The organism is Variovorax sp. P1_G12 (assembly GCF_056405555.1).
Window position 1 is genome coordinate 112,346 of the sequence record NZ_JBFUBW010000003.1, and the last position, 56,468, is coordinate 168,813.

General features: G+C 68.1%; 51 protein-coding genes (1 of these 51 cut by a window edge). 13 read left to right on the top strand and 38 right to left on the bottom strand.

What is annotated here, in order from left to right; all coding sequences use genetic code 11:
• Nucleotides 1–45 precede the first annotated feature (45 nt).
• The 7 genes from cutA to AC1D2O_RS04680 all read right to left on the bottom strand — a co-directional run bounded on the left by cutA (nt 46) and on the right by AC1D2O_RS04680 (nt 4,925).
• The gene (gene cutA, locus AC1D2O_RS04650; protein ID WP_478093698.1) at nt 46–360 is read right to left on the bottom strand and encodes a divalent-cation tolerance protein CutA; all 315 of its coding nucleotides are present in this window, start codon (nt 358–360) and stop codon (nt 46–48) included.
• A gap of 24 nt (nt 361–384) precedes the next feature.
• Entirely contained in the window at nt 385–915 is a 531-nt protein-coding gene (locus AC1D2O_RS04655; RefSeq protein WP_478093699.1) for a BON domain-containing protein, read from the bottom strand.
• Nucleotides 912–1,148, bottom strand: coding sequence for a hypothetical protein (locus AC1D2O_RS04660; RefSeq protein ID WP_478093701.1), 237 nt, complete (start codon nt 1,146–1,148; stop codon nt 912–914). The genes AC1D2O_RS04655 and AC1D2O_RS04660 overlap by 4 nt, the downstream gene beginning before the upstream one ends.
• Before the next feature lie 183 nt (nt 1,149–1,331).
• Nucleotides 1,332–1,922 (bottom strand): phosphatase PAP2 family protein, encoded by a 591-nt coding sequence (locus AC1D2O_RS04665; protein ID WP_478156330.1) that lies wholly within the window; start codon nt 1,920–1,922, stop codon nt 1,332–1,334.
• 270 nt (nt 1,923–2,192) lie between these two features.
• Nucleotides 2,193–3,290, bottom strand: a complete 1,098-nt coding sequence (locus AC1D2O_RS04670) for an autotransporter outer membrane beta-barrel domain-containing protein (RefSeq protein ID WP_478094374.1) — start codon at nt 3,288–3,290, stop codon at nt 2,193–2,195.
• A 181-nt stretch (nt 3,291–3,471) separates the two neighbouring features.
• Nucleotides 3,472–4,308 carry an ABC transporter permease gene (locus AC1D2O_RS04675; protein WP_478156331.1) on the bottom strand — a complete coding sequence of 279 codons (837 nt, stop codon included), beginning with the start codon at nt 4,306–4,308 and terminating at the stop codon, nt 3,472–3,474.
• Nucleotides 4,305–4,925: an ABC transporter ATP-binding protein gene (locus tag AC1D2O_RS04680; RefSeq protein WP_478156333.1), complete on the bottom strand. Its 621-nt coding sequence runs from the start codon at nt 4,923–4,925 to the stop codon at nt 4,305–4,307. Before AC1D2O_RS04680 ends, AC1D2O_RS04675 begins: the two co-directional genes overlap by 4 nt.
• 601 nt (nt 4,926–5,526) lie before the next feature.
• On the opposite strand from AC1D2O_RS04680, the gene AC1D2O_RS04685 reads away from it, so the two are divergent.
• The 4 genes from AC1D2O_RS04685 to ydiK all read left to right on the top strand — a co-directional run bounded on the left by AC1D2O_RS04685 (nt 5,527) and on the right by ydiK (nt 13,068).
• Nucleotides 5,527–7,158 (top strand): serine hydrolase, encoded by a 1,632-nt coding sequence (locus tag AC1D2O_RS04685; protein WP_478090601.1) that lies wholly within the window; start codon nt 5,527–5,529, stop codon nt 7,156–7,158.
• A 50-nt stretch (nt 7,159–7,208) separates the two neighbouring features.
• Nucleotides 7,209–11,270, top strand: a complete 4,062-nt coding sequence (locus tag AC1D2O_RS04690) for a G8 domain-containing protein (protein WP_478156334.1) — start codon at nt 7,209–7,211, stop codon at nt 11,268–11,270.
• A 120-nt stretch (nt 11,271–11,390) separates the two neighbouring features.
• Entirely contained in the window at nt 11,391–11,843 is a 453-nt protein-coding gene (locus AC1D2O_RS04695; protein ID WP_478090599.1) for a hypothetical protein, read from the top strand.
• Nucleotides 11,844–11,997: 154 nt separating this feature from the next.
• On the top strand, nt 11,998–13,068 hold the full coding sequence (ydiK, locus tag AC1D2O_RS04700) for an AI-2E family transporter YdiK (RefSeq protein WP_478090598.1): 1,071 nt from the start codon (nt 11,998–12,000) through the stop codon (nt 13,066–13,068).
• Between the two features lie 42 nt (nt 13,069–13,110).
• Here ydiK and AC1D2O_RS04705 read toward each other — a convergent pair whose 3' ends face one another.
• The 4 genes from AC1D2O_RS04705 to AC1D2O_RS04720 form a co-directional block, all read right to left on the bottom strand.
• Nucleotides 13,111–13,986 (bottom strand): DMT family transporter, encoded by an 876-nt coding sequence (locus tag AC1D2O_RS04705; protein WP_478090597.1) that lies wholly within the window; start codon nt 13,984–13,986, stop codon nt 13,111–13,113.
• On the bottom strand, nt 13,979–14,809 hold the full coding sequence (locus AC1D2O_RS04710) for a DUF2182 domain-containing protein (RefSeq protein ID WP_478090596.1): 831 nt from the start codon (nt 14,807–14,809) through the stop codon (nt 13,979–13,981). Before AC1D2O_RS04710 ends, AC1D2O_RS04705 begins: the two co-directional genes overlap by 8 nt.
• An 11-nt stretch (nt 14,810–14,820) precedes the next feature.
• Nucleotides 14,821–15,423, bottom strand: a complete 603-nt coding sequence (locus AC1D2O_RS04715) for a DUF1326 domain-containing protein (RefSeq protein ID WP_478156335.1) — start codon at nt 15,421–15,423, stop codon at nt 14,821–14,823.
• Nucleotides 15,424–15,591: 168 nt separating this feature from the next.
• A complete protein-coding gene (locus AC1D2O_RS04720; protein WP_478156337.1) occupies nt 15,592–16,908 on the bottom strand; it encodes an amidohydrolase in 1,317 nt (438 codons plus the stop codon).
• 166 nt (nt 16,909–17,074) lie between these two features.
• On the opposite strand from AC1D2O_RS04720, the gene AC1D2O_RS04725 reads away from it, so the two are divergent.
• A complete protein-coding gene (locus AC1D2O_RS04725) occupies nt 17,075–17,959 on the top strand; it encodes a LysR family transcriptional regulator (protein WP_478094369.1) in 885 nt (294 codons plus the stop codon).
• 291 nt (nt 17,960–18,250) lie between these two features.
• Here AC1D2O_RS04725 and AC1D2O_RS04730 read toward each other — a convergent pair whose 3' ends face one another.
• Together AC1D2O_RS04730 and AC1D2O_RS04735 are read right to left on the bottom strand one after the other, a co-directional pair.
• Nucleotides 18,251–19,582 carry a hypothetical protein gene (locus tag AC1D2O_RS04730; protein WP_478156339.1) on the bottom strand — a complete coding sequence of 444 codons (1,332 nt, stop codon included), beginning with the start codon at nt 19,580–19,582 and terminating at the stop codon, nt 18,251–18,253.
• A 1,123-nt stretch (nt 19,583–20,705) separates the two neighbouring features.
• Entirely contained in the window at nt 20,706–21,788 is a 1,083-nt protein-coding gene (locus tag AC1D2O_RS04735) for an ornithine cyclodeaminase (protein WP_478086586.1), read from the bottom strand.
• A gap of 190 nt (nt 21,789–21,978) precedes the next feature.
• Here AC1D2O_RS04735 and AC1D2O_RS04740 point away from each other — a divergent pair, with 190 nt between their 5' ends.
• A complete protein-coding gene (locus tag AC1D2O_RS04740) occupies nt 21,979–22,134 on the top strand; it encodes a hypothetical protein (protein ID WP_442284593.1) in 156 nt (51 codons plus the stop codon).
• A 111-nt stretch (nt 22,135–22,245) separates the two neighbouring features.
• On the top strand, nt 22,246–22,887 hold the full coding sequence (locus AC1D2O_RS04745; RefSeq protein ID WP_478086624.1) for a LysE family translocator: 642 nt from the start codon (nt 22,246–22,248) through the stop codon (nt 22,885–22,887).
• Between the two features lie 56 nt (nt 22,888–22,943).
• Here AC1D2O_RS04745 and AC1D2O_RS04750 read toward each other — a convergent pair whose 3' ends face one another.
• From AC1D2O_RS04750 to AC1D2O_RS04795, 10 genes are all read right to left on the bottom strand, one after another.
• Nucleotides 22,944–23,363, bottom strand: coding sequence for a hypothetical protein (locus tag AC1D2O_RS04750; RefSeq protein ID WP_478086588.1), 420 nt, complete (start codon nt 23,361–23,363; stop codon nt 22,944–22,946).
• A gap of 104 nt (nt 23,364–23,467) precedes the next feature.
• Nucleotides 23,468–24,532: an adenylate/guanylate cyclase domain-containing protein gene (locus tag AC1D2O_RS04755; protein ID WP_478086590.1), complete on the bottom strand. Its 1,065-nt coding sequence runs from the start codon at nt 24,530–24,532 to the stop codon at nt 23,468–23,470.
• Entirely contained in the window at nt 24,525–24,896 is a 372-nt protein-coding gene (locus tag AC1D2O_RS04760; protein WP_478086591.1) for an Hpt domain-containing protein, read from the bottom strand. The genes AC1D2O_RS04755 and AC1D2O_RS04760 overlap by 8 nt, the downstream gene beginning before the upstream one ends.
• Nucleotides 24,893–28,579 carry a GAF domain-containing protein gene (locus AC1D2O_RS04765; RefSeq protein ID WP_478156341.1) on the bottom strand — a complete coding sequence of 1,229 codons (3,687 nt, stop codon included), beginning with the start codon at nt 28,577–28,579 and terminating at the stop codon, nt 24,893–24,895. Before AC1D2O_RS04765 ends, AC1D2O_RS04760 begins: the two co-directional genes overlap by 4 nt.
• Before the next feature lie 59 nt (nt 28,580–28,638).
• Nucleotides 28,639–30,750 carry a prolyl oligopeptidase family serine peptidase gene (locus AC1D2O_RS04770; protein WP_478156343.1) on the bottom strand — a complete coding sequence of 704 codons (2,112 nt, stop codon included), beginning with the start codon at nt 30,748–30,750 and terminating at the stop codon, nt 28,639–28,641.
• A complete protein-coding gene (locus tag AC1D2O_RS04775; protein WP_478086596.1) occupies nt 30,747–31,709 on the bottom strand; it encodes an AraC family transcriptional regulator in 963 nt (320 codons plus the stop codon). The genes AC1D2O_RS04770 and AC1D2O_RS04775 overlap by 4 nt, the downstream gene beginning before the upstream one ends.
• Nucleotides 31,710–32,694: 985 nt before the next feature.
• The gene (locus tag AC1D2O_RS04780; protein ID WP_478086597.1) at nt 32,695–33,201 is read right to left on the bottom strand and encodes a hypothetical protein; all 507 of its coding nucleotides are present in this window, start codon (nt 33,199–33,201) and stop codon (nt 32,695–32,697) included.
• A 100-nt stretch (nt 33,202–33,301) separates the two neighbouring features.
• Nucleotides 33,302–34,303 (bottom strand): Bug family tripartite tricarboxylate transporter substrate binding protein, encoded by a 1,002-nt coding sequence (locus AC1D2O_RS04785; RefSeq protein ID WP_478086599.1) that lies wholly within the window; start codon nt 34,301–34,303, stop codon nt 33,302–33,304.
• A gap of 38 nt (nt 34,304–34,341) precedes the next feature.
• Complete coding sequence (locus AC1D2O_RS04790; RefSeq protein ID WP_478086600.1) at nt 34,342–35,337, bottom strand: hydroxymethylglutaryl-CoA lyase; 996 nt, start codon at nt 35,335–35,337, stop codon at nt 34,342–34,344.
• Nucleotides 35,334–36,572, bottom strand: coding sequence for a CaiB/BaiF CoA transferase family protein (locus AC1D2O_RS04795; protein ID WP_478086602.1), 1,239 nt, complete (start codon nt 36,570–36,572; stop codon nt 35,334–35,336). The genes AC1D2O_RS04790 and AC1D2O_RS04795 overlap by 4 nt, the downstream gene beginning before the upstream one ends.
• Before the next feature lie 93 nt (nt 36,573–36,665).
• Between AC1D2O_RS04795 and AC1D2O_RS04800 the strand changes: the two genes are divergently transcribed.
• The 3 genes from AC1D2O_RS04800 (at nt 36,666) to AC1D2O_RS04810 (ending at nt 38,373) form a co-directional block, all read left to right on the top strand.
• Nucleotides 36,666–37,586: a LysR family transcriptional regulator gene (locus AC1D2O_RS04800; RefSeq protein ID WP_478086604.1), complete on the top strand. Its 921-nt coding sequence runs from the start codon at nt 36,666–36,668 to the stop codon at nt 37,584–37,586.
• Between the two features lie 220 nt (nt 37,587–37,806).
• Entirely contained in the window at nt 37,807–38,013 is a 207-nt protein-coding gene (locus AC1D2O_RS04805) for a hypothetical protein (protein ID WP_478086606.1), read from the top strand.
• A gap of 78 nt (nt 38,014–38,091) precedes the next feature.
• Nucleotides 38,092–38,373 (top strand): hypothetical protein, encoded by a 282-nt coding sequence (locus AC1D2O_RS04810; RefSeq protein WP_478086607.1) that lies wholly within the window; start codon nt 38,092–38,094, stop codon nt 38,371–38,373.
• A gap of 24 nt (nt 38,374–38,397) precedes the next feature.
• Here the strand turns inward: AC1D2O_RS04810 and AC1D2O_RS04815 are convergent, their stop codons facing one another.
• Together AC1D2O_RS04815 and AC1D2O_RS04820 are read right to left on the bottom strand one after the other, a co-directional pair.
• Nucleotides 38,398–39,144: a hypothetical protein gene (locus AC1D2O_RS04815; protein WP_478156345.1), complete on the bottom strand. Its 747-nt coding sequence runs from the start codon at nt 39,142–39,144 to the stop codon at nt 38,398–38,400.
• Nucleotides 39,141–39,305, bottom strand: a complete 165-nt coding sequence (locus tag AC1D2O_RS04820; RefSeq protein WP_478086611.1) for a hypothetical protein — start codon at nt 39,303–39,305, stop codon at nt 39,141–39,143. Before AC1D2O_RS04820 ends, AC1D2O_RS04815 begins: the two co-directional genes overlap by 4 nt.
• A 587-nt stretch (nt 39,306–39,892) precedes the next feature.
• Between AC1D2O_RS04820 and AC1D2O_RS04825 the strand changes: the two genes are divergently transcribed.
• On the top strand, nt 39,893–40,312 hold the full coding sequence (locus tag AC1D2O_RS04825; protein WP_478086612.1) for a hypothetical protein: 420 nt from the start codon (nt 39,893–39,895) through the stop codon (nt 40,310–40,312).
• Between the two features lie 37 nt (nt 40,313–40,349).
• Here AC1D2O_RS04825 and AC1D2O_RS04830 read toward each other — a convergent pair whose 3' ends face one another.
• Nucleotides 40,350–41,303, bottom strand: coding sequence for a phosphate acetyltransferase (locus AC1D2O_RS04830; protein ID WP_478086613.1), 954 nt, complete (start codon nt 41,301–41,303; stop codon nt 40,350–40,352).
• 61 nt (nt 41,304–41,364) lie between these two features.
• Between AC1D2O_RS04830 and AC1D2O_RS04835 the strand changes: the two genes are divergently transcribed.
• Nucleotides 41,365–42,585: an acetate/propionate family kinase gene (locus AC1D2O_RS04835; RefSeq protein WP_478086614.1), complete on the top strand. Its 1,221-nt coding sequence runs from the start codon at nt 41,365–41,367 to the stop codon at nt 42,583–42,585.
• 131 nt (nt 42,586–42,716) lie between these two features.
• The gene (locus AC1D2O_RS04840; protein ID WP_478156346.1) at nt 42,717–44,318 is read left to right on the top strand and encodes an arylsulfatase; all 1,602 of its coding nucleotides are present in this window, start codon (nt 42,717–42,719) and stop codon (nt 44,316–44,318) included.
• A 30-nt stretch (nt 44,319–44,348) separates the two neighbouring features.
• Here the strand turns inward: AC1D2O_RS04840 and sorU are convergent, their stop codons facing one another.
• The 12 genes from sorU to AC1D2O_RS04900 all read right to left on the bottom strand — a co-directional run.
• Entirely contained in the window at nt 44,349–44,669 is a 321-nt protein-coding gene (gene sorU / locus AC1D2O_RS04845) for a SorU family sulfite dehydrogenase c-type cytochrome subunit (protein ID WP_478086617.1), read from the bottom strand.
• A gap of 5 nt (nt 44,670–44,674) precedes the next feature.
• Nucleotides 44,675–45,889, bottom strand: coding sequence for a SorT family sulfite dehydrogenase catalytic subunit (sorT, locus tag AC1D2O_RS04850; RefSeq protein ID WP_478156347.1), 1,215 nt, complete (start codon nt 45,887–45,889; stop codon nt 44,675–44,677).
• A gap of 76 nt (nt 45,890–45,965) precedes the next feature.
• Complete coding sequence (locus AC1D2O_RS04855) at nt 45,966–47,138, bottom strand: rhodanese-like domain-containing protein (RefSeq protein ID WP_478086620.1); 1,173 nt, start codon at nt 47,136–47,138, stop codon at nt 45,966–45,968.
• 139 nt (nt 47,139–47,277) lie between these two features.
• Complete coding sequence (locus AC1D2O_RS04860; RefSeq protein ID WP_478086621.1) at nt 47,278–48,081, bottom strand: ABC transporter ATP-binding protein; 804 nt, start codon at nt 48,079–48,081, stop codon at nt 47,278–47,280.
• A 67-nt stretch (nt 48,082–48,148) separates the two neighbouring features.
• Complete coding sequence (locus AC1D2O_RS04865; protein ID WP_478086622.1) at nt 48,149–49,474, bottom strand: ABC transporter substrate-binding protein; 1,326 nt, start codon at nt 49,472–49,474, stop codon at nt 48,149–48,151.
• Nucleotides 49,475–49,531: 57 nt separating this feature from the next.
• Entirely contained in the window at nt 49,532–50,608 is a 1,077-nt protein-coding gene (locus tag AC1D2O_RS04870) for a branched-chain amino acid ABC transporter permease (RefSeq protein WP_478156348.1), read from the bottom strand.
• A 69-nt stretch (nt 50,609–50,677) separates the two neighbouring features.
• Nucleotides 50,678–51,607: a branched-chain amino acid ABC transporter permease gene (locus AC1D2O_RS04875; protein ID WP_478156350.1), complete on the bottom strand. Its 930-nt coding sequence runs from the start codon at nt 51,605–51,607 to the stop codon at nt 50,678–50,680.
• A gap of 18 nt (nt 51,608–51,625) precedes the next feature.
• Nucleotides 51,626–52,423 carry an ABC transporter ATP-binding protein gene (locus AC1D2O_RS04880; protein WP_478093205.1) on the bottom strand — a complete coding sequence of 266 codons (798 nt, stop codon included), beginning with the start codon at nt 52,421–52,423 and terminating at the stop codon, nt 51,626–51,628.
• Between the two features lie 11 nt (nt 52,424–52,434).
• The gene (locus AC1D2O_RS04885; protein ID WP_478093204.1) at nt 52,435–54,381 is read right to left on the bottom strand and encodes an AMP-dependent synthetase/ligase; all 1,947 of its coding nucleotides are present in this window, start codon (nt 54,379–54,381) and stop codon (nt 52,435–52,437) included.
• A gap of 45 nt (nt 54,382–54,426) precedes the next feature.
• Nucleotides 54,427–54,750, bottom strand: coding sequence for a hypothetical protein (locus tag AC1D2O_RS04890; RefSeq protein ID WP_478093202.1), 324 nt, complete (start codon nt 54,748–54,750; stop codon nt 54,427–54,429).
• Nucleotides 54,747–55,943, bottom strand: a complete 1,197-nt coding sequence (gene meaB, locus AC1D2O_RS04895) for a methylmalonyl Co-A mutase-associated GTPase MeaB (RefSeq protein ID WP_478156352.1) — start codon at nt 55,941–55,943, stop codon at nt 54,747–54,749. The genes AC1D2O_RS04890 and meaB overlap by 4 nt, the downstream gene beginning before the upstream one ends.
• A gap of 2 nt (nt 55,944–55,945) precedes the next feature.
• Nucleotides 55,946–56,468: the final stretch of an acyl-CoA mutase large subunit family protein gene (locus AC1D2O_RS04900; protein WP_478089899.1), read on the bottom strand. It continues 1,160 nt past the right edge of the window; 523 of the gene's 1,683 nt are visible here — the last part of the coding sequence; the start codon falls outside the window, past its right edge — the gene reads right to left on this strand; its stop codon occupies nt 55,946–55,948.

Here is a 56,468-nt window from a genome sequence, read left to right on the forward strand (position 1 = left end):
GCGCCGCTGGCTGCGCCGGCGCGTTCGGGATGCGTGCACGGACTGCTACCCGCTCTCCACGTTGGCAGCCACCCAGTCCGCATAGGGCTGGTGCACGGCTGCCAGTGTCTGGGCGTGAATGTCCGGAACCTCGTAGGGATGGCACTGCGCGATGGCCGCCATCAGCGCCGCCTGCAGCCGCACCGTGGTCTTGAACAGCACGCGGACTTCGGGCTCGCGGTGCAGTTCACCCTGCCAGGAATAGACGCTCTCGATCGGCGTGAGCTGCGCGCAGGCGGCGAGGCGGCGTTCGATCAGGGTGGTGGCGAGCGCGTTCGCCTGCTCGGCCGTTGCGACAGTGGTGGTGACGGCCGCGATCACGTGGCATCCCGACGAATGGCGCGCTCAGATCCGACGGCCTGCGCGTTGGATCAGCCTGGCCAGCGTTGCCGCCGCGCTGCGGGGCCTCAGGCTGAGCTTGTCGCGCACGGCGCGAACACCGCTGACGCTGCGCACCGTGTCTTCGGCGATCGAGCGTTGGAAATCCCATTCGACTTCGCCGCGCAGCGTCACGAGGCCTTCCTGGACTTCGAGCAGCAGGTTCTCCGCGGGCACGACGCCGTTCCACCTCAGACGATGGACGGCGGCCAGTGCAATCTGACGATCTGAATGCTGATGCGCCGGATCGGCCCGAACGTCCAGCACGAGCACCAGCGCACGCACACCTCTGACCGCATGGGCGGCGCGCTCGACCGCCAGTCTCTCGGCCCAGCTTTCCACGCGGCCGGTGAGCGTCGCTACGCCATCGGACACGTCGACCTCGAGATCGACGTCGCGCGTGCTGCCGTCGCGCTTGAGCGCGGCGAGGATTTGCCGGCGCAGCGCCGGGTCGGGGAGGGTGATCTTCGCTTTCATGCCAGTGTCGATCCCGATCATGGCGATGCCTCCGGGCTTCTTGCCATCTGCTTCAGCGCGTCGTAGCCGCGTGCGGTGATCTGCATGACGCTGGCGGGATCCTGCCGCGCGCGGCGATCGGTGTCGAGATGAATCCGCGGAATAAAGCCTGCGATGTAGCTCGCGGCATCGAGCCTTCGCACCTTGTCGATCTGTTCCGGCTCGACGATCGTGAGGGGGAGTCGGGCATTCGCGAGCCTCTGCAGCAATTCCATGCACATTTCAGCGCTCCTTGTCATGCGGCGAGGCGCTGAACAGCGCCAGGGAAGAAAGGCTACGTCAAGCGCGGCGCGCGCGTATTGATCTGAGGCAATCTTTGCGGCGCGGCGCGGCGCGGCGGATCCGGTCGATCCGAAGGGCGCGCTGCTCGGCGCCGCCCGCGAATTCGGATGCCTCCTTCAGCCGGCCGACTTGTCGGCCGCCTTCGGTGGTGCGAATGCGGGCATCCTTCGTCGGTCGGCGACCGCCGCCAGGTGGCGGCCGATGATGAAGATGGCGCTCAGGATCGACACGATCGCCATCGCCAGCAGGACGCCTGCGGCGATGTCCAGCGGAAAATGGATGCCCACGTAGATGCGGGCCCAGCTTGTGGCGCATGCCGCAGCGGTCGCCAGCAGTCCGATGCGCCGGAGACCGGGACGCACGAGCAGCGCCAGCGCCAGCGTGAACATCACCGAAGCGTGCGCGCTCGGCAGCGAACCTCGCGCTCCGTGCGGAACATAGGGCGGGCTGAGGCCGGTCATGAACGGCCTCGGAAAACCGAGTGCGGACGCGATCCAATGCGCCAGCAGCGCGGCCACCGCCAGCGCGCACAAGGTGGCCACCAGGTAGCCGCGTTGAGCGGGCTGGCGCGCAAAGGCCCAGGCCACGAGCACTGCGCCGATCCACGGGCCCCAGACCGCGATCAGGGCGGCGACCGACAGGATCCACGCGTTGGGCTCATGGCCCGCGGCCATCCAGGCGAAGAGGGTGAGATCGAGCTGCTTCATCGAAGCCCCCGGGCATCCACGCGGCCCTGGACGGAGTCGGCGCAGAGGAAGGGCTGCAGGACGACCAGTGCAACGCCGGCCGCGCACCACCACAGGCACTGTCTTGCAATGAGTTGACACAGCCGATCGAACATGGCCGTCAACTCTAGGCTGCGGTTCTGAAGGCAAGCTGAACCGCATCGCTGACTCGGCGGTTCAGGGGCGTTTCACTGGGGGTGCCTACCCTCGCGCGACGCATCCCGAGCGCGCACGAGAAGGGCTGTCCCCGCGTCATCGCCAGACGAATCGGGTGCCGGCCTGCACGGTCCAGGCCTGGTACGACTGACTGCCCGTTTGCCAGCCCACATTGCCCCAGGCCATCCATCCCCCCTGGAATCTGGCGTCGACGCCGGCCTTGAATTCGAATCGATTGGAGGGGTAGAGGTAGCGCGTCGACACGTTGTCGACCACCACCTCGTCGCCCAGCGCGTCATGCCACCAGTTCAAGGTCACGGACGGCCGAACGACGGCACCTGCCCAGCCGAAGGCCTCGTGTTCCGCGCGGACGCCCAGCCTGGACAGCCAGCCGCCACGATGGGCGCCGTCGACCTGCAGTCCATCCACCTGCGTCACGTTGTAGGTGTGGTTGTGAACATAGACGAACTGGCCCTGCGGCACGAGCGACCAGCTGCTGTCTTGCAGGCGGACGACGTAGCCGCCTTCGGCCGACAGGATTCCGGCGTGGGAGTTGTAGTCGACCTGTTCCCGGAACACGGTCTGGACGCGGTCGGAAAACACGGCGTACTGGCCCCAGAGGTCGCTGTACCAACCGGTGCGGGTGAGGTCATCCTGATACCAGGTGCCGAAGGCGCCGACACTGTAGCCGCTGGTGTTTCCCTCCGACTGGAAGTAGGCCGGGACGCCCTGTGCGTCGCTTCGCGTGCCCCCGTAGCCGAACATGGCGCCGAAGTGCATCCGGTCGGAGCGTCCGAACGGCGACCACTGGCCAAGGGTCGCCGTGCCCTGCACCCATGCCGTCCTGCTGTCGATGTCGAACCCGCCGGTGTCGCCGCGAATTCGATCCCCGGTGCCACCCGCTCGCAGGTCGAAGACCCCGCGCTGTGGCTCCGCCGTGTCCGTCCGGGGCTGCCAGCCCCAGCCGCCTTGGCGGTCCTCCAGGCTGTGCACGAACAGAACGCCCGACTGGTGCTGGTTGCCGTAGTAGGCGCCGGTTTCGGGCCGCGCACCCAGGGGGATGGGCGGGACGGATGCGCAGGCTGGCGAGATCGACGGCAGGCACTGCGCCCAGCCGTGGCAACCCGTTGCGAGGACGGCGGCTGCCACGACCCAGTGGCCCGCGTGAGGTCGAGTTACAGAAGACAGACGCATTCGTCGTACTCCTTGGCTCCGGGTGAATCCCGCTCGTCGAAGATCGGCAAGGTCGCAACCCGTCGCCTTCAACTGGCCGCTGGGTGATCGGCCCAACTGTAACTCCAGATTGCAATCATGAATGCAATCTGAATGTGCCCGAGGAGGAATGGCGGTGTCCCGGAGGCGAAGCCGGCCCGCCTCAGCGCGAGAGTCCCGCGGGCCGAGGGGCTCCCCGCGCGGGGCCTAGGCGGTCGAGGCGCAGCCGCTGGCGCTCGTCGGTGATGGCGCGCGCCGCGAGGTACACCGCCCCGGCGGCCGCCAGGCCGCCCGCCCCGGTGAGGAGAAAAAGCAGCAGGATCTGGTACTTGACCGCTTCGACGGGATCCATGCCGGCCAGCAACTGACCCGTCATGATGCCCGGCAAGGTGATGATGCCGGCCGCGGACATCTGGTTGATGATCGGAATCATGCCGCGCCGGATCGATGACCGCGTCAACTCGGCCAGCGCGCTGCGGATTGGCGTGTCCAGGGCCAGCTGGGCCTCGATGGCCTGTCGGCGCAGGGTCACGCCTTCGACGAAGCTGTCCAGCCCGAGGCTCGCCGAATTCAGCACGCTGCCCAGCACCATGCCCATCAGCGGGATGGCGTAGCGCGGGTCATACCAGGGCTCCGGGCGGATGGCGGTCATCAATGCCAGGACGACCGTCGCCAGGCTCGAGACCCCGACCACCGCGATGCCGATGCGGTAGTTGCGCCACCCCTGAAAGCGCCGCTCCGGACGCACCGCGACTTCGCGCGCGGCGGCGCAGATCATCAGCAGCACGACGAGCAGGGTCAGCGCCGGCGACCCCAGCCTGAAGACGACCTTCAGCAGCAGACCCACCAGGAGCAACTGCACCACCATGCGCGTGGCTGCCCAGAGGACCTGCCGGTGCAGGTGCAGCCGCAGCACGATCGAGGCACAGGCATTGGCGAGCACCAGCAAGGCCGCCAGCGCGACATCGGTCGCCTGGAGGTGGACGGTGACGGTGTTCATGAGAGCCGAGCCTGCCCGTCGTGCATTTCGTAGTGGCGTGTGCCCATGCGCACGGCCTGCTCGCGTGAATGCGTCACCCAGAGTATCGACAGGCCGTCCTGCAGTCGACGGCGCAGCAGGTTTTCCACCGCCGTCGTCGAGGCGGCGTCCAGGGCGGCGGTGGGCTCGTCCAGCAACAGCACCGCGGGCTGGAGCGAAAGCGAACGCAGCAGCGCCAGCCTTTGACGCTCGCCGGTCGACAAGCGAGCGACCTCGGCATCGAGGATGGCCTCCGGCAGGCCGAGTTCGCCCAGCATGGCACGGGCGGCGTCGACCTTGTCCGAGGCGAAATGCGCGGCCACCGTGGGCGCCCACCAGGCCGGCTCCGCGGCCTGGTACACCACCTGCCGCCGCCATTCGGGCGCGCTCCAGGCGTTTCGCTGGCGGCCATGCAGGCAGACCGTTCCGGTGCCGGGGTCGAGGTCGGCGATCAGCCGCATGAGGAGGCTCTTGCCCGAGCCCGAAGGTCCCATGAGCGACACGCATTCGCCGCGTCCGATGTCGAGATCGAAGGGCCCGCCGTGCACGGAGCGCAGGCCGCGCAGGCCCAGCAGCACGACGGCGGTGGCGCTGGTCATGCGGGTGCTTGCGCGAGGCTGGCCTATTTCGGGCATGCAGCGATCATCGGCCATTTCCGTCGGGGCCAATATGGCGCACATGGCGCCCCGCCGCTACGCCGCGGGCTCGACCATTTCCGACGAAATGCGGACCGGCCTTGAACTGCGACTGCGAAGACGATGCGCGCCTGCTGACGATCTTCTCGCCCCATGCAGAGGGCGTGCCCCAGATGCCCCCCCGGTGCCGTGTGCGGTTGCAGGGCCCGGTCGCCGTGATCCCCTCATAGGCACTGCATGAGCGAGCGCCCCGACCTCGATGAGTCGGCGTGCTGGATGCATTGCAGGACCACTACGTGGTGCTGTGCCTGCCCAATGGATTGCCCAATCCCGATCGCGGGATGTCGATAGGGCTCGTTCGAAGAGTGCTAAAACCCTCGGCGGTAAGGTCATCAGGACGGACGGGTGGCGCAGCAGCTCAGCCAGGCCCAGGCGTGGGTCGATATCCGCGCGCCGGGGTCGCTACATCCGTAATTTGGACAACCCCACGAACGCAGACACAATCGCGCGTCCGAACTCGGACGCATCAATGAAAACAACAAACTCGATGTCTGCAAGAAGTCCCATGCGCAGGGGTGCGCAGGCGGTGGTTCTGGGCGCCAGCTTCGCCCTGGCCGCTTGCGCCGGCGCCGGCGGCGGCGACGGCGGGGTGGTGTTCGTGCCCGCACCGGCGAATGCCGGCCCGGCCGGGGGTGGGTCGCAGTCGCCTTCGGAGACCTACGCGACCCCCATTCCGGCAGGGCAGATCGATGCCGCCGTGGCCAAGCTGGACGAACTGGCGGCCGACATCATGCGCCGATCGAACATTCCGGGCATGGCGGTGGCCGTGGTGAAGGACGGCAGGACGGTCTATGCCAAGGGCTTCGGAGTGCGCCGGATCGGCTCGCCCGAACGGGTCGATGCGGACACCGTGTTCCAACTCGCATCGATGTCGAAGCCGATCGGCGCGACCGTGGTGGCCGGGCTCGTGGGCAAGGAGACGGTGTCCTGGGACACGCCCGTCGCGACCCAGCTGCCCGGGTTCGCGCTGTCGGACGACTGGACCACGCAGCACGTGACGATCGGCGACTTCTACGCCCATCGCTCCGGCCTTGGGCCGCACGTCGGCGATCACCTCGAGGACCTCGGCTACGACCGCCAGCAGGTGCTGCAGCGCCTGCGCTATGTGTCGCTGCAGCCCTTTCGGACCACGTACACCTATACGAATTTCGGCCTGACGGCCGGGGCCGAGGCCGCGGCTACGGCGGCCGGGCTCGATTGGGCGACGCTGTCCGAGCGCACGCTCTACCAGCCGCTCGGCATGACGTCCACGAGTTCCCGCTTCGCCGATTTCATGCAGCGCGGCAACCGGGCCTCGGGCCATGTGAAGCGCGATGGAAGCTACCAGGCGCTGTACCAGCGCCGGCCCGATGCGCAGTCGCCGGCGGGCGGTGTCAGCTCCAGCGTCAACGATGTCGCGCACTGGATGTCGCTGGTCCTGCAGAACGGGTCGTACGAGGGACGCCCGGTGGTCAAGGCAGAGGCCCTGCTGCCCGCGATCAGCGCGCAGATCGTGTCCTCGCCGTCCACCAGTGCGTCGGCGCGCGCGGGCTTCTATGGCTACGGCTTCAATGTCGGCACCTCGCCCTCCGGGCGCGTCAAGCTTGGCCATTCGGGCGCCTTCCTGCTCGGCGCGGGCACGGCCTTCTCGATGATCCCGTCGGCGGGGGTCGCGATCGTCACGCTCACCAACGCGGCGCCCGTGGGGGCCGCCGAGGCCTTGAACGCCGCCTTCGACGACCTGGTCGAGTTCGGCCAGGTCTCGCGCGACTGGTACGTCGCCTACGGGGCCAGGATGGCGGAACTGTATGCCCTCGACGGCTCGCTGGTCGGCCAGCAGCCGGCGGCCCAGCCCGTGGCCCCCCTGGGCAGCAACGCCTACACCGGCACCTATGCCAACAACTACTACGGCCGCGCGGTGGTGGAAGCCAACGGCGGCGGCCTGGTCCTGAAGATGGGGCCGGCGGGCGCCAGGACCTTCACGCTGCGGCACTGGAACGGCAACACCTTCGTCTTCGATCTGTTCGGAGAGAACGCCGAGCCAGGATCGCTCTCCAGAATCGATTTCAGGCCCGGCGTCTCGGGGCTGTCGGAGAGCCTGCAGATCGAGTACTACGCCCAGGACATCGCGCGCGGGGTGTTCACGAAAACGCCCTAGCCCGTTCCATCCGGTCCGGTGGACTCTCGAAGATTTTTGGAGGAATGAAGATGCTCAGTTTTGCAGTTCGCAGCAGCTTGCTGCTGGCCTTGACGGTCCTGGCCGGTTGCGGTGGATCCAACGGAGGCTATCCGTTGCTCGCCACCGTGCCCCAAGGGGTCGCGGCGCCTTGCGCCACGGCCTTCGACGGCGTGAGCGGCGGCAGCGCGAAGAGCCTTCTTCTTTCCAAGGATGAAGGCGATACGGTCCCGCTCTCGTCCTGCACGTTCGACGCGAAGCGCAACGTGACCATCGGCGGCGACGGCGGCTGCGGGCCGCGCGTGGTCATCGACCAGTCGTTCACCGACAAGGACAAGAACGCGCTCGGCAAGATCACGATCGCGGCCAACGGCAAGCTCGCGGTGCCGCACATCATTCCCGGCGGCACGCTCGAGGTCGAGACCGCCGGCATCCTCGTGGCGGGCACGTTGTCGATCGGCACCGAGAGCTGCCCGGTGGGCAACGACGGCGATCCCCAAGGCCGCGTGAAAGTCACCTTCACGGGCTCCCAGATCCCCTCGGACCCGGCGATCGACAGCGGCTCCGACAAGGGCATCGAAGTGCGAATGGGCGGCATCCTGCGCCTGTACGGCGCCAAGGGCGCGGCGCCCAAGGGTGTCAGCTGGACGCATCTGAGCCGTCCCGCCGGCCCCATCCGCTACCAGGCGGCCGACAAGGGCATCGGCGCGCCCGTGGCCGCGAGCGGCGAACGCCGGCTGTACCTGGCGGCCGACGTGCGCAAGGGCGACGGCGGCGGATGGCAGGCGGGCGACTGGATCGTGGTCGCGACCTCGAGCTTCAGCCCCTTCGAGTCGGAGTTCGTGCAGATCGCATCGGTCGAGGCCGCGGGCAGCGGCAGCCTGCTGACGCTGGCGCAGCCGCTGCGCCACTACCACTTCGGCGGTGCCGATCCGGGCCTGCCCTCCGAGGCCAACTACGGCGCCGACGCCAGCACCAACTATGGCGTCGACGAGCGCAGCGAGGTGGGGCTGATCAGCCGCAGCATCAGCTTCAGCGCGCGCACGCCGGCCACCGCGAGCGCGGATGCCAAGGACCAGAACGCCCATTGGGGCGGGGAGATCCGCATCCTGGCCGGCTTCGCCGAGGCCAAGATCCAGGGCGTGGAACTCGAGAAGTTCGGTAAGGCACGCCTGGGCAGCTATCCGATCCACTTCCACATGACCGGCCAGGCCGGGCCCCACCTGGTCGACAGCAACAGCATCCACCACAGCTACAACAAGTGCGTGACGGTGCACATGAGCCAGGGCGTGGCGATCACCAACAACGTCTGCGCGCGCGCCGTCGGCCACCTCTTCTACCAGGAGCTGGCCCAGGAGCAGGGCGGCAGCTTCATCGGCAACCTGGGCATCGGCGCGATGAGCCATCACTTCGGCATCGACGAAGCGAAGGTGCCGAGGACCGACGACGAGGAAAAACTCGTGAAGAACTGGTGGGAAGGCGACAACCTGGTCAAGGTCGCGGGCCACGAGTACGACAGCCTCAACGTGCCGAACACGGACAGTCAGGCCAACCCCATGCACGGCAGCTGCTACAAGGCGGACCCCGGAGTGCCGGGCGCGCTGGTGTTCGCGCAGGAAGCCCCTTGCGCGCCCGACTCGAAGTTGATGTACGTCGAGCAGTCGAGCGGCTTCTGGATCGGCAACCCCGGCACCCGGATCGAGGGCAATTCGATCGCCGGCTGCCAGGGCACCGGCAAGGCCTACTGGTACGTGCCGCCCGCGACGGGCAAGCAGCGCTTCGAGCGCCTGGGCTCCTTCCTGAACAACCGGGCGCATGGCTGCTTCGACGGCCTGTTCGGCGAGGAGGAATTGCCGGTGAAGTCAGGCCAGATGTTCCCCACCGCCGACGGCACGGACTCGGGGCAGAACGTGATCTCGCACTTCAAGGGCTTCACGGCCACGCGCATCCGCAACCGGGGCGTCTGGGTGCGGCCGATGTGGAACGCGGTCGAGACCGGGCGCTTCGCGACCAACCGGGAATCGGTGACGCTGGTGAGCTCGGGCGGCCCCGACGGCAACGGGCCCGGCGTGTGGTCGCTGCTGAAGGACTCGGTGATGGTGGGCATGAGCACCAACAACGTCGACCGCTGGGGACCCTGCCCGCCGACCAGCGGGGACGGCTACGGCTGCGTCGACCGCAACCCGCGGGCCAACGAGATCATGGACAAGGGCTACCCGTCGCCGCGCTGGAATTCGGCCGGCTACATGATCTACGACGGACCGGTGCGGGTGATCCGCAACCACTTCGTGAACTTCCGCAAGGACATCACGGATTCCCTTACGGTGGAGGATCGCACGGCGCTGAAGCAATTCGTGTGGAGCAAGCAGCCGAACTTCCCGGACCTCGATGCCTACACGAGCTACGAAGGCGATGCCGCGCTGGGCTGGTTCCAGTCCAACCAGAGCGCCTATCCCACGGCCACGGTCGTGAAGGCGCTGAGCTTCGACAACGTCGACCTGCGCCACCAGATCTACACCGAGCGGGTCAACGTGAACACCTTCAAGGACGGCGACAAGAACACCGCCGTGATCGACCTCGACGGCTCCCTCACGGGCTTGCAGGTGGTCGATGCGAACGGGGTGCGGGTGCCCGACGAGTATCCGATCTCGCTCAACAACCTGCCCTTCAACCGCACCGGCAACGCGGTCGACGAATGCCTGGCCACGGGCTCGCAGGACGAGCAGTACGAAGGCCGCGCCACCTCGATGATCTCGCCGGGCAACATGGCCTCGCTCGAATTCGAGGCCATGTACCCGACGCCGGAGTCCTGGCAGGACATGGTCTTCGTCAAGGACTCCACCGACGCGGGCGAGCATCAGCGCATGGTGCTGCAAAGCCGCAACGGGCTGGACATCTGGGAGCCCAAGGTCGCGAGCGGCACCGGTTACACGGTGCGCACCGCGCCCAGCAGCGACGCCGGCCACAAGGCCAGCGCGCCCTCGACCGGCATGCCGGGCATGGTGCGCGTCGGCCTCACCGACGCGGTGAAGTCGGACATGGGCAACAAGCCCTTCCACGTGCGGGTGGGCATCTGCTACTCGAATGCCCAGGGCACTTCGCCCAGCGTTCCGCCCACCGGCGCCTTCACGATCACGCGCGGCTACAAGTCCTGGGGCGGCAACGGCGTGAACTTCAACGACCTGGCGGTGCGGCGCAGCTTCAATCGCCTGTCGGGCCTGTACGACGGCCAGAACTGCTTCAACCTCGACCAGCAGAACCCGGGCACCAACATGGCCGGGGGCGGCAAGGGCTGCCCGGCCGAGGGCGTGATGCTGCGGCCCGAGACCGGCTGCGGCGGCCTGCAGGAGGCCAGGGACCAGGCGGGCCAGGCCGTGTGTGTCTTCCCCAGAAAGACCCTGAGCCCGGCCTCGAGCATCGCCGACATCACGAATGCAGACGGCACGCCGGCCTCCTTCGACAAGTACTACTTCGACAGCGCCACCGGCATGCTGTTCTTCTACGTGGTGCAGGACAGCCCCAACGCCAAGGGGGCGGCGCCCGTGGGCAGTTGCAGCGGCAAGCCGGGCGATGACCCGGCCTGCCCGGGAGCGGACGAGCTCGAGACCTACTTCCCCTGCCCGACGCAGGGCTGCACCAACTACTCGGTGGTGGTGAACGACGCCAGCTACTCGCCCGGCCCGTCGACCTGCGACGCGCGCGCCGGCGGCTCGCTCTACGGCGCGGGCGGCTATGCCATGCCCGAGCCGGTGATCACCAACCGCCTCGGCCACGTGGGCCAGAGCGGTCCGTCGGCGGTGGTCAATGCGGTCCCGGCATCGGGCGTCAAGTACAAGGAGACCTTCAAGCGCTGGGACGCGGTGCCCGCCGCCTCGTGCCCGATCAGCACGCCGCCGGCGCGCCCGGTCCCGGTCGCCGATGCGGGTGCGAAGCGCGACAAGTCGTCCATCCAGGTGGCCGGGTGGCTGCGTGACGGCCTCGAGCTCGGCAGTGCGTCGGCTTCGCGCTGGTCGAAGGAGTGGTTCTCCGCCAAGCGCTCGCCGATCCCGGACATCAGCGCAATGACGCAGATCTGCAGCGCGTCGCCGACGTGAAGCCCGGGGGTTTCATGCGCAACATGGCCCGGCGTCGTGCATGCCCATCCCTGCCGCAGAATCGAACATCGACCAGAGCCACCGGCCGTCCGTGGCTCTCTGGTCTTCGAGGAAGACCCGATGGGACAGCTATTCAATGACACGCTGCATGAACGCCTGGGCACCTGGCCGCTGGGATACATCCCCTATGGCGGCCCGGACTACGGCGAGATCGAGGCCGTGGCGCGCGTCGTCGGCGAAGGCGACGACGATGCATTCCACCGGGCCTGGACCGCAGCCGGCGGCCGCCTGGCGGCCGAGGGCGACGCGGCCTTGGCCAAGGGGCACCGTGCGAGAGCGCACGAGTTGCTGCTCCGCGCCTCGTGCTGCCACGGAAAGTCCTACCACCCGTTGTATGGACGGCCGGTCGACCCGCGCCTGGTCACGTTGTACCGCAAGCAGATCGAGCTTTTCGATCGAGCCTTGGCGTTACGCGACGAACCCGTCCTGCCCATTCGGCCATTGCGAAATGTTCAGTCGTTCGCTGGTCGACAGGCGGTCGCTGGACTGGCTCGATGGGCGCTGAGGCATTGAAGCTGGCGAGGCTTCGCCCCGCCCCGGGGACGGGGAAGAAAAAGCCCTCCTGAGTGTGTGCAGGGCCGCGGCCCGACCTCGGCTACGATCGGCACGCCTTGATACGGAAGAGCGTCGCGCGCACTGCGAGGCCTCCGAAAGGAAGTGAAACATCATGATCGACACTCGCTCCGACCTCGCCAAGATCACCTTCGGCGTGCTGACCATCGTCCTGCTCATCGGGTCCTCGTTGTGGATCCTTCGCCCCTTCCTCGGCGCCACGATCTGGGCCGTCATGGTCGTGGTCGCCACCTGGCCGGCGCTGCTGTGGTTCGAGGCCCGGTTGTGGAATCGTCGCAGCCTGGCGGTGCTGGTGATGCTGCTGATCCTGCTGCTGCTGTTCGTGCTGCCGCTGACCATGGCGATCTCGACGATCGCGGCCAATGCCGACGAAGTCGTCGCCTGGTTCAAGTCGCAGATCAGCAAGGGGCCGCCACAGCTTCCCGACTGGTTAGGCCGCGTGCCTTTCGTCGGGCCGAAGCTGGTGCTGGCCTGGGACGAACTCGTGGCCTCGGGCGTTTCCGGCCTGGAGGCGAAGGTCACCCCCTATGCCTCGCGCGTCACGGGCTGGCTGTTCTCGCAGGCCGGCGTCGTGGGTGCGTTGACGCTGCAGTTCCTGCTGACCGTGGTCATTGCGGGCGTGATGTACGCCCAGGGCGAATCGGCGGCCGCCGAAGTTCGGCGCTTCGGCCGCAGGCTTGGCGGTCCGCGCGGGGAAGACGCTGTCGTGCTGGCAGGCAAGGCGATCCGGGGCGTGGCGCTGGGCGTGGGGGTGACGGCCATCGTCCAGGCCGTGACGGGCGGCATCGGCCTGGCCATTGCCGGCGTGCCCTTTGCCGCCTTGCTCACCGCGGTGATGTTCATGCTGTGCATCGTCCAACTCGGACCGACGCTGGTGCTGGCCCCGGCCACGATCTGGATCTTCTGGAACGGCTCGACCGGCTGGGGCATCTTCCTGCTGGTGTGGACGCTGATCGTCGGCACCATGGACAACTTCCTGCGTCCCATGCTCATCAAGCGCGGCGCCGACCTGCCGCTGCTGCTGATCTTCGCCGGCGTCATCGGCGGGCTGCTCGGCTTCGGACTGGTCGGGATCTTCGTCGGCCCGGTCCTGCTGGCGGTGTCCTATACGTTGGTCAACGCGTGGCTCGACAGCGCCGACCCGCCGGCCGTCGAACCGCGCTGAGCGGGGCCCTGCAGACAAGGCCGAAGTCGCCGGCCTGTCGCGCTAGGGTCGCGCCTTGGGGGACCTGCTGGCGAGCACCAACGCAATGCCGCCGAGGATCGCCCCGGAGGCGACGGCCAGGCGCGGCGTGATCGCCTCCGACAGGAACAGCACGCCACCGAATGCGGCGATGGGCGGTACCGACAACTGCACGGTGGCGGCGCGCATGGCGGACAGCGCGGGCAGGGCGGCATACCAGATGACATAGCCGATGCCGGAGGTGAGTGCGCCCGAGGCGATCGCCAGGGCGACCCCGCCGGCATCCGCCTGCGCCCTGGCGGCGAACAGCAGGCTCAGCAGCAGCGCAAGCGGCGCCGCCCGCGCGAAGTTGGACGCCGTCGCGGCCAGCGGGTCCGCGGTTCCGCGGCCGCGCAGCGAGTACACGCCCCAGGCCACGCCGGCGATCGCCATCAAGGCGGCACCCAGCGGCGGCGGCGCGGCGACACCCGGCGACACCAGGTAGAAGAGCCCTGCGACGGCCAGGAGCAGACCGATGCACGCGATCGGTCCGAAGCGCTCGCCGGCGCGCAGTCCCACGCCGAACATCGTCAGTTGAACCGCGCCGAACAGAATCAACGCACCGGTGCCGGCGGACAGGCTGAGATAGGCAAAGGAGAAGAACGCGACATAGGCGAACAGCATCGCAGCGGCGAGCCAGTCGACCCGGCCCTGCGATGCCCGCTCCGGCCTGAGCCGCACGATGACGGCGAGCGTCAGCGCTCCGGCAACCAGCCGGATGCTGGAAAAGCTGGCCGGATCGATGCTGGCTTGCTGCAACGCGAGCCGGCACAGCAACGAGTTGGCGGCGAAGGCGAGCATGGCCGCCGCGGTCAGGAGGATCGTCCGCAGCGCGGGCAGGCCGCCGCGCGCCTCAGGCATGGGTGGCCACCAGGACGATGGCCCAGGCCAGCAGCGCGAATCCGAGTGGCGCACTGAGACGCCGGCCCCAGCGAAGGTTCTTCTCGATCGCCATCACGGCGGCGAGCAGCAGCATCCAGCCGAGGCTGCCGGTGCCGAGCGCGAACATCAACAACATCAGCGCCCAGCAGCAGCCCACACAGAACAGGCCGTGGTGCACGCCGAGGGCGAAGGCCTGACGCGCCTGGGCTTGACCGCGCCAATGCTCGATGACGAAGCTCAAGGGCGTTCGGCACTTGTCCAGGCAGCGGTGCTTGAGCTTGCTGAACTGGAAGGCGCCGGCCAAGCCGATCGTCGCGGCGCCGATCAGCCAGCCATGCCCGGCGAGCGTGGGCGCCGCCGCGAGCACCGACAGCACGCCGGCGTGAAGCAAATGCGCCAGCAGCCCGAAGGCGCCCCACACCGCCATGTAGCCGAGGCCGAGCAGCATCAGCAGGCGCCCATGGTCCGGGCGCTGGGCCGTCAACCGGTCGAAGGCGTTGAACAAGGGCAGGGTCGTCGGCAGCATCATGGCGGCCGTCATCAAGATCCAGGCGGCGGCGTAGAGCACCAGGGGTACCACCACACCGCCGGCCGGAACGGCACGGCACAGAAACGCCGCCGGTCCCGAAGACGTCCAGTCGTCGTGCTCGAGATAGCGTCCGTACGGGCTGCGCGTCCAGGCCCACAACACCAGCCATGCGAACGCGATCAGCGCGGCCAGGACCGCCAGGAACACGCGACGGTGACGGGAGGCACCGCTCGGCGCTGGGCGCGCCGACCTGGCACCCGCGGTGGCACTCATCGAGGCACCGCTCACGCGTCGAAGACGAAGGTGCTCTGCAGGGCGTTGTGGTTCTTGATGTCGACGTCGATGCCGAGGGCGGGGTTCTTGGAACGATAGGTCGGGGCCTTGCCGACGAATACCGGCGCGCCCGGCACGGTCGAGAACACGGTGTCGGAGAGAGTGGTCTGACCGCCGGTCGCGCCGCGATAGGGCTCGAGTTCGGCGTAGTAGTTCTTGCCGATCTCCAATTCGCCCTTGCCTTCGTTCACCGTGAAGCGGATCGGCGCCCGCTCGACCGACACCACCTGGCCGATGAGCTTGGCGAGGTCGGCGATCGGCCCGCCAGCCTGGCCGGTGTAGACCTTGAGCAGCGCCTCCTCCTGTGCCTTCGACGACTGGTCGTCGACGAAGATCGCCGCGGTCCAGTTGCCTTGCAGGATGTTGCCCGGCACATGCGCCACGGCCGCGATGGTGTTGCCGCCCACGTCGACGCCGTCGATCGTTCCCTTGTCGATGCGCCACGCGATGATGGTGTCGCAGGTGCCGTTGTCAGGGTCCTCGCCGATCCAGCAGGGGCACAGCACATTGCAGTTGCACACCTCCAGGAGACGTCCTTCCAGGTGATAGCTCATACGAACCTCCATGGGAGCCGCACGAAGATCGCCTTGTCGCCGCGGCTCGGGCGGCAAGGGAAAAACGATGCTACGCCGCGTGGGGATCCAAGTCCAGTTCCGTGACGGCTTAGCGGTCCGCCCGTCCGGGGTCGTCGCATTCACCGGCTCTGGTCGATCACAGCGTCATCACTTGCTCATCGCGGCCAGCACAGCCGTTGTCATCGCCTGCACCCCCATCTTGATGGAAGGTTCCGGAACCGGAGCGAAGAAAGGCGAGTGATTGAACGGCAATGGCTTGCCGCCAGGCTTCAACGATTCGGCGACTTGCTGAGGGTCGCTCACGCCGACGAAGAAGAACATCGACGGCACACCTGCATTCACATACTCCGAAAAGTCCTCGCTTGCCGTGATTGGAGGAACTTGCACCACTTTTGCAGCGCCCAGCTGCAACTTGAGTGCAGCGACAGTACGTTGAACAACTGCCTCGTCGTTGATGACTGCCGCTCCACCGTCTGCGAGATCGATCGCGGGGTCAGGCGCGCCGGCCATTGCTGCCGCAGCCTTTGCGGTGCGTCGAACGCCATCCAGCATCTTCTCGCGCACCTCGGGCTTGTAGCTGCGGATCGTGCCGCGGAGAACGACTGAATCAGGAATGATGTTGCCTGCGGTTCCCCCCTGGATCGATCCGATGGTCACTACACCAAACTCGGCCGGGTCCTTCTCGCGGCTGACCACGGTCTGCACGTCGGTGATGAAGTGTGCAGCGATCGCGACAGGGTCGATGGTCTTGTCCGGCGCCGACCCATGTCCACCACGTCCCTTGAACGTGATTTCGAGACCATCGGCAGCAGAGGTAATGGCACCGACGCGGTATCCCACGAAACCGTAGGGCGACGGGTTCGTGTGCAAAGCGAAAGCGAAGTCGGGCCTGGGGAAGCGCTTGAACAGGCCGTCGGCCAGCATGGCCTTGGCGCCGCCACCCGCTTCCTCGGCCGGCTGGCCGATGAACATCAACGTGCCCTTCCACTGGTCCTTGAGCGCAACGAGTGTTCGTGCGGTCCCGATCCAACTTGCCATGTGGATGTCATGCCCGCAACTGTGCGCGACAAAGGTCTCGCGGCCATTCCAATCGGCCTTGACTTTGCTGGCGTAGGGGAGACCGGTCTTTTCCTCCATGGGCAGTGCGTCGAGCTCCGTACGCACGAGTACCGTGGGTCCCGGGCCGTTCTTGTAGATCGCGACGATGCCGGTGCGGCCAACCTTCTCGGTCACTTCGAAGCCGATGTCGCGCATTTCTGCTGCGAGCTTGGCGGCCGTGCGAGTCTCCTTGAAGCTCAACTCGGGATTGGCGTGGATGTCCTTGTAGATCGCATCGAGTTGCGGGTACATGCCGTCGACGAGCGCGGCGATGCGCGGCGTGGGCGTCTGCGCGAAGGCGGCCGGCGCAACGGCGCTCGCGACAAGGATGGAAAGGGAAAGCTGGCGAAAGGATGGCAGGGGCATCGGACGTCTCGGTGATCGTGATTGTTGGGCGCCGTGCGGGTTCGAGCGCCCGAATGCGGCCTCGAAGTACGGCACCCGCAATCTAGGGGGTTGCCGATCCAAAGTCCAATGCATTGTTTTTCGCTTTGCCATAATTTGATCTCATGGCAACCCAACGGCTTCGGCGATGACACTGGTCCAACTGCGGCACCTGATCTCGCTGGCCGAGACCGCCTCCTTCACGCGCTCGGCCGAGGCACTCTTCCTCACGCAGCCGGCGCTGAGCCGCAGCATCCAGGCACTCGAGGAGGAACTGGGCCGGAGGCTGTTCGAACGCGTGGGGCGGCGCAGCGAGCTCACTCATTTCGGGCGCGAGGTGCTGCAGCGGGCCCGTCAGCTCGTGTTCGACGCCGACGAACTCGCGGCGTCCGGCGGACGCAAGCTCGGCGGCCGCACCGGCACGCTGCGCGTCGGCCTCGGCGCGGGGCCGGGAGCACTGCTGACCAAGCGGCTGATGACGGACATGGCGCAGCGCGGCGCGTCGATCCGCGTCGACATCCTTCGCGGCGACGGAGACCGGCTCGTGCAGGCGCTTCGCAACCGGCAACTCGATGCCGTGGTGCACGAGATGCGCGCGTTCCGGCCGGCGACGGACCTGCGTGTCGAGGCAGTGGCCGAGATGCGAGGAGCCTTCATGTGCCGGCGTGGCCACCCGCTCGCGCGCAAGCGCGGCGCGATCGGCTTCGATGCCGTGCGCGAGTACCCGATCGCCTCGACTCCGCTGGGCGACGAAGTGGTGCGCGAGATGGTCGTCGCCTACGGTCCGCAGGGGCATCCCGACGAGTGCGTGAGCTTGCGCTGCAACGAACTGTCGAGTCTGGTCGAGGTGGTGCGCGATAGCGACGCGGTTCTGTTCGCGATCCGCGCGGCCGCGCCGGACCTGGTGGAACTGCCTGTGAGGCCCGCGATAGCGACCCGCGCGCATTTCGGGCTGATCACACTCGCGGGGCGTACGGACGCGCCCGCGCTGTCGATGCTGCGAGAGCTGATCGCGAAGAGCCTGCACGACTGACCGCAGACGCTGGTCTGGCGCCCCAGATCGTGGCGCTCCAGCTGGGCTTCTTCTTCCACGCCGACGCAGTGACGGTGTCGCCGAAGGGGTGCGATTGTGCTGGCTCCGGCGGGACATCGATGTCATGGAGGCGCAACAGCTGGTTCGACGCGGATGTTCGCTGAACACTGGCCAGCCAGCGCATCGCTCGCCGTCCGGCCGCCGCTCAATCCACCTTCGCCCCCGACACCTGCACCAGCTTCTGGATCACCGGCCCGTGGCCTCGAAGTTGCGCCCGATGGCCAGGCGTGGTCATCCCATCAGTGTCGGATTCCGGCGCGACTCATCGATTCGTCGCTGCCTCAATGCCTCCTTGCACTGCGGCAGCTGTCCCATCCCGGGCTCTGCACACTGGGTGTTGACGCAGACGGCACGCGCGATGAAGTGCCGCCCGCTGCAGGCCGCCAGGGAATCGCGCTCGCCGCGACTGCTGGAGGTCGAGGAGATCGGCTTCGGACGGCTCGATGGTGATTTCGATGTCGTCGGGAGCGCGGCCCCGGCTTTTGATTCGCTGGATTCATGGGCGATCGGCTGGAGCCGCGAAGGGCTCGACGCCGCGCGCCCCATCGTGTGGCGGTCGCGCGCGGCGAGACCGTTGGCTGGCTGAGACCACGCGTTCGGCGATCCTTGCAGGGTGACGGTGGCGCTCGTCTGCGGCGGCTTGGCCGCGGTGCGGATCTGATGCCATGAGGCGAAGGCCGTGAACAGCAGCAGCGAGGGCACCAACACCAGCCGGAGTGCGCTGCACAGCGCACGTGCATCGGACAACTCGCGGCGTTCGCGAGGGGTGGCCTGTTCAGGCCGGTCGACCGGGGCGGCGGCGTCTTCTTCCTCGTGACTCGATGTCAGGGTGCCGCCGCAGGTGCGACAACGCAAGGCCCCGCCATGGTTCACGGTCTGGCAGAACTCGCAGGTGCCGAACGCCACACCCTTGCGATTCAGCATCAGGCTGACGACGTCCCCCACCTGCACATAAGCGTCAGCCTGCGAAGCGCTCTCGGGCCAGACGGCAATCGCATTGTCGGTAGACATGTTGACCTCCTTCGGGCATGTTGACGCGCGGCTGTGATCATCGGCCTGAACCGCCGCCGGCACCACTGCCGCCGCCCGAGCCACCACCGCCGCCGCCCGAGCCACCACTGCCGCCGCCCGAGCCACCGCCGGAGCCGCCGCCACCACCGGGGCCGCCACCACCGCCGGGACCGCCGCCGCCGCCGGAGCCGCCACCACCGCCGGGACCGCCGCCAGCGCCCGAGCCACCGCCAGCACCGGCGCCGCCACCGGCACCAGCCCCAGCTCCAGCTCCAGCTCCAGCTCCAGCGCCAGCTCCAGCGCCAGCTCCACCACCGGCGCCAGCTCCACCACCAGCGCCAGCTCCACCACCGGCGCCAGCGCCACCACCGGCGCCAGCTCCACCGCCAGCGCCAGCGCCAGCGCCACCACCGCCAGCGCCACCACCACCAGCGCCGCCACCACCAGCGCCGCCGCCAGCGCCAGCGCCGCCGCCGCCCCCACCAGCGCCTCCGCCACCACCCCCACCAGCGCCTCCGCCACCACCCCCACCAGCGCCGCTTCCGCCTGCATCAACAGCCACAGCGAACGTGGTCGTGGCCGGCGACGTTTTCGAAAGGGCCGCAACGCCTGGCCCCGACGATGAGCCGGCCGCCGGGCCCTGGGCCGACTGTGTTCCCTGGCTCGCCGGCGTGTTCAGGCAAAGGGCTTCGCCATAGGGGTTGTAGCGGTCGCAGCCCCGCGGGCCGTTCGACGCAGGCGCCTTGTCGGTCTGGACTGGCACGCTGGGCTTGGGCACAGGCCTGGTGGCGTCGACATTGGCCATGCGCATGCTCGGATCCGGTGCCGATACGCGCACCGCAAGCGAGGGGGGCGGTACAGCGATGGGTCGCACCGGCGCGCGTGGGCGCGCCTTGGCCAGGTCCACGTCCCTGGTGCCCTCGAGTGCCTTGCCCTTGGCGGGGGCGGGGTCGGGAGTCGCCAAGGGGCGAGTTGCCGCCGGTGCGCGCTCGGACGGGCTTGCCACCAGGCTGGACGGAGGAGGCGGCGCCGGTTCATTTGGCGGCGTCTGCGGCGCGGCTTCGTTCTGTGGCGACGCCGGCATCGGCTCCGGGGTCGTCGCCGGCGTGACCGGTTCCGCCGTCGAAGCCGGAACGACAGGCTCCGGAGCGATCGCGAGCTGAAGTGACGGGGCAGGCGCCTCCATCTGCTGCGAAGTGGGTGGCAGAGATGGCGGCGGGCTGTGACTCGCGAGGCGGCTCGAGTGCCAGAGTACGAAGATGCCGCCCATCGCCAGCAGCACGGCCAGCAGCAGAAAGACGGAGACGTCGAGGCGCGGGGGTGCGCCGATCGAGCCGGTGCGCGCAGGGAGGCGGGCCTTTGGCGGCGGTCGCTCGGCAGCTCTTGCGAACGCTGCCCGGACGGGCGCTGCCTTCGGCTGCGCAACGGGATCGCGCAGCGTGCTGTCGAAAGACACTTCAGGCGAATCGTGGCCCGAGAACCTGCCACTGCAACCCCGGCAGTATTTGGCCGCATCCCGGTTGGGCGTGTGGCAGGAACTGCAGAACTTCGTCATGCCGTCCTTCGCCTTTCGCGTGGTAGTGCATGCTAGCTCATCGAGGCCAGCGCTGTCACGGCGGCCGGCGTGCTGATCCCATCGGCCAAACGGCCAGGGTCCGCCGGATATCGGGCACCGTCAATGATGCAGGCTTGGATCCTGCAGGGCCCTTCGGTGCCCACGAGGCGGCCGTTTGTCCTGCAGCAAGCCAAACAGGTTCTTCGGATCGGTGGCCTGCGGAACCAGCTCGATGATCTCGCCGAGACCCAGCTCGGCCGCGGTCTCGGCCATGAACGAGAGTGCGGCGAAATCCTCGAGCGCGAAGCCCACCGAGTCGAACACGGTGACCTGAGAGGCATCGACGCGACCCGGCCGGTGGCCCGCGAGCACCTGCCAGAACTCGGTGACCGGAAAGTCCGCGGGCATCTGCTGGATCTCGCCCTCGATACGCGACTGCGGTTCGAACTCGACGAATACCGACGCTGCCTCGAGCACGCCCCGGTGCAGCTCGGTCTTGCCCGGGCAATCGCCGCCGATGGCATTGATGTGCATGCCGGGCTCGATCATCGGGGGCGTGAGGATGGTGGCGCGGGTCTTGTCGGCCGTCGCAGTCGTGACGATGTCGGCGCCGCGCACCGCTTCGGCGCTGCTGCCGCAGAGGCGGACCGCCAGACCCTGGCCGCGCAGGTTCGCGGCCAGCTTGGCGGTGGCAGCGGCATCGGTGTCGAAGAGCTGCACTTCGCGGATGTCCACAAGATCGCGGAACGCCAGCGCCTGGAATTCGCTCTGCGCGCCGTTGCCGATCAAGGCCATGCGCAGGCTGCCCGGGCGTGCCAGGCGGCGCGCGGCCAGCGCCGACATGGCGGCCGTGCGAATGGCCGTCGTCAGCGTCAGTTCGGACAGCAGGCGGGGGGCCCCTGTGTCCACGTCGGCCAGAACGCCGAAGGCCATCACCGTGGGCAGGCCATGGCGATGATTGCCCGGATGGCCGTTGACGTACTTGAAGGCGAAGCGGGCGGCATCGGCGATCGGCATCAGCTCGATCACGCCGAGGTCGGAATGGCAGGCGACGCGGGCGACCTTGTCGAACGCGTTCCAGCGCAGGAACTCGCGCTCGATGCGCTCGGCCACGCCGGCAATGCAGGCGCACAGCCCCTTGCGCTGCACCAGCCGGATCATCTCCGGAGCGCTCAGGTACACGGTGGTCGGGTGGGTTTGCATGGCAGGCCTCCGGTCTCGATGCGGACCAGTGTCCCGGCGATGCCCGTCAGACGGAAGTGCCAAGGATGTCGCGTTTCGGCGGGTTCCCTGGCGATCCGGCAGACGCCGCTGGCGCTTCGGCAGATCGGCCACTTTCCTGCAGCCAGCGGCTCACAATGAGACTTCCTTGCCGCCAAAAGGAGCCAAGCCCATGACGACCCCCAAAGTCCCTTCCGAGGACGATCCCGCGCAACTTCCGGTCGAGCCGGAATTTCCTACCGACACCGATCCGACCAACCCCCATTCGGACGAGGGCAAGCCCGGCGCGGACGAGAACGCGGCGGGATTCGTGAAGGAAAAGCTCTGAGAGCCTGTCCCCTCGCCAAGGCATGGCCCTCGGTCAGCGCGGAAATGCCGATCCTGAACACAATGGCGGGCTGATTTCGCCGCCGCGCCGGCAGCGTTGCAAGGAGTGATGGTGACCTGGTCCAGCTGGTTCGTCTTTTGCGGGGTTTCGCTTTTCATGGCCTTCACGCCGGGCCCGGCCGTGCTGCTGGCGGTGTCCAATTCAGTGTCGGTGGGGCCGCGTCGGGCCATGTGGGGTTCGCTCGGCAATGCAGCGGGCGTGTTCCTGGTGTCGGCCATCGCGATGGCCGGCCTCGGCGTGCTGCTGAGCAGTTCGGCCACGGCCTTCATGGCCCTCAAGCTGGCCGGGGCCGCCTACCTCGTCTATCTCGGTGTCAGGCAGTGGCGCAGCGGCGCCAATGCCTTCGCCGACACGCGTCGATCCGCGGGGGACTCCGGAGCGCATGCGCCGCTCAGGCTGTTCGGCCATGGCCTGACGGTGGCCTTGACCAACCCGAAGAGCATCCTCTTCTTCTCGGCGCTCTTCCCGCAGTTCCTGGCCCCAGGCGCGCCGGTGCTCGAGCAGTTCTTCGTCCTGACGGCCACTTTCGCGGCCTTCACCGTGCTGTCGCACGCGTTCTACGTGCTGGTGGCGCGGACCATGAAGCACAGCTTCTGCGACGTCCGCCGCGTGCGGCTGTTCCAGCGCATCTCGGGCACTGCCTTCGTGCTGCTCGGGCTCGGCATGCTGCGCTTGCGCAACAGGCTGGCCTGAGGTCTCGCGGTTCCCCGGTGCCTCACGCCATGGCGGGGCGGATCGCGGCGTCGTGCTCAGCGGGTGGTCGACAGCACCGTGGCGCGGCACCTCGGCTGCTCGCGCGGCGCCAGCAGGGCGCAGTTGTCCAGCGCGCGTTGCTGCATGTCGCTCAGCTTTGGCCGCGGGGGTGGGCCTTGCCGGTAACCCGGTCCGTAGGCAGGGCCGTCGTAGTAGGACGGTGCCGGACGGTAATAGGCGGGCGGCTGCGGCTGGTAGTACACCGGAGGCGCAGGCTGGTAGTACACCGGCGGCGCCGGCTGATAGTAGACCGGCGGCGGGGGCGCGTAGACCGGAGCCGGCTCGTAGTAGACCGGGCCGCCGACGCCGACGGACACATTGACCTCGGCATGCGCCGCAGCGGCGGTGGAAAGGGCAGCGGCAGCCAGGGCCGCTGAAAACGCCCATTTGACAAATGCAGGGCCAGTGAAGCTCACGGAACTCTCCGAAGGATGGGCGAAAGGGCCTTAGTGTGCCCGAACGCCCCACCCCCAGGTTTGGTGGACACGAATCACATTCTGTGACATCGGCGGGCGATGCTTCAGCTTGTCGGCCTCGACCGATCCGCCTCGGTGACGGCGTAGACCTCGACCGCGGTCGCCTTGCCCCGCATCGACGCCGCGCCGAGGGACTCGACCGGAATGCGTCCACCGAGCGCCATGCAGGTCGCCGGATCGAGCAGGATCGTCCGCTTGGCGAGCTTGGTGTGTTCCTCCAGGCGCGCGGCAAGATTCACGGTATCGCCGATGCAGGTGTAGGTCGCGCGCTGCTGCGTGCCGGTGTAGCCGGCCACCATGTCGCCGGTGGCGATGCCCACGCCGATGCGGATCGCGGGCTTGCCCGCCGCGGTGCGCTCGACGTTCAGCAGGTCGATCATCTCGACCATGTCGAGTGCCGCGCGCACCGCGGCCGCGCCATGGTCGGGCAGCGGCAGCGGGGCGCCGAAGATGGCCATCAGGCCGTCGCCGACCATCTGGTTCACCACGCCGCCGTGGCCGTTGATGGCGTCGAACATCAGCGTGTAGTAGGTGTTGAGCAGTTCGATCGTCTCTTCGGGCGGCTGCGATTCGACCAGCGCGGTGAAGCCCCGGATGTCGGAGAACATCACGGTGCCATGCACATGCCGCCCACCGAGCGCGAAGCCGGATTGCTCCAGGTCCTGCACGACCTCGGAGGTGGCGAAGCGGCGCACCAGCTCCTTTTGCTGGTCGCGCAGGCGCTTCTTCTCGAGGCTGGCGCCGATACGGGCCTTCAGCAGCACCGCATTGACCGGCTTGTGCAGATAGTCCTCGGCGCCGAGCTCGATGCAGCGCACGATGTCGGCCACGCCCTCGAGCGACGAGGTGACGATCACGGGCAGGTCGCGCAGTTGCGGATCGCCGATCAGCTGCTCCAGCACCTGGAAGCCGTCCATCTCGGGCATTTCCATGTCGAGCAGCAGCAGGTCGTAGGCTTCGCGCCGCAGCAGTTCGAGGGCGACGCGTCCGTTCTCGGCGCAGTGGACGCTGTGGCCCTGCAGTTCGAGACTGCGGGCCATGAGCAGGCGGTTGACCTTGTTGTCGTCCGCCACCAGCAGCCGGGCCGGTGCATGGCGAAAGTCAGTCATGGCTCAGTTCCTCCAGGGCCGCAGCCACTCGCGCGTACTCCGCCGCCAGCGCGTCGAGTGCATCCGATCGCCGCGCCGCCTCGAGGCCCCCAAGCTCCTGCTCGCGCGCCATGGCGCCCAGCGCGAGCGCGCCGAAGGTGAGGCTGTTCGATTTGAGCGAATGCGCCGCGCGGCGAAAGGCGTCGGTGTTGCCGGTGGCGAAGGCGTCGCGCAGTTCCTTCAGCATCGCCGGCGCTTCTTCGAGGAAGGTCTGTACCAGCTCCTTCACGAAATCGGCTCCCGCGGTGTCCTGCAGTTCGGCGAAGGTCGCGCGGTCGATGGAGGCATCGCTCATGGGCCCCCCGCGCTGGTCGGTGGTGTTCATGTCGTTCGGTCCTTTCGTGCCGGCACGCTGGTCAGCGCTTCGACCAGCCGGTCGATGCGAATCGGTTTGGTCAGGTAGTCGTCCATGCCCGCGGCCATGCACATTTCGCGGTCGCCCTGCATGGCATTGGCCGTCATCGCCACGATGCGCGGACGCTGCGCCGCCTGCAGCAGCGTGCAGATCTGCCGCGTCGCGTCCAGTCCGTCGAGTTCGGGCATCTGCACATCCATCAGCACCACATCGTAGGCCTGGCGCTGCACCGATTCCACCGCCTCGATGCCGTTGGCGGCGAGGTCGGCCCGGTAGCCCATCTGCTGCAGCAGGCGCATCGCGAGCTTCTGGTTCACCGCGTTGTCTTCGGCCAGCAGGATGCGCAGCGGATGGCGTGCGGCCATCGACGGGTCGATCTGCGGCTTGCCCGGGCCGCCGGCCGCGGGCTTGGCGGCCGCGTCGGGCGCCAGCAGGCTCACCAGCGTGTCGAACAGGTGCGACTGGCGGATCGGCTTGGCCAGGTAGGCGTCGAGCAGCGATTCGGCGTCGCCCGCCTCGCGCCGGCCCACCGAGCTGAACAACACCAGCGGCAGGCCCGCGTGCTTCGCGCGGATGCGGCGCGCCAGGTCGATGCCGTCCATCTCGGGCATGTGCATGTCGAGGATCGCGAGATCGAAGCGCTCGCCTTCTCCGAGCCAGCGCAAGGCCTCGGCCGGCGATTCGGTGGCGCGCGGGTCCATGCCCCACCGGCCGGTCTGCAGCGAGAGCAAGCGCCGGTTCGTGGCGTTGTCGTCGACGATCAGCAGGCGCTTTCCTCGCAGTTCGGCCTGCACGCCGATGAAGTCGCGACGCCGGCTCGGCGGCAGTTGCGCGGTCGGCACCTCGATGGTGAAGAAGAAGGTCGAGCCGCTGCCCACGCCGTTGCTCTCGGCCCACATCGTTCCGCCCATCAGCTCGGCCAGCCGCTTGCTGATCGCCAGGCCCAGGCCGGTGCCGCCGTACTTGCGGGTGGTGCTGGAGTCGGCCTGCGAAAACGACTGGAACAGCCGGCCCATGCCCTCCGGCGACAGGCCAAGGCCGGTGTCGCGCACGGCGAAGGTCAGCGTCACCTTGCCGGCGGACGCGGCCTCGGCGCTGACGGTCAGCACCACCTCGCCGGTCTCGGTGAACTTCACCGCGTTGCTCAGCAGGTTCAGCAGCACCTGCCGCAGCCGCGTGAGGTCGCCGCTCACGGCGGCCGGCACGTCGCCCTCGAACACGTAGGCCGTGTCGAGGTCTTTCTCGGTCGCGCGGGTGCTGACGAGGTCGAGCGCCGTCTCCACGCAGTCGCGCAGGTCGAACGGATGCGACTCGATGTCCATGCGCCCGGCCTCGATCTTCGAGTAGTCGAGGATGTCGTTGATGATGGTCAGCAGCGCATCGCCCGAATCGCGGATGGTCGCGACGTAGTCCTGCTGCTCGGCGTCGAGCGTGGTGTCGAGCAGCAGGCCGCTCATGCCGATCACCGCGTTCATCGGTGTGCGGATCTCGTGGCTCATCGTCGCCAGGAACGCGCTCTTGGCGGCGTTGGCGGCCTCGGCCGCGGCGCGCGCCTCCTGCGCCTGCTTGAACAGCGCGGCGTTCTGGATGGCGACCACGGCCTGGTCGGCGAAGGTCTTCAGCAGCTTGATTTCCTTCTCGGCGAACGGCCCCGGCGGCTGGCGGGTCACGTGGATCGAGCCGATGTTGCGGCCCTCCCACATCAGCGGGGCGATCATGATCGCGTAGGTACCGACCTTCTCCGCCACCTGGCGCATGAACTGGGGCAGCTGCGGTTCGGCCAGCGCATCCGGAATGTGGACGATGTCGGGGCCCCCCATGGCCTGCCCGATCGGCGTGTGGTCGATGGGCCGCGGATAGTACTTCTCGAGTGCCTCGCGGGCCGAGCCGCGGTGCGCGCCCAGGTGCACCTGCCCGTCGTACCCGATCAGCGAGATGCCCATCTGGGAACCGGAGAACAGGCGTTGGCAGCTCTCCAGGATCTTGTCGAACACGGGCTGCGCGTTCTCCATGGAGCCGCTGATGACCTGGAGCACTTCGGCGGTCGCGGTCTGGCGTTCCAGCGCCTCCTGGGTCTCGTTGAACAGCCGGACGTTCTCGATGGCGATCACCGCCTGGTCGGCGAAGGTCTGGACGAGCCCGATCTCGGCCGGCGCGAAAGGCCGCACCTGGTTGCGCAGCAGGGAGATCACGCCCACCGACCGGCCGTCGTGCAGCATCGGCACGGCCAGCACCGTGCGGAAGCCGTTGCGCGCCTGCAGCTCGCGCACGTCCGGATACTCGGTGGCGAGCAGCGGCACGACGTCTTCGACATGCACGCAACGGCGCTCCAGGAATGCGCGCCCGGCGATCGAGCTGGCGCGCAGCGGCAGCTCCAGGCCCGCCGAGTCGCCTCCGTACGCCGGCCCATAGCTCGTCATCGCGCGCAGCCGGTCGCCGACCGCCAGCCAGACCCGGCTGCCTTCGGCCCGGCACAACTGGCCGGCGCGCTCGGCCACCGTGTCCAGCACCGGCTGCACGTCGGTCGGCGAGCCGCTGATGACCTTCAGCACCTCGGCCGCCGCGGTCTGGTGCGCCAGGGCCTCCTGGGTCTCGTCGAACAGGCGCGCGTTCTCGAGCGCGACGCCCATGCTCGCGGCCACCGTTTCGAGGAGCTGGATCTCGCTGCTGCCGAAGGCGTATTCGCGCTCGTGGTTCTGCAGCCCGATGATCCCCAGGGCGCGGTCGCTGCCGACGATCGGGACGGCGACCATCGACAGCGCCCAATCGGTGCCCGGGGCCGGCTTGAGGCCGGCCCGGGTCTGCTCCTCGCGCGTGTTCGCCACGCCGACCTGGCGCGTGTGGAGCAGCCGTTGCGCCGGTTCGTCCGGCTGCAAGGGCCGCGCCGGCGGCAGCGGCAGCGGCAGGTTGTGTTCGTAGCGGTACAGCGCCTGGATGAGGTTGGTCTTGTCGTCCCACCACAGGATGCTGACGTCGCCGCTATCGAACACTTCGCGCAGCTTGTCGCCGACCATGGTGATGATGGCCTGGAATTCCAGCCCGGCCGCCATGCCTTGCTGGATGCTGTTGATGAAGCTGAGCTCGCCGGCGCGTTGCGCGAGCTGGGCCGTGCGCTCGGCCACCTGGCGTTCCAGGCGCTCGCGGGAGCGGATGTGGGCCAGGGCCGCGGCGGCCTGGCTCGCCAGCCGGCTCAGCAACTCGCGGTCCGACCCATGGAAGCGACCGGCCGGGCCTTCGATGTCCGCGTAGAGGTGGCCGAGCAGCTCGCGCTGCGCGACCAGCGGGGCGATCAGGCACGAGCGCTGGAGCAGGGGGGCGGCGCCTTCGGGCCCATGACGCAGGCTCGCGGCGTGCGTGCGGCGGGTTTCGCCGAGCCAGGGTTCGATCGCGGCCAGCACAGTGGCGGCATCTTCACTTGGCGGCAGCATCGACGCGGCGATGCGCGGGCCGCCATCGGCCTCGAGCACCAGCAGCACCCGCTGCGCACCGCTCAGTTCCGCCGCCTCGTCGACCAGGACGCGGTGCAGCTCGCTCTCGCTGCACGACGCATTCAGGCGCAGCCCGCTGTCGATCACGCGCTCGAAGGGTTCGCGCAGGTCGGTGCCGGCGCGCAGCGCCTGCATCGACAGTGGCCGGGACCGGGACTCCGCCATGGGGCAAGTGCCTCCTGCGATCAGGGGTGGATGCGCGAGTCGCGCACACTGCGTGGAGTCTAGCGGCGAAGCGGCTGGTGGTCGCGGGGGCCGAGCCGCTCCCACAGGAATCGGTAGGCCAGGGCCTGCATCGTGGCGGCCTGTTCGTTGTTCGCGGCGCCGCCGTGGCCGCCCTCGATGTTCTCGTAGTAGGTCACGTCCTTGCCCGCCTCGATCATCGCCGCCGCCATCTTCCGGGCATGCGCCGGGTGCACCCGGTCGTCCCGGGTCGAGGTGGTGAACAGCACGGGCGGGCAGGCGCGGTGCGCATCGAACAGGTGATAGGGGGAAAACGTCCGGATGAAGGCCCACTGCGCGGGGTCGTCGGGATCGCCGTACTCGGCCATCCAGGAGGCGCCGGCCAGCAGGCGGGCGTAGCGCCGCATGTCCAGCAGCGGCACCTCGATGACCACCGCGCCGAAGCGCTCCGGGTAGCGGGTCAGCATCATGCCGGCGAGCAGCCCGCCGTTGGAGCCGCCCTGCGCTCCGAGGTGGGCTGGCGAGGTGATCCGGCGGGCCACCAGGTCGTCCGCCACCGCGGCGAAATCCTCGTAGGCGCGGTGGCGGTTCTCGCGCAGCGCTGCCTGGTGCCAGCGCGGCCCGTATTCGCCGCCGCCGCGGATGTTCGCCACCACGTACACGCCGCCCTGCGCAAGCCAGGCCCGACCGAGCGCACCGGAGTAGCCCGGGGTCAGGGAGATCTCGAAGCCGCCGTAGCCGTACAGCAGCGTCGGCGCCGTGCCGTCGCGCACCAGGTCCGCCGGGCCCACCAGGAAATACGGGACGCGGGTGCCGTCGTCCGAGGCGGCGAAGTGCTGCTCGACCGCCAGCCCACTGGCATCGAAGAAGGCCGGCATGGACTTGAGCAGCTCGGGCGCCTGGCCCACGGTCGCCAGCGACAGGGTCGAGGGGGTGAGGTAGTCGGTGGCAGTGAGCCAGACGTCGTCGGATTCGTCCGCTTCGACCGCTCGCGCGTGCACGCTGCCGATGGCCGGGGCGCCGACGAATTCGCTGCGCTCCCAGGGCCCGGTGCCGGCGGCCGGCGGCGTCAGGACGTGCAGGCGGCTTTTCACGTGGTCGAGCACGTTGACGACCAGCTGGCTGCGGGTCCAGGTCGTTGCCGCCAGCGAGCGCGTCGGGCCCGGTTCGAACAGGACGGCGAAGTCGCGCTCGCCCTGCATGAAACGATCGAATTGCGTCGCCAGCAGGAATCCGGCGGCGTAGCTGCGGCCATCCACGGTCCACGGTTCACGCAGTTCGATCAGCAGCCACTCCCGTCTGACGCTGAGTTCGGCCGACAAGGGGGCATCGACCTTCTGCAACTGGCCGCCCTTCGTCACCAGCAGGAGCTCCGAACTGTAGAACGCGAGCGACCGGGACACGAAGTCCCGCTCGAAACCCGGGGTGTGCATCCGGAAGGCCGAGATGTACATGTCGTCGGCCAGGCCCTCGTACACCGTGCGGGCGGATTCCAGGGGCGTGCCCCGGGTCCAGCGCCGGGCGACCCGCGGATAGCCCGACGTGGTGGAGGCGCCGTCCCCGAGGGTGGCGAACGCATACACGGTGTCGTCGTCGATCCACCCCAGGCCGCCCTTGGACTCCGGGCGGAAGAAGCCGCCGTGTTCGGGCGCCACGAAGGCCTTGGCCACCAGGTCGAACTCCCGCGTCACGTCGGCATCGGATCCGCCGCGCGAGAGGCTCACGAGCGCCTTGCGGAAGGCCGGCCGCAGCACCGTCGCTCCGTGCCAGACCCAGTGGACGTCCTCCGCCGCGGCGAGGGCGTCGAGGTCGAGCACCGTCTCCCAGGCCGGATTCGCGCTCCGGTACTCGGCCAGCGTGGTGCGCCGCCACAGGCCCAGCGGGTGGGCGGCGTCCTTCCAGAAGTTGTAATAGAGGTCGCCCAGCCTGGAGACCTCGGCAATCTTCGCCTCGGAGTCGAGCACCGCCCGCACCGCGGCCCGCGTGCTGGCGAATTCGTCGCTGGCCGCCAGGGTGCGCAGGGTCCGGGCATTGCGCTGGCGGACCCAGGCCAGGGCGTCGGCACCTTCGACCTCCTCGAGCCACAGACGAGGATCTGCGGGCTCCGTGGGCGCGGGCTCGGGTTCGGTTCCGGAAGGGAGAGGGGAGGTCATGAGGTCGATTGGATCCGAACTTCGCGAAACGTGGCGCGCCGCACCGACCCCGGCGAGACGCCGGTGAAGCGCTTGAAGGCGCGACTGAACGCGGCCTCGGACTCGTAGCCGACGCGGCTTGCGAGCTCGGCCAGCGGCGTCTCTTCATCCTTGAGCCAGGCTTCGGCCGCATGCATCTTCCAGCGCGCCACGTACTGCATGGCGGGCTCGCCGACCCGGTGCGTGAAGCGCGCCGCAAAGGCCGAGCGCGACATGCCGACCTGGCGTGCCAGCGATTCGACGGTCCAGTGGCGCGCCGGGTCGCGATGGATGAGCGCGATGGCGCGACCGATCTGCCGGTCGCGCAGCGCGCCGAGCCAGCCGGTCTGCGCGGCGGGGTCGCTCGCCAGCCAGGCGCGGATCGCCTGGATCACGAGGATGTCGGCCAGCCGCGTGATGATCGTCTCGCCACCGGCGCGCAGTTCCTGGGCCTCGGCCACGATCAGGCGCAGCGTGCTCTGCAGCCAGTCCTTCTCGGGGGAATCCCAGGCATCGACGCGGATCACGCGCGGCAGGGCCTCCAGCAGCCGATGCGCGGCGGCGTGGTCGAAGCGCACCGCGGCGCAGATCATCGAGGTGGCCGCGCCGCCGCCGCCATGCCGCAGGACTTCATAGCGGTCCTTGACGAGTTCGCGCGGCAGATCGAACAGCTGGCTGGGCAGGGCGCCCGCGCCGCAGCTCAGCTTGTGGCCTTCGCCGTGCGGCACCAGCGCGAGATCGCCGGTCCGGAGAGCACAGGGTTCGGCGCCGTCGATCTCCAGCCGGCACTCGCCCGAGGTCACGACATGGAGCATCAGGCAGCTGTCCATCGCCGGCAGCCCGAGCGTCCACGGCGCCGTGAATTCCGAGCGGCAATAGAAGGTGCCGCTCATGCGCAGGAAGTGCAGCGCTTCGCCCAGCGGATCGGCGGGTGTTGTCATGGCGTCGAGCATGGCCGCAGTATCCGCGCGCCAGCGGCGGCGCGTCCATCGTTTTGGACGATCGGGCATGAACGAGCGACGGCCTGCAACCGCCGGGTCCGCATCCCCGGCCAACATCGGAGCTTCTTCCACCCACCCTCAGGAGACGATCATGAAAGAAGTCTTGAAACTGGTCCTCGGCGGCACGGGCAAGACGGGCCGCCGCGTGGCGCAAGGGCTGCAGGCCCGGGGCCTCGGCGTGCGCATCGGTTCGCGCGCCGCCGTGCCCGGCTTCGACTGGGACGACGCCCGGACCTGGCCCGCGGCACTGGAAGGCGTGGATGCGGCCTACATCGCGTACCACCCCGACCTTGCGGCGCCGGGCGCGCCGGCCGCGATCCAGGCTTTCACGGACCTGGCGGTGCGAAGCGGCGTGACGCGGCTCGTCCTGCTGTCCGGCAGGGGCGAGCCCGAAGCCCAGCGCTGCGAAGACATCGTGCGCCGTTCGGGCGTCGACTGGACCTTGATCCGGGCCAGCTGGTTCTGCCAGAACTTCAGCGAAGGCTATCTGCTCGACCCGATCCTCTCGGGCGTCGTCGCGCTGCCTGTGGGTGCGGTCGGCGAGCCCTTCGTGGACGCCGCCGACATCGCCGAGATCGCGGTCGCGGCGCTGGCCGAAGACGGCCATGCGGGCCAGCTCTATGAAGTGACGGGTCCCCGGCTGTGGACCTTCGCCGACGCCATCGCCGAGATCGGCCGCGCCACCGGGCGCCGGATCGACTTCGTCGAAGTGCCGATGGAAGACTACATTGCCGCGCTGCAGCAGGCGCCATTGCCGCCAGGCTTCGCCGATCTCATCCGCTATCTCTTCACCGAGGTGCTGGATGGGCGCAATGCGTCGGTCGCCGACGGCGTGCAGCGCGCGTTGAGGCGGCCGGCGAGGGGTTTTTCGGACTATGTGCGCGAGACGGCGGCCCGCGGGATCTGGTCGGATTCCGGATCCGGCCTACCAACGCCAGCGTTCGCGCTCCAGATCGTCGCCGACGCTGTAGTGGTCGACCCGTCCGGTGGGGTCGACGTAGATGTAGAGCAGCCGCCGGTTGTTGATGTGAAGGTAGCGCCAGGACCACACGGTGCCGTCGAAAGAGGTCACGCGCGTGCGTTCGAACGGTGACCCGTAGGTGAAGAGGACGTCCTCCACGCGCCACTCGCCGGGCCGGATCGTGCTGCCGAACAGGCCTTCGTCGAGCTCCTGCCTGACCGATCGCACGCGACCCGAGGTGTCGAGGTCGACGTTGCTGACCTGGAAGCCGGCGGGGCCGCGTGAATATTGCAGCCGATCGCCGGTCGGGGTGCGATAGACGGCCGTGGGCGGCCCCAGCTGCTCAAGCACCTGGTCGCGGCCGGCGCCGGGCTGCACGCGCGAGGGGTCGCTCGCACAGCCCGCGAGCAAGGCGGCGACCAGCGCCATGGCGCATGCGGCCGTGCGTCGGAAACCGGATGAGTGCGACATGATGGCCATGGTATTCGCGCCCGAAGACCCTCCGGCTGTCGAAGCATTGCCGACCGGGCGTCGGCGAGTTCGCGCACCTGCACACCGGGGCGGCTGGCGCTCAGTCTGCCTCGATCCGCGCCGCCTTGATGACCTCCGCCCAGCGCACCGTCTCCGCCTTCACCAGCGCGTCCATCTGCTGCGGGTTCAGGTAGTCGGCGGTCGCACCCTGTTCCTGCGCCTTCTGCTTGAAGGCGGGGGTGGACACGGTCTTCGCGATCTCCGCGGTCAGCTTGTCGATGATCGGCTTGGGCGTCCTGGCGGGCGCGAACACGCCGAACCACGAGGTGGCGTCGAGCTGGGGCAGGCCGGCCTCGGCGGTCGTCGGCACTTCGGGCAGGCTCGCGAGGCGGGTCTTTCCGGTGGTGGCCAGCACCCGCAGCTTGCCCGACTGGATGTGCGGCACGAAGGGCGGTGCCGTGCCGAAGGTGATGTCGACCTGGCCGCCCAGCAGGTCCTGCAGCGCCGGGCCGGTGCCCTTGTACGGGATGTGGGTCAGCTTGATGCCGGCCTGCTGCTCCAGCATCGCTCCGGTCGCGTGTTGCAGCGAGCCGTTGCCTGAAGAGGCGTAGTTGAGCTTGCCGGGGTGCGCCTTCGCGAAGGCCACGAGCTCGGCCATGGTCTTGAAGGGCAGGTCGGCGCGCACGACGACGATCTGCGGCGCCGACAGCACGTTGGCCACCGGCGTGAGGTCCTTCGCCTCCCATTGCGGCGCCTGCTTGCTGACCAGCGGGGTGATGACGTGATAGCCCGAGTACTGCATCAGGAGCGTGTAGCCGTCGGGCTCGGCGCGCTTCACCGCCACCGCCGCGATGGCGCCGTTGGCGCCGCCCTTGTTGTCGACCACCACCGTCTGGCCCAGCGCGCTGCCCAGCGGCACGCCGAGCATGCGCGCCGCGATATCGGTGGTGCCGCCCGCGGCCGTGGGCACCAGCAGCATCACGGGCCGGCTGGGATAGCCGGCCGGCGCCTGCGCGTGCAGCGCCGGGGCCAGCCCGAAGGCCGCGATGCCGATCGTCGCGAGGCCTAGCGCGCGGCGAGAGATGTGGTGCGAGGTTGTCATGGAAGTCTCCTTTTGTGATCTTTGAAAAAGGCGATGTCTCAGGTCGCCGGGCCGGCATCGCGCGCCAGGGCCCGGTCGCGCCAGAGCGCGAAGTCGGGCGGTGGCGCGTGCAGGTCGAGCCTGCGGCCGGCCTTGACGATCTGGCTCGGGATGTCGTGGCCGATCAACGCCGGCAACCGCTCGGCCGCCCGCAGCAGCAGCGGCAGGTCGCAGCCGGTGTCGAAATCCATCAGCTCGAGCGCGTGCACGATCTCCTCGGTGCACACGTTGCCACTGGCCCCGGGCGCATAGGGGCAGCCGCCCAGCCCGCCGAGGGAGGCATCGAAGCGGTCGGCACCCGCGTCGATGGAAGCCAGCACGTTGGCCAGGCCCATGCCGCGCGTGTTGTGGAAGTGCAGCGTCAGCTCGGCGTCGGGCAGCCGCCCGCGGAACGCCCGCACCGTCTGCGCCACCTGGGTCGGGAAGGCCATGCCGGTGGTGTCGCACAGCGTGATGCCGCGCGCGCCGGCGGCCATGAAGCGCTCCGCCCAGTCGAGCACCGCCGCCGGGTCGATGTCGCCTTCCATCGGGCAGCCGAACACGCAGGACAGCGACACGTTGACCGGCACCTCGGCCTGCCGAGCCAGCGCGATCACTTCCGACAGCGCCGCGAAGGACTGGGCCCGGGTCATGCGCAGGTTGGCGAGGTTGTGGGTCTCGCTGCACGACATCACCAGGTTCAGCTCGTCGGCGCGCGCTTCGACCGCGCGCTCGGCGCCGCGCACGTTCGGCACCAGGCAGGTGTAGACCATGCCCGGGGTGCGGGCGATCTCGCGCAGCACGATCTCGGCATCGCGCAGCGCGGGAATGGCCTGGGGCGAGACGAAGGCGGTGGCCTCGATCTTCGCGAGCCCGGCGGCCGACAGCGCATCGATCAAGGCGATCTTGTCGGCGGTCGGCACGAAGGCCGATTCCATCTGCAGGCCGTCGCGCGGGCCGACCTCCTGCATGTGGATGCGGCGGCGTGCGCCGGTCCAGCTGTCTTGCGGATTCATGCGATGGCGCCTTTCGCGCGGAGCAGGGAAATCTGTTCGGGTGTCAGGCCGGCCTCGCGCAGCACGGCGTCGGTGTCGTCGCCGAGCCGCGGTGCCGACGAGCGCACGCTGCCGGGCGTGTTCGACAGCTTGGGCACGATGCCGGGCACGTCGATCTCGTGGCCGTCGCGCGTGGTCTGGCGCAGGATCATGTCGCGTGCCCGGTAGTGCGGGTCCTGGTGGATGTCCTGCGCGGTGTAGACGCGGCCGGCCGGCACGTTGGCGCAGGCCAGCCGCTTCAGCACCTCGGCCACAGGCTGGGGCAGCGTCCAGGCGGCGATCGCGGCGTCGAGTTCGTCGACGCGCGCCACCCGCCCGGCATTGCCTTGCAGATCCGGCGCGGCCGCCAGGTCGGGCCGCCCCGCCGTCTCCATCAGCCGCCGGAAGATGCTGTCGCCATTGCCCGCGATCAGCACGTAGCCGTCGCTGCACCGGTAGGCGTTGGACGGCGCGATGCCGGGCAGTGCGCTGCCGGCCGCCTCGCGCACCGCACCGAAGGCGCTGTACTCGGGCAGCAGGCTTTCCATCACGTTGAACACCGCCTCGTGCAGCGCCACGTCGATCACCTGGCCGGGCCCGCCGTGCACCTTGCGGTGGTAGAGCGCCAGCAGCACGCCGATGGTGCCGTGCAGCGCCGCCAGCGTGTCGCCGATCGAGACGCCCACGCGCACCGGCACCCGCCCGGGCTCGCCGGTCAGGTGGCGCAGCCCGCCCATGGCCTCGCCGATGGCGCCGAAGCCGGGCAGGTCGCGGTAGGGGCCGGTCTGGCCGTAGCCCGAGATGCGCAGCATCACCAGCCCCGGGTTGGTCCGGCGCAGGTCTTCCCAGCCCAGGCCCCAGCCTTCGAGCGTGCCGGGCCGGAAGTTCTCGATCAGCACGTCGGCTTCGCCGATCAGCCGGCGGGCGATGTCCTGGCCTTCGGGCGAGCGCAGGTCGATCGCCACTGAGCGCTTGTTGCGCGACTGCACCTGCCACCAGACGGAGGTGCCATCCTGCAGCATGCGCCAGTTGCGCAGCGGGTCGCCGCTGCCCGGCGTCTCGATCTTCACGACGTCGGCGCCGAACTCGCCGAGCGTCTTGCCGCAGAAGGGGCCGGCGATCAGCTGACCCATCTCGACCACCCGCAGGCCGGCGAGGGCAGCGGACGCCGCGGGCGCGGATGAGGAAAGGGGCGGGAGGGGGGAAGCAGCGTTCATGGGGTAGGCATGATGGCCAGCCCCCGGCACGCTGCAAAGCGGTGATTGGCGAGGCTGCCATCGCGGATCGCGATGGTGTGTAATGGCTGCTCCATGAAGCTCGATCCCGTCTCTCTGCGCCTCTTCGTGGCGGTCATGGAGGAGGGCACCATCGCCGCCGCCGCGCTGCGCGAGCACCTGGCACCGGCGGCCGTGAGCAAGCGCCTCAGCGAGCTCGAGGACGCGCTCGACACGGTGCTGTTCCAGCGCAGCAACAAGGGGGCGCAGGCCACCGCCGCCGGGCACGCGCTGCTCGGTCTCGCGCGCGGCGTCCTCAACGGCCTGGACGACATCGCCGAGCAGATGGCCGGCTATGCGAGCGGCCTGCGCGGCCACGTGCGGGTCTTTGCCAATATCTCGGCCATCACCCAGTTCCTGCCGGACGACCTGCGCAGCTTCATGGCGACGGCGCCGCTGGTACAGGTGCATCTGCAGGAGCGCATCAGCTCGGCGATCGCGCGCGCCGTGGCCGACAGCACGGCCGACATCGGCATCCTGAATGCGGGCTCCTATGGCGAAGCGCTGACCGTGCTGCCGTACCGGGAGGACGAACTGGTGCTGATCGTGCCGCGCGAGCATCCGCTGGCACGGCGCAGGAAGGCGAGCTTGCGCGAGGCGCTGGCGTACGAGTTCGTGGGCGCGCATCCGGGCAGCGCGGTCAACAACCAGCTGCACAAGGCGGCGGCGGAGATCGGCCTGCCGCTGCGCCTGCGTATCCAGGTCAGCGGCTACGACGCCATGTCATTGATGGTGGCGGCCGGCATGGGCGTCGGCGTGCTGCCGCGCCGGAGCGCGCGCCTCTACCTGTCGTCCCTGGGCATCCGCGCCGTGGCGCTCGACGAGCCCTGGGTGCGGCGGCAGCTCATGGTCTGCGTGCGGTCGATCGAGGCCCTGTCGCCTGCCGCGCGCAGCCTGGTCGACCACCTGTGTGCGGACAGCGCGCCGGTCAGTCCTGCGCCGCACCCAGGGGCATGACCGCCCCAGATCCCGAGCACGAAGCAAGGGTGCTGGTCGAAATCGGGTGAACGCGCGGAGGATCGAACCCCACACGGTGCCGGAGAAGCTGATCCCGAGGCCCTGGGGGATCACGCGCCGCGAGTGCGCCATGCTGCCGTCAAGCGCCGTGCGATACATCGCTGCGAGAGGGGGATTGGGTGCACCTCCATACTGTTTGCTCAGAGCAGGGATGACTCACATGCAGACGTTGAAAAAACGCTTCGAGTACAAAGGCCACACTGTGGTGATCACCACGACCCGGGCAATTGGGACTTGGCGTTGGCGATTTGAAATCGACGGCCAGTTGTTGTTCGCTGAGCAAGTCCAGCCTGGCCACAGGTCTGAGGCCGCCGCGGTGATAGAGGCCACTGCCGAAGCGAGACATCGCATTGACAAGCTGACTTAGCCGCGCGACGTTGCGGATCGAGTGCGGGTGACCTGGGTGGATTGGTTCATACTGGTCTTCCAAACACCGGAGGTTGAAATGACGAACATCACCAACGCTCGATGGGAGATCAGTTTGCGCGGCACCGGCGTGGTATTCGAGGCAGAGTCTGAGGACGGGAGTGCTGAATTCATTGTCGTCCCGGATACCCTGGCCGATCTGGCCGGCGACACGAACTTGAATGCACAGCAGTGCCTGGAAGTGTTCGCAGATCATGCGGCCGAGATCTCCGAGGCGGCTGGCGCAGACCTCAAGTCCGGGGTTGCCGCTCGGGGGCGACTCACCCATATCTCAGCCGACAAGCTGCCAAGCCTGAAGTAGGCGGCTGAGAAGGACAGACGCGCGCTAGCCGGACCCGCGGGCTGACTGCTCCGGGCGATCTAGCGCCGGTGCCGCGCGAGTCTCGGCAGGATGCGGCACAGGCCTCAGCGCGAAATGCACCGAATCGGGAAGGATCCATGCTGCGTAGCCCAGCCCATCCGCCAGCAATTGCAGCGCGACGGCATCGATGGCAAGCGCACGCGGCGCGCCATGGGCGTCATCCGGCGAATCGGTGATGGGTGCTTCGCCATGCCGCGCAGAGAAGCGCAACGCATCGACACCCTCGGCCTCGATACAGATCGCGTCGACATGTTCCGCGTTGTCGTTCAGATAGCCGAGCGCGCCCAGGAACATATAGAGCAGTGCAGCGCTGTTCGGGAATCGCGGCCCGCCTTGGCTCGACAACTCGTCGCCGACACGGAGGCTGATGCCGCGGAGATCGAAAGCCACGCGCATGAGCGCAGTCCCCTGCGCCACGAGGTCGCTGCGCGTGATGCTTTCCCCATCGCTCGAGAGTTCCAAACCGCGCAGGAACTGCTTGCCGGCCGGGAGCGCCGCGACCTGGTCCTCGATGCCTGCCGCCCGCGCTGCCAGAGCCGCAGGGTCGACCGTGGATGCACTTGCCAGCTGGTGCTTCATCAGCAGGACCGCCATGCGAATTGCGGCCACGGGGGCGGCCATCTCGTGTCGCAAAGCGGGCAACGCGCGCATGAGCAGTTCGTGGCGAACGCCCGCCGCCATCCAGCTGCGCGCTCCTGGTGATGCTTTCATTTGCCCGTGTCCCGCAATGAAATCCTGTCGGAGGATTCAAAGTCGGCGGGATTCTGCAGATGGCGGAGGATGTTGCAACACGCCGTGCAGTCCCGCGGCACGCGCGACACAAGGTGGCTGTCCAGCGCCGCTTCGTGGTCTTCGTCGGTCAGTGTGTTCACTTCAGAAATCTCCGTTCTTCGTTGAGGATCTCCTCTCTGAATTTTCAGTATGGAGCCGAGGATGCCGATCGGCTGTAGGACAGCGCTCCATCAACGCCGGCGTAGGCGGCGTCGCGTAGACACTTGTCCTACGCAGTGGCTGATGACGGGCCTACGAACGCACGAAGAAGGCTTTCCTACATTGAAATCCGGAGTGACGTTGCTCCGAACACTCGAGAGGTAACACATGGCAAACCAACCAGGACAGAACGCGCCGAATCAACCGGGCAATCAACCAAGCGGCCCCGGGCAGCAGCAGCAAACCGACCCAGGAAAGCCGCAGCCCGGTCAAGGCAACCCGAGCACCCCCCAGCAGCCTGATCAAAAGCGTTGAGCTGCATTCCGCCCGGTGGAAAAAGGCCGGGCGGACTTGGATCGGCCGCCCGAGGGACGCGATCGAGGCGAAGCTGCCGCCGAGGCCGCACAAGATGGGCCCTGAAGAGTAAACTGCCGCGTCACACAGCRCCRCTGTCGTCCTCGAGGACGGACGACGGGCGACTTCGAGCGGCGTGTGCGGTCGGGGGGCAGACCTGCGAAGGGGGACAACCATGACCATGCATCTCGCGATCGGCGACTCGTCCGGGCCGCTTTCGATCGCCAGCGGCAATCACTACAACCCGACCGGCGTCCTGCTCTCGCCCGGCGCCACCTACGAGATCGCGGCGGACGACAGCCGATGGCTCGACTGGCATCTGGCATCGAGCGCGGACGGCAGGATCCAGCCCAGCTTCGCCCAGTCGATGGCGCGCTGGGCGCTGCGCTGCAAGGAAGGCCGGTGGTTCCAGCTGATCGGTGCGATCGGTCGCAACGATGCCCATCTGTTCCCCATCGGGAAGCACGCCGTGTGGACCTACGAAGGCCAGAGCGACGAGGTCGAGCCCGAGCTGTTCCTGTTCGCCAATGACGCCTGGTTCGCCTACCTCAACAACCATGGCGCGGTGAACGTGACGGTCACGAGAGTCCGGTAGGTCGCATCGCGGCGCGAGCGATGCGCGCGGGCCCTCTTCAGCCGACCGCCTTGATCGAGCCCTCGCGCGCCGCTTTCACCAGCATCGAGGCGACCGCGCACGAAGCCAGCCGCGCCGCTTCGGAGTCCGCCCGGCTGGTCAGGATCACCGGCACCTTCGCGCCCAGGACGATGCCTGCGGCGTAGGCGCCGGCAAGAAAGCTGAGGCTCTTGGCCAGCATGTTGCCGGCGTCGAGATCGGGCACGATCAGGACGTTGGCGAGGCCCGCCACCGGCGAGACGATGCCCTTGATCCGCGCCGCCTCGGGGTCGATCGCGTTGTCCATGGCCAGCGGGCCGTCGAGTTGCGCGCCGGTGATCTGGCCGCGGTCGGCCATCTTGCACAGCGCCGCGGCGTCGAGGGTCGACGGCACCCTGGGATTCACGGTCTCCATCGCGCAGAGCAGCGCCACGCGCACGGCCGGCATCCGCAGGGCATGCGCGAGGTCGATCGCGTTCTGCACGATGTCGACCTTCTCCTCCAGCGTCGGCGCGATGTTGATCGCCGCGTCGGAGATGATCAGCGGCTGCGCGTGGCCCGGCACGTCCATCACGAAGCAGTGGCTGATGCGTCGCGAGGTGCGCAGGCCTCCTTCGCGGCGCACCACGGCGGCCATGAGTTCGTCGGTGTGCAGGCTGCCTTTCATCAGCGCGTCGACCTCGCCCTGGAGCGCGAGCGCGACCGCCATGTCGGCGGCTGCGTGGCTGTGCGGCGCGTCGACGATCCGCATGCCCTCGAGCCCGGCCCCGAGCGCACGCGCGGCGGCCTCGATCTTCGCGCGCGGCCCGACCAGCAGCGGCGCGGCCAGGCCCAGCCGGGCCGACTCGAGCGCCGCCTGCAGCGCCACTTCGTTGGCCGGGTGCACCACCGCGACGCGCAACGGTGGCAGGGCGCGCGCGGCGGCGATCAGGCGGTCGTAGTGGGGATGCGCGGCGGCGGACGAAGGCTCCATGGGTGCTCCAGTGAACAGGGTCGGGGTTATAAGTGTCGTGCTTTCCCGGAGGATGAGAAAAATGTCTGTTGCAACGCCCGGCGGTGACATGGTCGCGGTCGCCAACGCAGGCTCGTCGAGCCTGAAGTTCTCGCTGTACGAAATGCGCGGCGAGGCACTGAGCCTGGTCCTGCGCGGCCTGGTCGACGGGCTCGACACGGCGCCTGAATTCACCGTCAGGGATCCGGCGGGCCAGGAGATCGGCCATCGGGCCTGGGACGCCGGCTCGGCGCTCGGGCACGACGCGGCGCTGCACCATGTGATCGGCTTCGTGCGCGAACGGGTGCCGGGCATCGTGCTGCGCGGCGTCGGCCATCGCGTGGTGCACGGCGGCGCCACCTTCGCCCAGCCGGTGCTCGTCACGCCGGAGGTCCTGCAGCAGCTCGACGCGTTGTCGCCACTGGCGCCTCTGCACCAACCCAACAACCTGTCGCCGATCCGCCTGGCCTTCGAAGCGCTGCCCGGCGTGCCTCAGGTGGCCTGCTTCGATACCGCCTTCCACCGCAGCAACCCCGAGGTCGCGCAGATGTTCGCGCTGCCCTTCGAGCTGTACGCGAGCGGGGTGCGCCGCTATGGCTTCCATGGCCTGTCCTACGAATACATCGCGGCGCGACTGCCGGAAGTGGCGCCGGAACTGGCGTCGGCCAGGGTGGTCGCGCTGCACCTGGGCAACGGCGCCAGCGCGTGCGCGCTGCAGGGCGGCCGCAGCGTGGCCAGCACGATGGGCTTCACGGCGCTCGACGGACTGCCGATGGGAACGCGCTGCGGGGCGATCGACCCCGGGGTGCTGCTGTACCTGATGAACGAGCGCGGCATGGATGCGCGGGCCATCGAGAAGTTGCTCTACACGGCGTCGGGTCTGCTCGGCGTCTCCGGCGTCTCGAGCGACATGCGCGTGCTGCGCGCCAGCGATGCGCCGCGCGCCCGCCTCGCGATCGAGCTCTTCGTCTACCGCATCGTGCGCGAGATCGGGTCGCTGGCGGCAGCCATGGGTGGCCTGGATGCGGTGGTGTTCACGGCAGGCATCGGCGAGCACGGCGCCGATATCCGCCGCCTCGTCGTCGCACGACTGGGCTGGCTCGGCATGCAGCTCGACGACGACGCCAACGACGGCGGCGGCCCGTGCATCAGCCGCGCCGCCGGCCGCTGCTCGGCCTGGGTCATACCGACCGACGAGGAACTGATGATCGCGCGGCACACCGTGGGCTTGCTCGATCCGCCGTTGCACCAAAGTGCAATTTGAAGATTGGCACGAAGAGGTTAGTCTGCCCTATGGAAGCGCTTGAGAGCGCTTCTTCCTGGCCATCGGCGACGCCCATGGCCAACGACAGCATCTCCCCTCTTCGGGATCGACATCAACGCAAGGAGTATTCGATGGCGACAAAGTCAGGACAAGGCGCAGGCGGCAAACCCAACATTCTCGTCCTCTGGGGTGATGACATCGGCGTGACGAACATCAGCGCCTACAGCGATGGCATCATGGGCTACGAGACGCCCCATATCGATCGCATCGCGAAAGAGGGCGTTCGATTCCTCCACTACTACGGCGAGCAGAGCTGCACCGCGGGTCGCGCGGCCTTCCTGACCGGGCAGCATGGACTGCGCACCGGCCTCACCAAGGTCGGCTTTCCGGGCGCGCCGATGGGGATGAGCCAGCTCGATCCGTCGATCGGCGGCTTGCTCCAGAACCTGGGCTATGCGACCGGCCAGTTCGGCAAGAACCACGTCGGCGACCGCAACGAGAGCCTGCCGACGGTCAATGGCTTCGACGAGTTCCTGGGCAACCTGTATCACCTGAATGCCGAAGAAGAGCCGGAGCTGCCCGACTACCCGAAAGATCCGGCCTACCTCGCCAAGTACGGTCCGCGCGGCGTTCTCAAGTGCAAGGCAAGCGACAAGGACGACCTGACGGTCGACCCGCGTTTCGGCAAGATCGGCAAGCAGACCATCGAAGACACCGGTCCCCTGACCAAGAAGCGGATGGAGACCATCGACGACGAGACCTCGGCCGCGGCGATCGACTTCATGAAGCGCCAGAACGACGCGGACAAGCCGTTCTTCGTCTGGTTCAATTCCACCCGCATGCACTTGCGCACGCACGTGCGCGATGCGCATCGCGGTCGCTACGAGCACGGCGACAGCGAGTACATCGACGGCATGATGGAACATGACGACACGATCGGCACGCTGCTCGATGCGCTGGACGAGATGGGCATCGCGGACAACACGATCGTGGTGTATTCGTCCGACAACGGCCCGCACATGAACACCTGGCCGGACGCGGCCATGACGCACTTCCGTTCGGAAAAGAACACCAACTGGGAGGGTGCCTTCCGGGTCCCCTGTCTCGCTCGCTGGCCGGCCGCCATCAAGGCCGGCACGGTCACCAACGAGCTGATGAGCCACAACGACTGGATCCCGACGCTCTGCGCGATCGCCGGCGAGCCCGACATCGTCGGAAAGCTCAAGAAGGGCTACAAGGCGAACGGCAACACCTACAAGGTTCACCTCGACGGCCACGACCAGTCCGACTTCCTGCGCAAGGTGAGCGGCACCGCGGGCAAGAAGAGCAGCGTGAAAAGCGCGCGCGATCTGTTCTTCTACACCGACGACGACGGCCTGCTGGTGGCGATCCGGCAGGGCGCCTACAAGTACGTCTGCGCCGAGCAGCGCGTGCCAGGCACGATGCAGGTGTGGGCGGAGCCGTTCACGGAGCTGCGGCTGCAGAAGATCTTCAACCTGTTCCAGGATCCCTTCGAGCGGGCCGACATCACCTCGAACACGTTCTGGGATTGGCAGCTGAATCACGTCGGCCAGGTGTATGGCCTGATGGAGGAGGTGTTCAAGTTCGCCGAGACCTTCAAGGAGTTCCCGCCGCGATCGTTCCCGCCGAGCTTCAATCCGGCGACGGTCCTGGAGTCGACCATGGCCGAACTTCGCAAACGGATGGAAGCGGCGGCTTCGACGTCGAAATAGGCACCCCGCGGCCGCCGCGCTACAAAGCGCTCAGGGCGCCGCGCCGGTCGCCGACGCCACATAGCGCGCCAGCGTGCGGATCTGCTCGTCGGTCAAGGTCTTGAACGCGGGCATCGGGCCGATGCCGTTTCGGATCGCCTTCTCGACGCGGGCCGCATCCGGCTGCAGTTCGTCGAGGTCGGGACCGATCTGGCCCGTGGCGCCCGCCTTCTTGAGCGTGTGGCACAGGGCGCAGGCCGGCGTCGCGCCGGTCAGGAAGAGCTTGCGGCCTTCGTCCGCGGCCGGCTGGGCATGGGCGCCCGCGATCCACAGGCCGGCGAGGACGACGGCCCCCCAGAAGCGATGACGCATGGCGTTCAGGCCACCGAGATGGAGACGGCGTGGTCGCGCCAGCTCGAATTCAGGTAGCCGCCCTTGTTCTCGACCCGGTTCTCGGTCTGCACATTGCCGCGCACGTCGGTGACGCGGCTGGCCAGCACGTACTTGCCGGCCGCAAGCCGCACGGGCAGCTCGAACTGGCGCCAGGCGAAGCGGCCCAGGTCGGGCCCGACGAGCGCCGCGCGCTGCCAGTTCTGGCCGCCGTCGATCGAGACGTCCACTTGCTTGACCGCGTTGACGCCGGCGAAGGCGACGCCCCGCACCACGACTTCCTCGCCCGCGCGCAGGTCCGTGGCGCCGGCCAGCGGCGTGTTGATCCACGACTTCGGCGGCATCTGCCACACCGAGGGGTCGGTCGGCCGCTGCGAGGCCTCGCCGGTCGGCGTCATGCGGTAGTCGGTCTGCTGGATCGACGAGTCGCTTTCCGCCGCGGTGAAAGCCACCCGCTTGACGTACTTGACGCTGTTGACGCCGGTGAAGCCCGGCACGATGAGGCGCAGCGGGCCGCCATGCGCCAGCGGGATCGGCTGGCCGTTGATCTCCCAGGCCAGCACGGCGTCCTCGTAGACGGCGGCCGGCACGCTGCGCTCGACCCTCGACTTCGGGCTGATGCCGGCCGGCAGCACCTCGCCGCCGGTGCCGGTCAGGAACTTCATTCCCGGGTTGATGCCGCCGAGCGCCGCCACGACGTTGCGCACCGGGACACCGGTCCACATGATGCAGCCGGCCGCGCCGGTCTGCCATGGGGTTCCGCTGGGCTTGGAGGGGAACATGCCGCGGCCATTGCCGCTGCATTGCAGGACCATGGTCACGCTCTCGGTGCCCATGGTCTTGAGCTCGCGCACGCTGAGCGATTTCGGCCGCCGCACGCCCTCGATCTGGACCGTCCAGTCGTCGGGCTTGGCGACGATCTCGGCGCTCGGCGGCGCCAGGTTGTTGCGCACGTAGAGCTGGTTGACCGTGGTCAGCGCGCCGTTGCCGGCCGGCCCGCGCCGCATCTCGATCGTGTTGGCGCTGTGGACGATCATCGCGCCCGCATCCTTGAAGGCCGCGAAGGCCGGCAGGGGCCGCGCGGCCGCAGCTTGGGCGAAGGCCGTTCGCCACGGTCCGACGGCGGCCATCGTGACGGCCGCGCCGGTCCCGGTGAGAAGCGCGCGACGCATCGGATTGGGCGCAAACGGCAGATTGGTCATGAGAAACGCTCTTTCGAATCAGGGGTGTGAGGTGGAAGAAAGTCGGAACCGATACTACGCGCTCGCCGTGCGGCGATTACTTCGCCGCCGAGTCCACGGCCAGGCCCGCGGCCCGCCATTCGGGCAGGCCGCCGCGGAACCAGTTCACGTGGGTGTAGCCGGCCTTCAGCGCCGCGATGCTCGCCTTGTGGCTCTTCCAGCATTCGGGCCCGTTGCAGCCGAAGACCAGTTCGGCGTTGCGGTCGGGGCCCAGTTCCGCTACGTTGAACTCGTCGAGGTTGGCGGCGAAATCCGGGTCCTTCGCCGACTTCTCGACGTAGGGGATCAGCACCGAGCCAGGCACATGCGCCTCCTTGAATTCCGCGGCGTTGCGGGTGTCGATGTACTTCGCGCTGCGGCTGGACAGCAGGGTGGCCACGGTCTTGGCGTCGACCACCTTGGCGCCCTTGAGTTCGCGCGGCGTGAAGTAGCCCAGGGTGGAGACGTACGTGAAGTCCTGCGCCGACACCCGCGTGGTCTTGGTGCCCGGTGCGGCATCGCCCAGGTCGGCGCGCAGCATGTCGGCTGAGACCTTGGAGCCTTCCTTGATGGCAACGCTCAGGCCCGGGACATCGCGAGACTCCATCACCATCTTCACCGGCGCACCGGCAGCGACCCATTTGTCGAAGGTCGCCTTCTCGACAGCGACGACGTCGCAGCGGCCGATCTGCAGGCACACCAGCAGGGCGTCCTGGTAGCGCGTTTCGTACAGGTCGCGGAAGTGCCGCTTCATCGTCGTGTTCGCGGCGATCGCCTCGCCACGCAGCAGGTAGGTCACCAGGCTGTCCTGCAGCGGCAGGCCGAGGCGCTTGCCGGCGGCCTGCTGGAAATTGCCGATCGTGCTGTTGGCGGGCACCACCAGCACGGCCTGCGAGCGCACATCCACCGCGCTCACCGGCGTGTAGCCATAGCGCACCGCGGAGCCGATCAGGTGGGCCGGTCCGACGACGACATCCGGCAGGCGCGCGCGGGTGGCGCTCAGGTCGCTGGTCATGTCGGCCGAACCCGTGATGGCGACATCGGCAACGCGCTCCTTGCGCAGTGCCTGCTCGATCGCGTTGCGCCACAGGGTCATGGTGGCACCGCGCGATTGCTCGGCCTGGTCGCCCGGGTTCACCAGCACCTTGACCTGCGCATGGACGGCCGTCAAGGCCAGCATGCAGGCGGCCAGCGCGAAGCCGGCGGCCCACCGCGCGCGGGTGAATGTCATGCCTGCAAAATTCTTGCTCATTGTCGTCTGGCCTCTATGATGCTTATCTCAAAGTATGAAACCTTTAGATACATAGGGGCAAGTACATCTAAAGTTCTCTGTTGATGTTGGTGGGTACAGGAAAAGTGCGACGGCAGGGTCAGGCGAGCCACCGCTTGCGCCGCTTGTAGGACTTCATGTCGCGAAAGCTCTTGCGCTCGCCGCCACCCATGCCCAGGTAGAACTCCTTGACGTCCTCGTTGTTGCGCAGGATCGCGGCGCTGCCGTCCATGACGATCCGGCCGCTTTCCATGATGTAGCCGTAGTCGGCGTACTTGAGCGCCATGTGGGTGTTCTGCTCGGCGACGAGGAAGGTGACCTGCTCTTTCTGGTTCAGGTCTTTCACGATCTCGAAGACCTCCTCGACGATCTGGGGTGCGAGTCCCATCGACGGTTCGTCGAGCAGCACGACGCTGGGGTTCGCCATCAGCGCACGGCCGATGGCGCACATCTGCTGCTCGCCGCCGGAGGTGTAGGCGGCCTGCGAGCTGCGCCGCGTCTTCAGGCGCGGGAAGTAGCTGTAGACCTTCTCCAGGTTCCGCGCGATCTCTGCCTTGTCGGTTCGCGTGTACGAGCCGGTCATCAGGTTTTCCTCGATGGTGAGATGGGCGAAGCAGTGACGGCCCTCCATCACCTGCACCACGCCGCGGCGCACCAGCTCGGCCGGGGACAGGTTCTCGATCCGATCGCCGCGCAGCGCGATGCTGCCCTTCGTGACCTCGCCGCGCTCGCCCTGAAGCAGGTTGGAAATGGCGCGCAGCGTGGTGGTCTTGCCCGCGCCGTTGCCGCCCAGGAGGGCTGCGATCTGGCCTTCGGCCACTGTCAGGGAGACGCCCTTGAGCACCAGGATGACGTGGTTGTAGATGACCTCGATGCCATTGACATTCAGAACGATGCTTTTCATTGAATGGGATCCCGAAGAGCAGGCAGGGGCCGTGGCCGGCCTGCCTGCGCCGGCTTCGCGAAGCTGCCTATGAATTGCAGTCGTCGGGGGTTCGGGGGGCCAGTTTCTTGTCGCTGACGTACTTGTCCGCAGCCGTCTTGAGCAGCGGCCCCAGCACGCTCGGGTCCGCATGGAGCCACTCCGAGCTGACATCCCACCGGGTCCCGTTCCAGGTGTAGGCACGCGCCGCGGACGGCCCCATGTGGTCCTTGCAGGTCGTGGCGATGGGGCGCATCACGTCGGCGATGCCCAGTTCTGCAAGCTGCTTCTCGTCGAGTTTCAGGTTCTCGTAGCCCCAGCGTGCCTGCGCCGGCGTCATCACCTGGCCCTTGCCGAACTTCTCCTGGGCCCGGCGAACGCCCTCGACCGCGACCATCGCGTTCATCAGGCCGCGCATGTAGAGCGCCTCGCCCACTTCTTCCTTCGGCCCCGACCCATTTCCCTTGCCGTGCAGCTTCTCCAGGACTTCCTTCGCAATCCTGGAGTCGAAACCCGGCCCGGGCAGGATCAGGACGGCGCTGTAGCCTTCCGCGCCCGCGACGCCCTTCACGTCCGAGTCCGAGCCCGATGGCCAGACCCCCACCAATCGGTTGCGTGGGTAGCCGGTCGACTGGGCCTCCTTGAGCGCCGTGGAATTCATCACGCCCCAGCCCCAGAGCAGCACATAGTCCGGCCGGCTCTGGCGAATCTGAAGCCAGGCGGCTTTCTGGTCGACCCCGGGCGATGGCACCGGAATGGAAGTCAGTTCGAAGCCGTGCATCTGCGCCCGGGCGGTGACGACCGGGACCGCCTCCTTGCCGAAGGGGCTGTCGTGATAGAGCAGGGTGACCTTCTTGCCCTTGAGCTTGTCGAGGCCCCCGGCTTTCTGCGCGACATACTGGATCTGCGTGTCGGCAGATGCCCAGTGCGTGCCGCCGATGGGGAAGCTCCACTTGAACACCTCGCCGTCGGCACTTTCGCTCAGGCCGTAGGCGGGGGTCAGGATCGGGATCCGGTCGGCCGCGCCGCGTTCGGTGAGCGCGAAAGTGATGCCGGTCGACATGGTCTGGAACACCGTGGCGCCGCCGTTCTTTGCTTTCAGGCGCTCATAGCATTCCACGCCGCGGTCGGTCGCATAGCCGGTCTCGCACTCCTCCCAGGCGACTCGGACCCCGTTGATGCCGCCCTTCAGGTTGACCAGCTTGAAGTAGTCGACGAAGCCGTTGGCCCACGGCGTTCCGCTGGGGGCGTAGGGGCCGGTCCGGAATGTCAGCAGCGGGAAGAACTGCTGCTTGTCCTGTGCCACTGCCGGCGCCGAAGCTGCCGACATCACCGCGGCCAGCACGGTGGCGGCGATTGCCATTGTCTTTTTCATCGTGTCTCCTGTTGTTTGCACTTGTTCGGCCGAAATCGATCTCTCTTCACCCGCCAGTCAATGAGGGAACGGCCATACCCTCAGCTTTTGCTTGCCCAGCATCCAGAGCTTGCTCAGCCCGTGGGGCTCGACGATCAGGAACCAGACAATGAGCCCGCCGAACACCATGGACTCGGCGTGGGAGATGGCTGCCGCGGACACGTGGGCCCCGAAGAGGGCACCCAGGGCCGGCAGCGCCTGGCTCAGGAAGATGGGGAGGAGGACGATGAAGGCAGCGCCGAAGAAGCTGCCCATGATGGAGCCCAGGCCGCCGATGATGACCATGAAGAGAAGGCGGAAGGAGAGCTCCACGGAGAAGGCCGCCGGCTCCCAGGCGCCGAGGTGCACGAAGGCCCACAGGCCACCGGCGATGCCGATGATGAAAGAGCTGACCGCGAAGGCCGTGAGCTTGGCGTACATGGGACGGATGCCGATCACCGCCGCGGCCACGTCCATGTCGCGGATGGCCATCCACTCCCGGCCGATCGCGCTTCGCACCAGGTTCTTGGCGAGCAGGGAGAAGACCAGGACGAACCCCAGGCACAGCAGGTACTTCTCGACCGGCGAGCCGATGGACCAGCCCGCGATCTGGAGCCCGGAGACGGAGACCGAACCGGACGACGAGTGGTTGGTCAGCCACTTGATCCGAAGGAACATCCAGTCGCTGAAGAACTGCGCGGCCAGCGTGGCCACGGCCAGGTACAGGCCCTTGACGCGCAGGCTGGGCAGGCCGAACAGCACGCCGTACACGGTCGCGCACAGGCCGCCGAGCAGCAGCGCGGGAATGAGCGGCATGTCGGGGATCCGGACCAGGAAGTTGTACGCACCGTACCCACCCATGGCCATGAAGGCACCCGAGCCCAGCGAGATCTGCCCGCAGTAGCCGACGAGGATGTTCACGCCGAGCGCGGCGAGCGACATGATGAGGAAGGGGACCGCGATGGCGATCAGGGCGTAGTCGCTCGCAATGGCCGGAACGACCAGGCATGCCATCGCGAGCAGGACCCCCATGGCCCAGCGGTCCTGCGCGATGGGAAGGATCTGCTGGTCGGCCCGGTAGGAGGTCTTGAGCTGGCCGTTTTCTCTGTAGAACATCGTTGGTCTCGAACAGTCTTCTGGGCAGTGAGCCGGGATGCACGCGCGGCGCGCGTCGTCGAACGCGCTTCAGACGCGGTCGATCATCTTTTCGCCGAACAGGCCCTGGGGACGGAACAGCAGGAACACGAGGGCCAGCACATAGGCGAACCAGATCTCGATGCCGCCGCCGATGAGGGGGCCGAGATAGACCTCGGAGAGCTTTTCGCCCACGCCCACGATCAGGCCGCCGAGGATGGCGCCGGGCACCGAAGTCAGGCCGCCGAGGATGATGACGGGCAGGGCGCGCAGGGCCACGGTCGACAGCGAGAACTGCACCCCGAGCTTGGAGCCCCAGATCATCCCGGCCACCAGCGCCACCACGCCGGCCACGCACCAGACGATGACCCAGATGCGATCGAGCGCGATGCCGATGGACTGCGCGGCCTGGTGATCGTCGGCCACGGCGCGCAGCGCGCGGCCGGTGCCGGTCTTCTGGAAGAACAGCGACAGGCCGGCCACCAGCACGGCGGCGATCACCGCGGCGTAAAGATCTTCCTTGTTGACGAGGATGCCGCCTTCGAAGCTCGACTCCAGGAGGAAGATCGGGTCCTTGGGCATACCGATGTTGATCTGGTAGATGTTGCTGCCGAAGAGGCTCTGCCCGAGGCCCTCGAGGAAGTAGGAGATGCCCAGCGTGGCCATGAGCAGGGTCGCGGCCTCCTGGTTCACGAGGTGGCGCAGCACCAGCCGCTCGACCGCCCAGGCCACCGCGAACATGCACAGTCCCGCGAGCAGGAAGGCCAGCAGGTTGGCCTGCAGCCGGCTGTCGATGTCCAGCCACTTCGGAATCCACTCGGCGAAGCGGGCCATCGCCAGCGCGGCGAAGAGCACCATCGCGCCCTGCGCGAAGTTGAAGACGCCCGAGGCCTTGAAGATCAGCACGAAGCCCAGTGCGACCAGCGAATACAGCATGCCCGCCATCAGGCCGCCGGAAAGGGCTTCCAGAAAAAATGCCATGTGTGTCTCCGCCGGGTCTCAGTGGCCAGTGCCCAGATAGGCGCTGATGACGTCGTCGTTGCTGCGCACCTCATCGGGCGTGCCGTCGCCGATCTTCCTGCCGTAGTCCAGCACCACCACGCGGTCCGAGATGTCCATGACCACGCCCATGTCGTGCTCGATCAGCACGATGGTGGTGCCGAACTCGTCGTTGACGTCGAGGATGAAGCGGCTCATGTCCTGCTTCTCCTCCATGTTCATGCCGGCCATCGGCTCGTCGAGCAGCAGCACCTGCGGCTCCATCGCCAGCGCGCGGCCGAGGTCGACGCGCTTCTGCAGGCCGTAGGGCAGCTGCCCCACGGGCGTCTTGCGGTGCGCCTGGATTTCGAGGAAATCGATGATGCGCTCGACGAAGGCGCGGTGTTTCTCTTCCTCGCGCTGGGCCGTGCCGATGCCGAAGGGGTTCCGGAACGCCTGGCTGAGCAGGCCGCTGCGGATGCGCAGGTTGCGCCCGGTCATGATGTTGTCGATCACGCTCATGCCCTTGAACAGCGCCAGGTTCTGGAACGTGCGCGCAATGCCCATCTCGGCCACCTGGCGCGAGTTCATGTGCTTGAACGTCCGGTTGCGGAAGGCAATGGAGCCCTCCTGCGGCGCGTAGACGCCGTTGATGCAGTTGAGCATCGAGCTCTTGCCGGCGCCGTTGGGGCCGATGATGGCGCGCACCTCGTGCTCGTGGACGTCGAAGCTGATGTCGGTCAGGGCCTTGACGCCGCCGAACCGCAGGCTGATGTTGCGAACGTCAAGGATGACGTCGCCGATGGTTTTCTGGGTCACGGCTTTGTTCTTCAGGCGGCGGCGCCGATGGGCGTGAACGTCTTGACGTCCAGAATCCGGACCTGGGCGCTCACGCTGCCGGAGCGGCCGTCCTCGAACTTCACCTGCGTTTCGATGAACTGCTCGGTCTTGCCGTCGTACAGCGCATCGACCAGAAGCCTGTACTTCTCCCCGATGAACCCGCGTCTGACCTTGTTGGTGCGGGTCAGCTCGCCGTCGTCGGCGTCGAGTTCCTTGTGCAGCACGAGGAAGCGGCTGATCTGGCTGCCGGCGAGCAACGCGTCGCGCGACAGGTCCGCATTGACTTTCTCCACGCACGCGCGAATGAGTTCGTGCGCCTCGGGTTTGCCCGCCAGGTCGGTGTAGCCGGCGTAGGGCAGGTTGCGCCGTTCGGCCCAGTTGCCCACCGCCTCGAAGTCGATGTTGACCATCACGCAGACCTTCTCGCGTCCATCGCCGAAGGCCACCGCCTCCTTGATGTGCGAGAAGAACTTGAGCTTGTTCTCGACGTACTTGGGCGCGAACATGGCACCGTCGAAGGCGCCGCCCAGGAGGCGGCCGACGTCCTTGACGCGGTCGATGATCTTCAGATGGCCGCTGGCGTCGATGAAGCCCGCGTCGCTGGTGCGGTACCAGCCGTCGGCGCTGAGAACCTCGGCGGTGGCCTCGGGATTCTTGTAGTACTCCTTGAGCAGGCCGGGCGATTTCACCAGGATCTCGCCGGTGTCGCTGAGCCTGATTTCAACGCCCTCGCAAGGCACGCCCACGGTGTCGGCGCGCGCCTCGTGGTCGGGCTGCAGGCAGACGAACACGGCGGTCTCGGTGGAGCCGTAGAGTTGCTTGAGATTGATGCCGATCGAGCGGTAGAAGCTGAACAGGTCCGGGCCGATGGCCTCGCCCGCGGTGTAGGCCACGCGCACGCGGCTCATCCCCAGGTTGTTGCGCAGCGGGCCGTACACCAGCCAGTCGCTCAACCGGTACGCCAGGCGGTCACGCAGGCCGACCGGCTTGCCGTCCAGGCGCGCGGGGCCGACGCGGCGGGCCAGCGCCATGCAGGCGTGGAAGAGCCGGCGCTTGAGGAGGCCGGCGTCTTCCATCCGGATCATCACGCTGGTGAGCAGGCCCTCGAACACCCGTGGGGGCGCGAAGTAATAGGTGGGACCGACTTCCTTGAGGTCGATCATCACCGTGCTGCCGCTCTCGGGACAATTGACGACGTAGCCGACCACCAGCCACTGCGCGTACGAGAAGATGTTCTGGCCGATCCAGGCCGGCGGCAGGTAGGCCAGCACCTCGTCCTTGTCGTTCAGCTTGTCGAAGCTGGCGCCCGCGCGCGCGCGGTCGATCAGGGCGCGGTGCGTGTGAACCACCCCTTTGGGGTTTCCGGTGGTGCCGCTGGTGAAGAACATGGCGGCCACGTCGTCGGCGCTTCCCTGTTCGACCTGCTGGCGGAACAGCGCCGGGTGGGTTCCGGCGTGCACCGCGCCCGCCGCGATGAGCGCATCGAGCGCAGCGAGTCCCGGCTGGTCGTAATTGCGCAGGCCGCGCGGGTCGTCGAACCAGATGTGGGAGATCCGCGGGCACTGTTCGCGGATCTCAAGCAGCTTGTCGACCTGCTCCTGGTCTTCCACCACGCAAAAGCGCACCTCGGCATTGCTGACGGGGAAGACGCATTCGGCCGCCACCGCATCCTGGTACAGCGGCACCGGTATGGCCCCGAGCGACTGCGCGGCGAGCATCGTGGCGTACAGGCGCGGCCGGTTGGTGCCGATAACCACCAGGTGCTCGCCGCGCTGCAGGCCGGCCTGGAGCAACCCGCAGGCGATGGCCTCGACCAGCGTCGCCATGGCCGACCAGGAGGTGATGTGCCAGATGCCGTACGCCTTCTCCCGCATCGCCGGCGCGTCCGGGCGGGCTGCGGCTTGATGCAACATCAAACGGGGAAAAGTGGTTTGCACATGGACTCCACGCAATCGATTTCGGGGCGACGAAGGAGGAAAGGCCTAGCTCGCGAGGCGCCGCGCCATGGCGAAGAGGGCGACGAGGTCCTTGTCGTTCGATGCCTCCGCCACCTGCTGGCAATAGCGCCAGTGGTCGTCGCGCAGGGGGGCGCCGAGATCCGCCGCGTGCCGAAGCCGCTGAAGCGCCAGACGCCGATGGCCGAACCGGATGCTTCGTTCCAGCAACTCCAGCACGATCAACTGGCTCTGCGCCTGAAGCGCCGGATGCGCGACCGGCGAGCTCCCCGCGCGGGCCGGCCGCTTGAGCGACCTGATCCGTTTCCGGTCGCGCCCGCGAAGCGGCGCAGCGAGAGGGGCGGCCGTCACCGGCTGTCTCCGCCAACGGCCGCGACGGGCCGGTCCAGCACGTAGACCGTTCCGTGCATCAGCGCGATGTGCGCGTTGTCCTTCGCCCGGGTGACATGCACCTGGTAGCTGCCGATCTTTCGCGACCGGCTCACCTCGCTGGCATGGGCAACCAGCCAGTCGCCTTCATCCACGGCCGTGGAAATGCTCATCTGGCCGTCGACCAGCGTGGCCAGCCGGCCGTGGGAGTTGCACGCCAGCCCGAGCGCCATGTCTCCGAGCGCGAACAGCGCTCCCCCGTGGCACTTGCCGTTGAAGTTGATGTGCCTGCGTTCCACCTTCATGCGCACGGTGGTGCTGCCGACGGACGCGGCCACCAGCTCGATGCCCAGCAACTGCGCGAGGTTGTCGGCGGCGATGCAGGTCGAGGTCTGGCTGTAGGCCTTCTTGACGCCACCCGCTTCGTGCCGGAGACCTCGTTGCGTCCGGCTATCCAGCCATTCGACCAGGTCCTCGATGCCTTCGCCGGACGGTGCCGAGACCTTCCGCACGGGCGGCGGCGACGCCTGGCCACGGCGCAGCGCGAGCATCGCCAGCAGGTCGGACTCGGTCTTGCGGGCATCCGGCAGATCGGCCTTGGTGACCACGAAGACGTCGGCGATTTCCAGCACGCCAGCCTTGATGGCCTGCACGTCGTCGCCGAGTCCCGGGGGGCACACCACGACCCGGGTGTCCGCGTAGCGGGTGATCTCCACCTCGGACTGCCCGGCGCCCACGGTCTCCACGATGACGACGTCGAAGCCGGCTGCATCGAACAGGTCGATGACGTCGCCTGCCGCCACGGCGAGCCCGCCCAGGTGGCCGCGCGACGCCAGTGAGCGGATGAAGACCCCGGCGTCGGACTGGCGATCGCCCATGCGGATGCGGTCACCCAGAACCGCGCCGCCAGTGAACGGGCTGGAGGGGTCGACGGCGGCGACCGCCACCGTCCGGCCGCGTTCGCGCAGCCCCCGGATCAGCGCCGAGACCAGGGTCGACTTGCCGCCGCCCGGCGGGCCCGTGACGCCGATCACATGGGCCCGGCCCTGGCGTCCCGCAACGGCCTGGCGGACCGCGTAGGCCGTCTCGCTGCCATTTTCAAGGGCGCTGATCGCCCGTCCGATCGACCTTCGATCGCCCGCCAATGCCGTCTGGATGAATGCGCTGCTCGCCATGCTCAGACCAGGGTGAGCGGCTGGCCGAAGCCCAACTGCTCGCGCAGCGTGCCGCAGATCTCGCCGTGCGTGGCTCCGACTTCCGCCGCCGCCACCACATGCTCGAACACGTTGGTCTTGCGCGACTCCGTCGACCGCGCCAGCGCAGTCAGGGCCTTGCGGACCTCGCTGTTGGCGCGGGTCTTCTTGAACTCCGCCAGTTGCGACAGGTAGCCGGCCATCCGGGCCGGGTCCGGATACTCCAGCGTGGGGTACGACGCCGGGTCTTCCTCGATCTGGTAGGCGTTGACGCCGACGATGGTCTGCTCGCCCGCATCGATCTTCTTCTGGAAGGCCAGCGCCGAGTCGCCGATCATCTGCTGGATGATGCCCTTCTCGACCGCCTGGTACATCCCGCCGGCTTCGTCGACCATGGCGATGATCCCGTCGATCTTGCGCTCCATGTCGTCGGTGAGCGATTCGACGTAGTAGGACCCGCCCAGGGGATCGATCACATCGGTCAGGTAGGCCTCTTCGCGCAGGATG

Excerpts from the sequence above, each read along its gene's own strand:
- AC1D2O_RS04655 (WP_478093699.1), bottom strand. The coding sequence starts at position 915 with ATGATCGGGATCGACACTGGCATGAAAGCGAAGATCACCCTCCCCGAC.
- AC1D2O_RS04660 (WP_478093701.1), bottom strand. The coding sequence starts at position 1,148 with ATGGAATTGCTGCAGAGGCTCGCGAATGCCCGACTCCCCCTCACGATC.
- AC1D2O_RS04665 (WP_478156330.1), bottom strand. The coding sequence starts at position 1,922 with ATGAAGCAGCTCGATCTCACCCTCTTCGCCTGGATGGCCGCGGGCCAT.
- AC1D2O_RS04670 (WP_478094374.1), bottom strand. The coding sequence starts at position 3,290 with ATGCGTCTGTCTTCTGTAACTCGACCTCACGCGGGCCACTGGGTCGTG.
- AC1D2O_RS04675 (WP_478156331.1), bottom strand. The coding sequence starts at position 4,308 with ATGAACACCGTCACCGTCCACCTCCAGGCGACCGATGTCGCGCTGGCG.
- AC1D2O_RS04680 (WP_478156333.1), bottom strand. The coding sequence starts at position 4,925 with ATGACCAGCGCCACCGCCGTCGTGCTGCTGGGCCTGCGCGGCCTGCGC.
- AC1D2O_RS04685 (WP_478090601.1), top strand. The coding sequence starts at position 5,527 with ATGCGCAGGGGTGCGCAGGCGGTGGTTCTGGGCGCCAGCTTCGCCCTG.
- AC1D2O_RS04690 (WP_478156334.1), top strand. The coding sequence starts at position 7,209 with ATGCTCAGTTTTGCAGTTCGCAGCAGCTTGCTGCTGGCCTTGACGGTC.
- AC1D2O_RS04695 (WP_478090599.1), top strand. The coding sequence starts at position 11,391 with ATGGGACAGCTATTCAATGACACGCTGCATGAACGCCTGGGCACCTGG.
- ydiK (WP_478090598.1), top strand. The coding sequence starts at position 11,998 with ATGATCGACACTCGCTCCGACCTCGCCAAGATCACCTTCGGCGTGCTG.
- AC1D2O_RS04705 (WP_478090597.1), bottom strand. The coding sequence starts at position 13,986 with ATGCCTGAGGCGCGCGGCGGCCTGCCCGCGCTGCGGACGATCCTCCTG.
- AC1D2O_RS04710 (WP_478090596.1), bottom strand. The coding sequence starts at position 14,809 with ATGAGTGCCACCGCGGGTGCCAGGTCGGCGCGCCCAGCGCCGAGCGGT.
- AC1D2O_RS04715 (WP_478156335.1), bottom strand. The coding sequence starts at position 15,423 with ATGAGCTATCACCTGGAAGGACGTCTCCTGGAGGTGTGCAACTGCAAT.
- AC1D2O_RS04720 (WP_478156337.1), bottom strand. The coding sequence starts at position 16,908 with ATGCCCCTGCCATCCTTTCGCCAGCTTTCCCTTTCCATCCTTGTCGCG.
- AC1D2O_RS04725 (WP_478094369.1), top strand. The coding sequence starts at position 17,075 with ATGACACTGGTCCAACTGCGGCACCTGATCTCGCTGGCCGAGACCGCC.
- AC1D2O_RS04730 (WP_478156339.1), bottom strand. The coding sequence starts at position 19,582 with ATGCAGGCGGAAGCGGCGCTGGTGGGGGTGGTGGCGGAGGCGCTGGTG.
- AC1D2O_RS04735 (WP_478086586.1), bottom strand. The coding sequence starts at position 21,788 with ATGCAAACCCACCCGACCACCGTGTACCTGAGCGCTCCGGAGATGATC.
- AC1D2O_RS04740 (WP_442284593.1), top strand. The coding sequence starts at position 21,979 with ATGACGACCCCCAAAGTCCCTTCCGAGGACGATCCCGCGCAACTTCCG.
- AC1D2O_RS04755 (WP_478086590.1), bottom strand. The coding sequence starts at position 24,532 with ATGACTGACTTTCGCCATGCACCGGCCCGGCTGCTGGTGGCGGACGAC.
- AC1D2O_RS04760 (WP_478086591.1), bottom strand. The coding sequence starts at position 24,896 with ATGAACACCACCGACCAGCGCGGGGGGCCCATGAGCGATGCCTCCATC.
- AC1D2O_RS04765 (WP_478156341.1), bottom strand. The coding sequence starts at position 28,579 with ATGGCGGAGTCCCGGTCCCGGCCACTGTCGATGCAGGCGCTGCGCGCC.
- AC1D2O_RS04770 (WP_478156343.1), bottom strand. The coding sequence starts at position 30,750 with ATGACCTCCCCTCTCCCTTCCGGAACCGAACCCGAGCCCGCGCCCACG.
- AC1D2O_RS04775 (WP_478086596.1), bottom strand. The coding sequence starts at position 31,709 with ATGACAACACCCGCCGATCCGCTGGGCGAAGCGCTGCACTTCCTGCGC.
- AC1D2O_RS04780 (WP_478086597.1), bottom strand. The coding sequence starts at position 33,201 with ATGTCGCACTCATCCGGTTTCCGACGCACGGCCGCATGCGCCATGGCG.
- AC1D2O_RS04785 (WP_478086599.1), bottom strand. The coding sequence starts at position 34,303 with ATGACAACCTCGCACCACATCTCTCGCCGCGCGCTAGGCCTCGCGACG.
- AC1D2O_RS04790 (WP_478086600.1), bottom strand. The coding sequence starts at position 35,337 with ATGAATCCGCAAGACAGCTGGACCGGCGCACGCCGCCGCATCCACATG.
- AC1D2O_RS04795 (WP_478086602.1), bottom strand. The coding sequence starts at position 36,572 with ATGAACGCTGCTTCCCCCCTCCCGCCCCTTTCCTCATCCGCGCCCGCG.
- AC1D2O_RS04800 (WP_478086604.1), top strand. The coding sequence starts at position 36,666 with ATGAAGCTCGATCCCGTCTCTCTGCGCCTCTTCGTGGCGGTCATGGAG.
- AC1D2O_RS04805 (WP_478086606.1), top strand. The coding sequence starts at position 37,807 with ATGCAGACGTTGAAAAAACGCTTCGAGTACAAAGGCCACACTGTGGTG.
- AC1D2O_RS04810 (WP_478086607.1), top strand. The coding sequence starts at position 38,092 with ATGACGAACATCACCAACGCTCGATGGGAGATCAGTTTGCGCGGCACC.
- AC1D2O_RS04815 (WP_478156345.1), bottom strand. The coding sequence starts at position 39,144 with ATGAAAGCATCACCAGGAGCGCGCAGCTGGATGGCGGCGGGCGTTCGC.
- AC1D2O_RS04825 (WP_478086612.1), top strand. The coding sequence starts at position 39,893 with ATGACCATGCATCTCGCGATCGGCGACTCGTCCGGGCCGCTTTCGATC.
- AC1D2O_RS04830 (WP_478086613.1), bottom strand. The coding sequence starts at position 41,303 with ATGGAGCCTTCGTCCGCCGCCGCGCATCCCCACTACGACCGCCTGATC.
- AC1D2O_RS04835 (WP_478086614.1), top strand. The coding sequence starts at position 41,365 with ATGTCTGTTGCAACGCCCGGCGGTGACATGGTCGCGGTCGCCAACGCA.
- AC1D2O_RS04840 (WP_478156346.1), top strand. The coding sequence starts at position 42,717 with ATGGCGACAAAGTCAGGACAAGGCGCAGGCGGCAAACCCAACATTCTC.
- sorU (WP_478086617.1), bottom strand. The coding sequence starts at position 44,669 with ATGCGTCATCGCTTCTGGGGGGCCGTCGTCCTCGCCGGCCTGTGGATC.
- sorT (WP_478156347.1), bottom strand. The coding sequence starts at position 45,889 with ATGACCAATCTGCCGTTTGCGCCCAATCCGATGCGTCGCGCGCTTCTC.
- AC1D2O_RS04855 (WP_478086620.1), bottom strand. The coding sequence starts at position 47,138 with ATGACATTCACCCGCGCGCGGTGGGCCGCCGGCTTCGCGCTGGCCGCC.
- AC1D2O_RS04860 (WP_478086621.1), bottom strand. The coding sequence starts at position 48,081 with ATGAAAAGCATCGTTCTGAATGTCAATGGCATCGAGGTCATCTACAAC.
- AC1D2O_RS04865 (WP_478086622.1), bottom strand. The coding sequence starts at position 49,474 with ATGAAAAAGACAATGGCAATCGCCGCCACCGTGCTGGCCGCGGTGATG.
- AC1D2O_RS04870 (WP_478156348.1), bottom strand. The coding sequence starts at position 50,608 with ATGTTCTACAGAGAAAACGGCCAGCTCAAGACCTCCTACCGGGCCGAC.
- AC1D2O_RS04875 (WP_478156350.1), bottom strand. The coding sequence starts at position 51,607 with ATGGCATTTTTTCTGGAAGCCCTTTCCGGCGGCCTGATGGCGGGCATG.
- meaB (WP_478156352.1), bottom strand. The coding sequence starts at position 55,943 with ATGGCGAGCAGCGCATTCATCCAGACGGCATTGGCGGGCGATCGAAGG.